Below are 57,671 nucleotides of genomic sequence, written 5' to 3'. Positions count from 1 at the left end.
GTGGGCAGGGGCGGGGTCGAACCGCCGACCTTCCGCTTTTCAGGAGTGGCATCAGCCCTGTTCGTGGCGCCCGGGCCGAGGTCAGACGGTGGTCGACGTGCGCCCATGTGAGCCGTTGGGAGGGGACGTTGTCGTCAGACCGCATGCGCGTTCGCCATAGACACGGCTCGTCACGTGACCCCGCGAGCCAACGTACGGACGCTTGGGCGTATGACGTTCCACACCTCGCGGCCGGGTACGTCGCCGGGTCTGCTGAAGCACGAGCGGTCACGTTCCCAACTGGCAGACCTGCTCGATGTCCAGTTCGAAGCCGCTTCGCGCCGTTGCTGGTGCGCTGGCTGTACATCGGCTCGCTCGCGTTGATCGCCGCAGTGACACTGTTCGGGCTTCTCAGGTCGTGGTGGCTCGCGAGCTGGGCCGGCTGGGCTTCTGGCTGGGCGTGCCGATCTCAATCGCCGACCGACTCGTGTACGCGCTGGGGGTGCGCCTGGTGTGTGAGCAGCTGATTCGTTGGACGGATCCAGGGCCAGGGAGTACACATCGCACAGCGCCTTCAGATGGGTCAGCCATGTAGCCCCGGTGCATTGCTGCACCGAAGCCTCAGAAGAGTGAATGCAACTCGTCGCTGCACGCGGCTCAAGCAAGCCGCGAGGGTGGTTGAGCTCGCTCCAAAGCCATCACGACGCCAGCTCAACCTGATTCGGTCTTCACGGCGATCGCATCGAGCGCGGCCCTCCAAGGGATCGGTGCCGTGTTGCTCCCTGTCGATGGATCGTGCACCGGGTATCCGCCCCTTTCCCAGATGACCGTCACGCCCCACGAACGAAGGCGTGCGATGTTCTCAACGAACACTGGGTGAGAGGTGTGTGCCCGGTTCGAGGAAGGGACCGCCACGATGGGCAGGCCGAGGCCGATGCCCTCTACGAGGATTCCGAGGGCGAGCGTGTCGCAGATCCCCGCGGCCCATTTGTTGATGGTGTTCACCGTCGCGGGGGCGATGATCACTGCCTCGGCAGGCGGCAAGACGTCCGGCTCGTCTGGATGCTTGTACTCGCTGCGTACAGGGTGACCCGTCAACGCGACGAGCTCCTCGACGTCAACGAACCGACGGGCCAAAGGTGTGGTGAGCACACACGTGTCCCAGCCACGCTCCTTGGCGAGCCCGACCAGTTCTCCGACATCGCGAGCGGGAGGACACGCACACACGATCACGTAAAGCACGGGAGCGGTCATACCCTCAGCATCGCGCACAGATAAGCCGGCGGACTACCAAGGGTCGGCGATTTCGACCCCGTTTCCCGATGACCTGCGCTCGTGTTGTGTCGTCCGTGGTCCTGCGCTAAGTCCTTCCCGCGCATAACCCGTGCCCCGCATAGTGGGCTCGTAAAGTCATAGTTAGACGGGTTCCCACCGCCACCCGTTGTTGTCCTCACAACGAATCTTCTCGCCGTTGCCTGCGACACCCCTGGCACCACGATCAGACTTGCGGCAGAACTCCCTCAGCTTATAACACGCCCCAGAATTGGTCAGGGGATAGCAGGTTCGCCGCCGTGCGGGCGCAGTCCTCGGCGGCGGTGCGTGGCGGCGAGCGTGCGCGGGGGAATGAGTCGCAGCAGTGCGGCGGCGGCGAGCGTGCGTGGGAGAAGGCGTCGCAGCAGCGCCGAACCAAGGAGAGGACACTGCCGAGGTGGTGGATGGTGACGCTGATTGGCTCGTCGATGTACCCGACGAGGAGCAGGCGTCGCCTATAGCGCCGATGATGATCAGCACGATAATGGCTAGACAGCCGCACCCGGCCACCGGCTGTTTCTTCTGTGACACTGGACTCCCCCGCTTCTATCCACGCTCCCATACGACGCGCATCCGTCCATAACGGATGACCACATCCAGATGACTGTTGGCGTGAGACACAGGAAGAGACGGTCACCTGGTGCCCTATCGGCTACGTTTGCCCTGTTGACGACCCTGCGGGGGTCAGGCCCGCTGCTGTGGCGGTTGCTACGCAATGTGGGCGGCCGCTGGTGAAGTCCTGCCTACTACTCCACGATCCGGGAGCCCGGCAGCGTAGCCCACGCAACCCGCAAGACCGGCTGCCTTTCGCGCTTCCCAGCGTGTGCAGAGATCTACGGCGCCAACACCTACCAGTTCGTTCGTGCCGGTCTCATCAGCAAGGGAATTCCGGAACGATCAGGCTCGGCGCGCAGGAAACGACCAAAGACCTGTTCATTACGAGTGAGGCTAGCCATGTCCACTGGGTCCAGATCTGACCACTGACTGGCCTCTCACCTCCGAAGAGTCCGTGGGCGTCCGGTGTCGTCCAGAGCAGTTGTTAGCACCGCGTTAGCACACCCCCGTGCCAGCACGATCGCCTTAATTAGGGAGACACCATTTAGGAAACCGTTGCTCTATCCCCTGAGCTACGAGGGCTTGATGCCAGTCAGAGCCAAGTGGACACGCACAGCTCGCGATGGTCGGGCCGCCCAGGGAAGATCCGACGGTACGTACGGGCGTCCGGGTCCTCTTGTGGCTCGCTGAGCGCCATGGCGACTGCCATGCCGTCCGCGTAGCAGCGCGGGTCTGTGTCCAACGGGGACCAGGACGACGCCGAGCCGGGCCGCGTGCTGCCGCACAACATCGAGGCCGAACAGGTCGTGCTCGGTGCCGTGATGCTCGCCCCACCCGTACTCGCCGAAGTCCGGGAACTGCTCGACGGGAGCGAGTTCTACCGACCCGCACACACGCGGATCTGGGAGACCATTACCGGCCTCGCCGACCACGGCGACCCGTTCCACGCCATCCCGGTCGCCGCCGCCCTCGGCAAGAACCTGACGAAGGCCGGCGGTGCTCCGTACCTGCACACCCTCGTGAGCGTCGTCCCGACCGCCGCGAACGCCGGCTACTACGCCCAGCTCGTACGAGACCTAGCCTACGCCCGCCGCGTCATCGAGACCGGCACCCGCCTCACCCAACTCGGCTACGACGCACCCGCCCAAGGCAACACCACCGACCTTCGCGCCGCCGTCACCGCCGAACTCGCCACCGTCACCGCCACAGACACGCGCGGCTGGCCCGACCCGACACCGCTCACCTCGACCGCGACCGGTCTGCCGTCCTTCCCGCTGTGGACGTTGCCGGACTGGATCGGCGAGTACGCCGCGAGCCTGGCCGAGGTCACCCAGACCCCCGCCGATCTCGCCGGTTGCCTCGCCCTGGCCGTGCTCGCCGTCGCAGCCGGCGGCAAAGTCTGGGTCCAGGCCCCCGCCTGGCGGGAGCCGGCGAACCTGTTCACCGTCGTCGTGCTGCCGCCCGGCAACCGCAAGTCCGAGGTCTACCGGGCCATGTGCGCACCCATCAAAGCCGCCGAGAAGACGCTGATCACCGACGCCGAGCCGCTGATCGCCGAAGCGGTCATCCGACGCCGCATGGCCGAAGCCGAAGCCGACAAGACCGCCAAGGCCGCAGAGAACGCCCCTCAATCCGGCAGAGAAGGACGCCGCGCTCGCCGAAGCCGCCCGCGCCAAGCTCGACCTCGACGCCGCCCGTGTCCCTGCCACGCCGCGCCTGTTCTCCGACGACGCGACGGTCGAAGTCCTCACCTCGCTCCTGTACGAGCAGGGCGGACGCATGGCAGTGCTCTCTCCGGAGAAGGAAGTTTTCTCCATCGCGGCCGGCCGCTACTCCGGAGCCCCGAACTTCGCCGTCCTGAAGAAGGGCCACGCAGGCGAGGAGATCCGCGTCGATCGCATGGGGCGCGAGTCCGAACAGATCGACGCCGCCACCGTCACCCTTGGAATCTGCACCCAACCTGGCGTCCTGGCCGAACTCGGTGCCACACCGCAATTTCGCGATCAGGGGCTCTTGGGACGCCTGCTGTTCTCCGTTCCTGAGTCCCTGTTGGGCTACCGGAACAACCAGCCTTCGCCGATGCCGGAAGAGCAGGAAGCGACCTACCGGCTCAACGCGAAGACGCTGATTCTGTCGCTGGCGCGCCTGCCCGAGCCAGCGACGCTCACCTTCACACCCGAGGCGCAAGCGTCGATCGTTCAGCTCCTCGCCGACATCGAACCGCGCTTCCGCCCAGACGGCGACCTCGCGCACATGACCGACTGGGGCGGCAAGCTCACCGGCGCAACCGTACGCATCGCCGGCCTCCTCCACCTCGCCAAGCACTACCGCGACGAGTGGGACACCCCCATCACCGCCGACACGTTCGCCGACGCCCGCGACATCGCCGACTACTTCACCGAACACGCCAAAGCCGCCTACGACGCCATCGGCGCAGACCCCGCCACCACCGACGCCAAGGCCATCCTCGACTGGGCGCGCAACACCACCACGACCCGCTTCACCACACGCGACGTCCTCCCCGCCCTGCGCCGCTTCAAGAAGGTCACCGACCTCGACCCCGGCCTCCGCCTCCTCGAAAGCCACGGCTGGCTCCGCCGCCTGCCACCACCACCGCGCACCGGACGCGGACGCCCAGCGGCCCCCACCTACGAACTCCACCCGAGCGCCCTGGAAACCCCGCGGTGACCGTCCTCGCGCACGTCGCCGACCGTCACCAACGCAACCGGCCCGGAACACCCGAGCGCTCCGCAGCGCGTCAGCAGAAATCAGCAAAAGCCTTTCTGCTGAATTTCGCTGACATGCTGCACGCGCCTCGCGCCCCACCAGCCCTCCGAGCCGGACACGCACTGTCACCGACGACACGAGCCGACCGAACGCCTCCATCTGATCGAACCGGCACCACCCGGAGGGGCTTGCTGATGAAGACCGCCGAGCGCACTCGCGACAAACTCACCCTCGCCGAAGTCTGCGCCGAACTCGGCATCACCCGATCGACCTTCTACGACTGGCGAGCCAAGCGGAAAGCGCCCCGCTGCATCACCCTGCCCAACGGCAGCCTGCGCATCCGCCGCACCGAACTCGACCGCTGGCTGACCGCCCGAGAGGACGCCGCCTGATGCAGAACATCACCTACGACGTCCGCATCTACAAGACCGAGGTCTACAAGGGCAGCACGATCACGACCTACCGCACTCGCTGGAAGACCAGCGCCAAAGTGTGGAGGGAGATGTTCCGCAACAAGGCTCAAGCGGCGAGTTTCGAAGCCGAACTACGAAGCGCCGCCCGAAAAGGCGAGGCGTTCGACGTCACCACCGGACGCCCGGTCTCCTGGGGACGAGCCCGCACTGACATGACGTGGTACGACTTCTGCCTCGCCTACGTGGACATGAAATGGAAAGGCTCTTCAGGGAAGCACCGCGCCAACACGGCCTGGGCGCTCGTGACTGTCATGCCCGCGATGCTGGCTGGCGAGCGAGGCAAGCCCGAAGACAAGGCGATCCGCTCGGCCCTCCGACGATGGGCGTTCAACACCAAGAACCGCGAGCATTGCCCCGACAACGCCGCCCGGGTTCTCCAGTGGGTCGCGCGTAACACCAAGCCCGCCTCCGCGCTGGCCGACACCAAGACGGCCCGCGCCGTCCTCGACGCCGCTGCAACACTCCTCGACGGAACACCGGCAGCACCCTCAACAGTTCGACGAAACCGCGCGATCCTGCACAACGCATGTGAGTACGCGATCGAACTCGGCCTACTCACTGAGAACCCCGTCAAGGCCGTCAAGTGGAAAGCTCCCAAGACCTCATCCGAGATAGATCGGCGCTCCGTCGTCAACCACACCCAGGCACGACAACTCCTCGACGCTATTCGCGCCCAAGAGCCCAGCGGCCCGAGGCTGGTCGCGTTCTTCGCCATCCTCTACTACGCCGGCCTCCGCCCAGAGGAAGCCGTCAACCTCCGCCGCGAAAACGTCGCCCTGCCCGCACTGGCATGGGAAGGAGAAAGCGGTAAGTGGGAAGAACCCGCCGACAACTGGGGCGAACTCGCCTTCTGCACCGCTTCCCCCGAAGTCGGCGCCGAATGGACCGACGACGGCAGCCGCCGCGAACAACGCCAACTCAAAGCCCGCCCCGAGGGAGAGTGGCGCCACGTCCCCACAGCACCACCGCTCACCAAGCTCCTGCGCTGGCACCTGACCGCGTTCGCCCCCGGCCCGGAGGGACGCGTATTCGCCGGCATACGCGGCGGAGAGCTCTCGACGATCACCTACCGCCGAGCCTGGGACAACGCCCGCAGAATCGCACTCAGCCCCGCTGAGTACTCCTCACCCCTCGCCCGACGCGTCTACGACCTCCGCCACGCCTGCGTCTCCACGTGGCTAAACGGAGGCGTACCACCCGCTCAAGTTGCGGAGTGGGCCGGCCATAGCGTCTCCGTCTTGCTCAAGGTCTACGCCAAGTGCATCGAGGGCCAGGACGAGACCTCCAAGCGCCGCATCGAGGCAGCTCTGCGGGGATAGGACTTGGACACATAGTTTGGCATAGCCACCTCCCGCCAGCCATTGAGAGACACGACCGGAGGCCTAACGAACAGCGCCCGACCTATTCATTTAGGTGGGGCGCTATTCTTTGCTGCCCTGGAATGGCGGCTAGGGGCGGCCGAGCCACCGACCTCCACTTCCGGATCAACAATCGCCCTGTTACCCTCTTCGACCCAAACGACCGACGTCTCGGCGATGGGCATCACTACTGCCGGACCAATGGGGCCATCCCCGATGGCGAGCCTGGGTGAATATGCCAGCCATCCGGCCAACTGTGCCGATCACCGGGATGTCTAGCTAGGGCTCCCGTGAAATCGGGTCGCGTGCTGAATTCGACTCCGTCAAACCAGGCTAGTCCACCGCCGTCGAATTTGGCGCTGACGAACTTCACGTCCTTGCCAAACCGAGCTTTACCGAATCCCGCATGCTTACTGAAATTGGCTCCGCTGAAGATAGCGTCTCCATTGAACTGAGTGTCCACAAACGTCGCGTCTTCGTCAAACCGGGCTTCGATGAATATCGCGTCCCCATGGAACCTGACCCCATCAAATGTGACACACCTGTCGAACTGGGCTTCGGCGAACATCGCATACCGGCCGAACTGCGCTCCATCGAACATGACATCCCCATCGAACTGGGCTTCGGTAAATATCGCGCCACCACTGAACTGGGCGTAGCGAAAATCGGCATGACCAAGGCGACATTGAGCGAGATCGAATTCGACGAGGTGGGCACCGTTGAGATCGATACGCATTCCATCCCAGTAAATGCCTGAGATATTTGCATGCTGGTCGACAATGCTGCGGTCATCCGATAATGCGAGATGGCGGGCGAGCATTCGTTGTGCTGCCAGCCGAACTTGGAGTTCTTCCCGGACATCGCTACCGCCATGACGGGTCTCCGCTGAACTGCTGCCGACGTCTTTGTCGACTAGTGGTTTCTGACTCTCAGCAGGAACTGACAACGGTGGATTGAAGGGCATCCGAAGATAAGCGCAGACGACATCGACCACGGTCTGCCGGTGCTCGCTGTGGTCTTGAGCAAGACGTTCGAGAGAGTACAGGCCACCGAGACGAACCGGGGCGTTAGCGTGGCCAAGCTGCTCAACGGCCTTGCCATACAATTCAGTGACACGACGCTGAGTCGCATCATAAGCGTTGTCCCGCGCGACTGCCTCTGCATGTGCGTGGGTGATCCGTGCGACGTCTTCAGCGTGTGCTTGGGTACGTTCGCTCAGCCATTGACGCCTCACCGCCAGCAGCAACGCGACGGCCCCACCGGTCCCTGCCCCGACGCTGAGACCGATCTTGATCGCCTCAATCCGCAGCGACGCATCATGCCCGGCAATCGACAACAGCCAAAGCGTCGTGGCAGTTGCGGATACGGCAACGGCTGCTGCGCCGATGACCGCCACCCACCAAGGCATCGTCTGCAAAGGAGCCCGCTCGTCCCGATCGACCTGACCGCTCACAAATGCGTTCCTTTCGCCACCAGTGACCGTCACCGTAACCGGCCCGGCCTCTGCGGTGGCCAAGATCCGCTGAGATTGCGGAGGACGCGCACGATCAAACCCGCCAGCCCATCCCGTCTGGTTCGGCCCACCCTCTGGGGAAGAGTCTGGCCTGTTCGGGTGATGTCGATCCTGGCGCCCTGATCCCGGCAGGGCCGGCAACGTTGTCGCAAGTCGTCCAGCTGCCGACCGATCGCGGGCCCTGCACCCACCAGACCGAGAGATGACGGCCTCACCAAGAATCGCACGAACATGCTCAATTCATGCTCAACTAATGAGCGATCACCCTAACCGCGAGCAGACAGGAACTACCAACAGCGATCGGTAACGGCCTAGGCCGTCTGATCCGTAGCAAGATCAAGTAAGTTCAAGACCGTCAACAAACGTCCGCTGGCCGTCGAGTGCCCGCATCTCCTCGTAGTGGACTACCGGCGCTCCGCTCCGCGAACGCTGCGCTGTGGATGTAGTGGTGTGTGTGGTCGCGCTGTACTTCGATGCTGTGGCAGACGTCCTCACTGCGGCACGGTTACCGCCAGTAGTTTGCCGTCCCCGAGGTGAAGCCATCCTCGGCCAGGCGTGACAGCGCTGCCGATAATGGATTTTCCGGTGCTGATGCCGATCAGATTTCCGGCGTCCCACTTTTGGGGGGACAGCAGGAGGCCGCGGTGGGCTTTCTTCGCGCTATCCAGCCAGTGGAAGCTTCGCCAGAGCTTGTCTTCATCGCCGCCTAGGATCAGCGCCGCACCTTCGTCAAATCCATGCTGCAGCAGGCTCTTTAGGAGACGCGAGGCATCGCACTCGGCCAAAACCTCCGCGTCGTCCATCACGATAACGACCGGGTTTTCAGTGGAAGCCTTCGACAAAGTCTCTTCAAGTTCATCGTGCTTGATGTCGTCTTGCACGAAGCAGGCCATCACACCATCCAGATCAGCTAATTCCCGCAGAGGAGATGGCCTGGGAGCGGCCAGCACGAGCCGGGTGCCAGTTGCGAGCAGAGAACGCACGGTGTTAACCAGTGCCGTGGAGCGGCCCGATCCGGCGGGCCCGGCTATCACGAACGCCGGAGCCGTACCGGAGCCCAGATCAGGGCCGTACGCGGTCAGGCCGTCGCCCCCGACACCCGCGAGCGCCCACAACCTCGGTGTCGCCGGGTCACGCATCATCCACGCCTCATCGAAGCTGATAGGGGACGGCAACGCGGCAGCGCGTTCCTGGGCCTCCAACGCGTCACGGGCAGCGTCCCACAGGCCCAGCAATAGGACGTGGTCCTCTAGCATCAGCCTCGCCACGTGAGAGAACGCGACGACAGCCTCTCGCTCCGGCAGTTCATCACGGGTGTACCAGCGGATCCACGAATCCGACGAGATGCCCGTCTGATTCTCCATATCGGTGAAGGACCACTTTTTCTTTAGCCTGTGTTGGTTAAGGAAGCGATGCAGTGTGACCAGTTCGTGTCGCGCCGGGGAGTAGGCCATCTCAAACTCTTTGCTCTTCACGCCGTAGTAAGTTGCGTTCGCTGGCCGCACCTCCATCGTCTCTAGCGCATCGGCCAATTTGACGAACTGTTCACTACGGCGCACCACGCCAAGGAACACCCTCAACGCGTCCTTGTCGTCCCACAACTCCTGTGCCGCGTTCATGATCAGCGACTTCAACGACTCCCCTGCGTAGTTGAACTGCGCAGCGGCTTGATCGTCGTCGGCGGGTGGCTCGGTGCCAGCGGGTGGCTCTGCTGTCGCCCGCTCGTTTGTGTTCGGGGTGTCCTGCTTACGCTGCTCCTCGAAAGGGGCGGCCGCGGCATTCGCCTCATCATCTCCAGCAGACGCCGTGGCATCTGCTGGAGATACTGCTGCTTGCCTAACTGTTTCTCTGAACGCTTGCTTCCACAAATCTTTGAAGCGGTCGACTTCGCGACTTACATCGTTGCGTCGAGCACCTTCGGCCAACACGCTGACGACGAGTTCGAGGCGGCCCCACTGAGGGAGATCCGGTTTCTGAAAGATGTCCAGCACGGCCTGGTGATTCACGATCCAGTACTCCTGCGCATCCGTCCCGATGCGGTCGCGAATTATTCGCGCCGACGGGAGCCCTGCGTCCAGTCTCAGATCGTGGAGCTCATCGTTCAGCTTCTTCAGATCCGGCTGGTCAGCCAGCTCGGGCCTCCTCCAAGGCTGGGCAACCGCCATCTCTCCCCCTCTAGCCGATTTCCGTGTCAGATCCTGTAAACCAGACGCACCGACGCTTGTACAGACGGTCGGCGAAACACGTCAGGAACTGTCAGACGGCATCTGTTCTTGGTCGATGCCGTCAGTGATCGACTTGAGGTCGTCAGCACCGTCGGTTGTGCACCCATGCTGGCCTCGTAACCCAGTCGGCGCTACATGGAAAGCAGATCCGTATGGAACAGATCAGCGTACGTCTCGTAGTCCTCCTGCTGGTCGGCGTTCTCGTCGTCGCCCTGACCCTGCATGCACCCAAGATCGGAGCCGCCGTAGTGGGAGCCACCACGATGGTGGCCCTACTCGCCCAGCTCATTGCCCGTGACTGACTCAGCACGGGCCGGGCGCTAGGGAGCAACTCGGCCGCGCGGTCGACTGGCCTCGGGCTGGGGCGGCCCGAAGAGCCCGCACGCCCTGCCCGAGGGCCGGTCGGCCGGCGTAGCAGGGCCCCTTGAGAGCCGCGTGTAGAAAGCTCTCATCCGGCGACATCGTCGCTCGTCCAACCACAGAGACAAGACGAAACCCCAAGCGCCGCATCGAGGCAGCTCTCCAAGCCTGAGACGTTGGCACGTATTTGGCACAGCCACCCGCAGCCAGCCGGTGACGACCGAACACAACCGGACACAACGCGAACAGCGCCCGAACCTGTCTACGCAGGTCGGGCGCTGTTTTCGCTAGTCTCAGGGAGTGGGCAGGGGCGGGGTCGAACCGCCGACCTTCCGCTTTTCAGGCGGACGCTCGTACCGACTGAGCTACCTGCCCGCATGGCACCGGGTGGTGCCTCAGCGGTCCTGACGGGATTTGAACCCGCGGCCTCCACCTTGACAGGGTGGCGAGCACTCCTAACTGCTCCACAGGACCTTGCCTTGCTACCCCGAAGGGTATCGTGCCCCCAACGGGATTCGAACCCGCGCTGCCGCCTTGAAAGGGCGGAGTCCTAGGCCGCTAGACGATGGGGACTCGACGGCGTGGCCGCCGTGTTGCCCTTGGCGCCTGCCGTCGGGGACACCGAAAGCATAGGGGACAACAGCCCCAACCACCAAAGTGATTCCCCTACCTCGGCCGTCCCGCCGCGCTGGAGCTCGCTGACCTGGGCGAACCCGACGGCGAGCCCACAGGCGAACCGACAGGCGAACCCGCAGGCGAACCCGACGGTGAGGCGGGTGTGGCGAACGGCGTTCGGGCGGACGGTGGTGGGCCGATCGGGCGGTCCGGCTTGGGTTCGAGGGTGCGTTCGATCTGGGCCGAGGTCAGGCCCAGGCCGCCGAGGCGGATGTCGTCCCAGCCCTGGAGGCGGTGGCTGGTCCGGTTGAAGTACAGCACCGACATCTCGATCGGGGTCGGCTGTTCGTGTTCCAGGCCCCGCATGCCGGCGCCTCCCGTGGAGCCCTGGATGAACAGGCGGGTGCCCGAGGGCAGCAGGCGGGTCGAGCGCTGGTGCAGGTGGCCGCTCAGCACCAGGGGCGCCGTGCCGTCGAACGCCTGGCCCTCGGCTGGATCATGGACCAGCACCACGTCCGGGGCCTCGTGGGCGGCCGTCAGCTGGGCCGCGGCGCCCTGGCCGATGGCGAGCATCTCGCGGGCGTCGACGTCGTCTCCGCGGGTCGTCTTGTCGGGGGTGAAGCGCGGGTCGCCGATGCCGAAGATCCGCAGGCCTCCGACGTCCTTGACCTGGTTGTCGAGTACGACGCCGTTCTTCTGGCGGCGTACGGACCGTTCGGTGTCGGCCGAGTCGTGGTTCCCCTTGATGAACACGTACGGGACCTTGATCTTGGAGATGTCGTTCGCGAACTTCTCCTCCGCCGAGGAGCCGTGGTCGGTCAGGTCGCCCGTGTCGATGACGAGTTGGACGTTGAACTGCTTGGTCACCTGGCGGATCACGCTCCACGCCACCGGATTGAGGTGGATGTCGGAGACGTGCAGGACGCGGATGGTGGTCGGGTCGGGCTCGTACGTCGGCAGCGTCGAGGTCACGTCGTACAGGCGCGAGACGTTTCCTAGGAGTTGGGCGAGCTGGGCCCGGTACGCCCCGAAACGGGACACGATGGACTTGGCGTCGCCGACGACCTGGGGGGCGCCGGCGAGGATTCCGGTGAAGCGCGGCTCCGCGACCGACTGCGGGTCGAACGTGACCGCGCCGAGGATGCCGACGAGCAGCAGGCCGTTGAAGGCCGCGAGGGTCGACCACAGCATGCGCTTCCACGTGCGGAACACGACGAAGCCGGCCAGGGCGGCGCACGCCAGCGCCGCCAGCGTGGCCTTGGTGATCATGACGATGAAGCCGTGGCGGATGTCGCCGCCGATCGTGGAGGTGAGGTGGTCGACGGCGGCCGGGTCTTCGATGAGCTTCTGGGCGGATTCGGGGCGGATCTGGGTGATCTGGGCATCGACCCTTACCGGGCCGGAATGGCTGTCCAGGCGGAGCGTGCCCAGCGGCGGGATGTCGATCACGGTGCCGCCGGAGAGGGACGGCCGGAGGGAGAAGGTGACGTCGGCGGGGCCGATGTCGGTGCTGGCGTGGCCGCCGTACAGCATGCCGAGCCAGCCCGCCAGCAGTCCCACCGCGATCACCGCCGTGATACGCGCGGGGAGCCGGACACGCCGCATCGCCACGATACGGCGGGCTTCTGTCATCACTCGGGTCAACACGTTGGTACCTATGCTCGCTTCCACCACTCTCCACGCACAATGTCAATGTGATCGACGTCAGTCGCGAGGAGTTCGAAGAACTGGTCGGTGAGGCGCTGGACACCGTCCCGCCCGGACTCACCCAGCTCATGAAGAACGTTGTGATCATGGTCGAGGACGACCCTCCGCCGCAGGTCGGCACGCTACTCGGCCTGTACGAGGGCGTGCCGCTGACCGAGCGCGGAGGCACGTACGCCGGCTTCCTGCCCGACCGGATAACGATCTTCCGGCGTCCACTGCTGGCCGTCTGTGAGACCCGCGCTGACCTGGTACGGGAGGTGCGGGTGACCGTCGTGCATGAGATCGCTCACCATTTCGGCATCGACGACGAACGGCTCCACGAACTCGGCTGGTGATCTTTCCCATACCCACGTTCGCACACAATGGGTCACACCTCAGCGACGCAGCGTGAGATAATCCCCGGGACCGCCCGGTCACGGATTGCGATGACAGGGGAGCGCGCGTGGGTGGACGACATCGACGGCCGTTGGATCGGCAGGCCACCTATGGCGACGTGTTCGGTGTCGGTGAGTTCCGCTCCCTCTGGCTGTCCCAGGCGCTCTCGTACATCGGCGACCAGTTCGCCCAGGTCGCTCTCGCCGTCCTCGTCTACAACAACACCCACTCGCCGCTGAAGACGGCCGTCGCGTACGCCCTGACCTACCTGCCGCCGATCCTGGGCGGGCCCGTCCTGTCGGTCCTGGCCGACCTGCTCCCCCGGCGCCGGGTCATGATCTTCTGTGACCTCGTACGGGCCGGCGTCCTCGCGTTGATGGCCCTCCAGCCGCTGCCGTTCGCGGCGCTTTGCACGCTGGTCTTCTGCAGCGTGCTGCTGGGCACGCCGTTCACGGCGGCGCGGGCCGCGCTGCTGTCGGAGGTGCTGCCCGGCGACATGTACGTCGTGGGCTCGGCGATCAACAACATCACCCATCAGCTGACCCAGATGCTGGGCTTCCTCGCGGGCAGCGCGGTGATCTTCGCGGTCGGCACCCGTCAGGCGCTGGCGGTCGACGCGGTGACGTTCGTGCTGTCCGCGGTCATCGTCGTGGCCGGCGTACGACGTCGGCCGGCGCCGTCACGCGACACCAAGGCCCGCGAGTCACTGTGGCAGATCTCACGCCGCGGCGGCCGCCTGGTGCTCGGCGACCGTACGCTCCGGCCGCTCGTGTGCTTCGCGTGGCTCTGCGGCTTCTACGTCCTGCCGGAGGGGCTGGCCGCGCCGTACGCCAAGACGTTCGGCGACAGCCCGTTCATCGTGGGGCTGCTCATGTCGGCGACGCCGACGGGCATGGTGGTCGGAGCGTTCGCCTACAGCCGGTTCGTCCGCCCGGACAACCGGCTGCGAATGATGGGCTGGATGGCGATGCTCGCCTGCGCGCCGCTGGTGGGGTCGGGGCTGCGTCCGCCGCTGTGGGCGGTCGTCGCGCTGTGGGCGCTGTCGGGCGTGGGCTGCGCCTACCAGGTGGCGGCCAACGCCGCCTTCGTGGCTGCCGTGCCCCCGTCCGGACGGGGGCAGGCGTTCGGCTTGGCCCAGTCGGGCATCCTGGCCAGCCAGGGCATCGGCATCCTGTCGGGCGGCGCGCTGGCCCAGGTGCTCGGGCCGGAGCCGGTCGTCGCCCTCGCCGGCGTGGCGGGCCTGACGGTGGCGACGATGCTGGCCATGTCGTGGACACAGGTGCGTACCGAGGTGATCGCCTCGACCCATGACCGCGCCATCAGCGCCGCCGCCTAGTCGCGGTTGGTCTGCTTGTTGATGAGCTCCTGGGCGATGGAGACGTCCTTGCCCTCCTCGGGGATGAGCAGCACCGCGGCGGCGTACAGCAGGATGCCCGCGCCGCTGGTGAGGATGGTCACCACCGCCGCGCCGATCCGTACGAGGGTGGGGTCGACGTTGAAGTAGGCCGCGACGCCGGAGCAGACGCCGGTGATCATGCGTCCGTCGCGAGTGCGGGTGAGGCGCCGGGGGCCGGTCGTGTCGGTGGGTTCGTGCGTCATGTCGTCGTTCATGCCTCGATCGTGCCCGGCCCGTACGGCGTCCGCCATGGGGGCTTGCCCTGATCCGTCCCTGAGAGAGCCCCTATGGCCCCTCGGTCACATCGATGACGCATGACCTCCGGACGAACCGCCAACCCTGAGACGGGGCCGGAGAGTCCCCGAACGCGGCCGTCACCCGCAGCCGCGTACGGTCCAGCGGGCGTGCCGCGCCCAGCCGGTAGATCAGGCGGTCACGCGCGGACGGCGAGCCGTACGTCAGCATGCGCTCGCCGTCGATCACCACGATGCTCCCCGCGTCGTACAGGCCGGGCCGCAGTCCGCCGGAGAGGTCCGAGAGCGCGAGCGTGCGCGGCTCGGTGAGCGCGATCCGGGCGAGCACCTCCGGGTCGATCACCGGCGCGCGCTCCTCCCGCGGCGCCTGGCTCAAAAGCCCGCACAGCGGCGCGGCGCGCGCGGCGTCGTCGAGGATCACGAACTCTCCCCCGCCGACCGCCACGAACCCCTCAGGGCCGCTGTGCGGCCCGCGCAGCCGCTGGAACCCGCAGTCGTGCACACTCTCGCTGCGCAGCACATCGCCGTCGCGACGGAACGCCACCGACAGCTGCACGCCGACGCGCAGCCACAGCGGGAGCACGAGCAGGCCGCCGTCGGCGAGTTGGTCACGCCAGGCCCGGGAGATGTCCGAGGTGCCGATGGTGAGCTCGATCCGGTCGTACGGCGCGCGGTCCGGCGCGCCCGCCCACCCGTCGCCGGTGCGGACCTCGACGTTCGCCGCGCCGGCCAGGCGTTCGCGCGCCGCCGCCGCGATGTCGCCGTCGATGTCAACGGTGATCACCCGGGCGGCGAGCCGGCCCAGCAGCGCCGCGTTGTAGCCGGTGCCGGCGCCGATCTCGAGCACCGAGTGCCCGGGTTCGACCCGCAGCTGCTCCAGCATGACCGCGACCATGGCCGGCTGGCTGGCCGAGCTGATCGCCACACCGGCGCCGTCCCGCTTGGTGATCAGGACCTTGTCGTCGTACGCCTCGGTGCGCAGGTCCTCGGGCACGAAGAGCTCGCGAGGCACGGCCGCCATCGCCTCGGCCACCCGCCCGTCTCCGAGTACGCCCTTGTCGGTCAGGAGGCGTACCAGGTCTCGGGGGGCCATGGATCCCAACGTACGCTGAGGGTTGAACCCCCTGGGAGGTCTTGATGGATCTGCTGCGCGTCGACGACCGGCTGACCGACGAGGAGCGACTGGTCCGCGACACGGCCCGCCGGTTCACCGCCGAACGCATCGCGCCGCACGTGGCGGACTGGTTCGAGGCGGGCACCTTCCCCGCGCGTGAGCTCGCGCCCGAGCTGGGGTCCCTCGGTCTTCTCGGCATGCACCTGTCCGGGTACGGCTGCCCGGGCGCCGGCGCGGTCGCGTACGGCGTCGCCTGCCGTGAGCTGGAGGCGGCCGACTCCGGGCTGCGCAGCTTCGTGTCGGTGCAGGGTTCGCTGGCGATGTCGGCGATCCACAAGTTCGGCTCGGAGGAGCAGAAGCGGGAGTGGCTGCCGCGGATGGCCGCCGGCGAGGCGATCGGCTGCTTCGGCCTGACCGAGCCCGACCACGGCTCGGACCCGGCGAACATGCGCACGCGCGCCAAGCGCGAGGGCTCGGACTGGGTGCTGAACGGCTCCAAGATGTGGATCACCAACGGCTCGGTGGCCGACGTCGCCGTCGTCTGGGCGCGTACCGACGACGGCGTCCGCGGGTTCCTCGTGCCGCGGGGCGCACGGGGGTTCTCGGCGCGCGACATCCACAAGAAGCTGTCGCTGCGCGCGTCGGTGACCTCGGAGCTGTCGCTCTCGGACGTACGGGTGCCGTCCTCGGCGATGCTGCCGGAGGCGCGCGGGCTGCGGGGGCCGCTGAGCTGTCTCTCGGAGGCCCGGTACGGAATCGTCTGGGGCGCGATCGGCGCGGGACGCGCGTGCTACGAGGCGGCGGTGGAGTACGCGGGCAGCCGCGAGCAGTTCGGCAAGCCGATCGCGGCGTTCCAGCTCACGCAGCAGAAGCTGGCCGCGATGGAGATCGCGCTGGGCCAGGCGGGCCTGGTCGCACTGCACGTCGGGCGGCTGAAGGAGGTGGGTGAGGTCACGCCGCAGCAGGTGTCGTTCGGCAAGCTGGCGAACGTACGGGCGGCGCTGGACGTCGCACGCTCGGCCCGTACGGTGCTGGGCGCGAACGGCGTCACGCTGGAGTACCCGGTGATCCGGCACATGACGAACCTCGAGTCGGTGCTCACGTACGAGGGGACGGAAGAGATCCACACGTTGGTGCTGGGCGAGGCCATCACCGGCATTTCCGCATACCGCTGACAAACCGCGCCCCATTTTCCGGTCATAGGGAGTTGTTTCGGGTGGTCCGGCGGGGACATCCCGGATTGCTGGGGTTCCTGAGGCCGGAGGGAGTCGAAGTATGACCGCATCGCGCATCCCGAACACCACCGGATGGCTGTCCTTCGCCGGCATCGTGGCAATCGTGGTCGGCGTCTTCAATGTGATCGACGGCCTGGTCGCGCTGTTCCGGACCGACTACTACCTGGTGACCGCGCAGGACATCCTGGTCTTCGACTTCACCGCGTGGGGCTGGATCTGGCTGCTCCTCGGCCTGACCCAGATCGCCATCGGCGCGGGCATCTTCGCCGGCCGGACGTGGGCCCGCGCGGCGGGCCTGGCCATGGCCGTGGTGGTGGCAATCGGACAACTCGCCTTCCTGCGCGCGTTCCCCGTGTGGTCGGTGATCGTCATCGCCCTGTGCGTACTGGTCGTCTACGCCCTGACGGCACACCCCCACGCCGAGCCCTGACGGAAGCCACCACCCCACGGGCGGATCACGCGAGGCCGTCCCCTCCGGTACGCTCGTTGCCAGCGGGGCGTTAGCTCAATTGGCAGAGCTGTGGACTTTTAATCCATAGGTTCCGGGTTCGAGCCCCGGGCGCCCTACCACTCCCCTAGGCGCTGACCTGCGGTTTCGCTCCTTATCACGAACATCTAAGTGTCGTTAGGGATCTTTGGTTGCTCGTTGGTTGCTCGTGGGGCGGATCTGGGGCTTGACGGACACAGGTGGCGTCGTTGCGGGCGGGTGGAAACCGCCCCAGATCCCACGCGCGCTATCGAGGCAGCCCGTTGTCATCGCAATCGCCGCCGCCGAGGCATGCGTCGTCGGCGGGGAACCCTGGACCCCCGTACTGGCCGATGCCGCTACCGCCTGGCTGGACGCCGGCATCCCTGCCGGTACCGACGCCTGGGAGACCCTGGACTACGACGGTGGCATAAACAACGATGAGACCCGTGTGATCCTCCGCTTGGCCGGACGCGACGACCTCGACCACTACCTCCAACCGGAGTACATGGGCGATGATCCCGACTTCGTGGAGGATGAGGAGTTCCTGGCCATCGAGGACATGTGGCGAGGCGGCCCGCCGTTCCTGCGGCTGATGCGGGGCCTCGCCGCTCGCCCGGAAACGAAAGCGGTGACAGCCCTGGTGGAGCGCGCCCTGGCCGCGCCCGCCGGCACACCGGCCCTCGGCGACGCCACCCGCTGCGTCACGACACTGCTGCGCGACAACCAGATACCGCTGGACCAGCCTGACGGCTAAGGTCCCGACGCGACAGCCTCGACCACAAGGCCGGTCACCTCGATATCGGACGGCAGCCCGCGCACTGGCCTGATCATCCCGTCTGCCGTCGGTCTAAGGAATCACCGCAGAGGCGGCCTCCAGCAGCGCGTGATCAGCCCTCCGCCAGCGCCTCAACACAGGTCAGACATAGGTTCGTCGGATTCTCCGCGATTGCTACCGGGACCCCGAGGACGACGACGATCTGTTGTAGACGGCCTTGAACTGTCATTCCCAGGAAGGAGGATGGGGGTTTACACAGACCGTGAGACGAGGGGCCGGATGGACCAGATTCGGAAGGCGTGGAGGCGTATTGAGCGCTGGGTGGACTCCGAGCCGGAGCTGCCACCGGTTCAGGAGATGTTCAACCCGCCCGCCGATCCGGCCGAGATCGACGCGGTCGAACGCGCTCTCGGCCATTCGTTCCCGGCGTCGTATCGGGCGTCGCTGCTCGTGCACGATGGTCAGGTCGAGACCGGCTCCGTGCCGCCGGAGTGGCTGCCGTACGGAATGTACCTGCTTACGCTGCGGGAGACCGTGGCACTGTGGCGCGAAGAGCGGGCCTTTGAAAACGAAAGGTTCTTCGACGAGATGCCGGAGGAGGACACCGGCGAGTCCGACCGCATCCGCGACTTCCCGACCGTGACCGCCGCTGGGCGCCTGCCGATCGCCCAAAACGAAGGTATCTCCTACATGTACCTCGATCTGGTTCCTGGCCCGGCCGGCGACTCGGGTCAGGTGATCTACACCCAGAACGAGTGCTCGTTTTCAGTGGCAGGTACGGGCTTCGCCGGCTTTCTGAGTCGATACGCCGACCTCTTCGAACGGGGCGTGCTGCGCTATGACGCCGAGACCTATGCCTGCGTGGTGCCAGCAGATGAGCAGGACTCATGGGAAGAACTGCTGCTCCAACCCTCAACCGAACGCGGGGCATGAGAACCGCGCGCCGACAGAGCGTGGCGAGCTGCCGGAAGGACGATGCTCCTTCAATTAACGATCGTTTGTTGAAGATCACCGAGAAGACGCGAACACGCCTCTGAAACGCTTCAACAACCCCTTCAACAACCTCGGTCGTTCAACAACCGTCCGGAACCGTTTGTTGAGAGAATCGCGGGTGTGACGAGCCCCCTGGAGCTTCCCGCTGATCCGTTCGCCGTCTTCCCGACTCGGCCCACCGAGATCCGCATCGGATATGCGCGGGTGTCCACCGGCGGGCAGAAAAGCTCGAACGGCAGATCGACGCGTTGACCGCTGCCGGGTGCCGGCGGATCTTCGCCGACAAGAAGTCAGGCAAGAACGCCCACCGGCCCGAGCTGAAGGCATGCCACGCCTTCCTCACCGCGGGCGACACGCTGGTGGTGCCCTCACTGGACCGCTACGGCCGGTCGCTACACGACCTGATCACCATGGTCGCCGATCTACGGCAGCGCGAGATCGGATTCACCAGCCTGCATGAGAACCTCGACACCACCACCCCCGGCGGACGCTTGGTCTTCCACGCCTTCGCCGCACTGGCCGAATTCATCCGCGAGTTGATCGTCGCCGGCACCCGCGAAGGCCTGGCCGCCGCCCGCGCCCGCAGCCGTGTCGGCGGGCGTCCCACCGTGGTGAACGAGGACCTGCTGAACGCCGCCCGCGACATGCTGCCCAACCCCAAGCACTCGATCACCTCGATCGCCATGTTGCTTGGCGTGTCCCCGGGCACGCTCTACAACCACATCCCCGACCTGCGCGAGCTACGCGCCAGCGGACAGAGCTAACAGCTCGCGGGTAACTGACCTGCGCAGACAATGCGCCGAGACGCATTCGAACGAAAAGTCACGCCAAGCACCGCCCGAGGGGTTGCTTAGCGCGACTTTTCGTTCCGATGCTCGTCAACCCCAGAGAAATCCCAGAGTTCGTGCGAACTGAAGGTTCCTCAGGATGAACCAAAGGCCCTTCAGGCTCTATGGGGGTTGTGGACCCTTGGGTTCGTCTCGACTGGCGGGGTCCTGGTCCTCAATCGAGGTGGCGAGGAGGACGCGGGCGTTCTCGGCGTAGCGGATCGCGGTCTTGGGGTCGAGGCCGAAGACCGAAGCGAGGTGGAGCGGGTCGGGCCCGTGAGCGAGGGCCTCTTCGAGCTGCCGGTCCACTCGGAGGCGTTCCAAAGTCGCGGCGCGGCCACAGAGCTTCTTGGCAAAGTAGATAGTGCTGACCGGGCCTGTGCCGTGGGCGCTCATCTGGTTGACGAGCAGGTGGGGGTTGGCGGTGTTGGGCCAGCGGGTGCGGCGGTGGTCGAGCCATTCGAGCAGGATCTGGTGGCTGAACTCGTCAATAGGGCGGGTGCGGCCGGCGATGGTGAGCCTCCGGTTGCTGAGGTCGACGTCGTCGAGGAGCAGGGTGCGGATGGCGCCGGTGCGGGCTGCGTGGACCGCGGCGAGCATGAGGACCAGCCGAGCGGCTGGGGTGGTGGCGGCTTCGGCTGCCCGGTCGACGTCGTCCTGGTTGAGCCGCTGGGCGAGTCCGTAGGGATGTTGGCCGACGCGGATGCCGCTGGTGGGGTTGCGGAAGATCTTTCCGGTCTTCCTGGCGAAGGTGAACAGGGAACGCAAGGAGACCAGCAGGTTGGATCGGCGCGAACCGGTGAGTTCGTCCAGGGCGGCCAGGACGTCGTCGCGGGTAACCTCGCGCAGGTGGTCGTAGCGCTGTGACCAGGCCAGGAGCGTCGGCCGGACGTAGCCCATGTGAGTCCAGACCGTCGCGGGGTCCCGCGGTTTGGTGCGTGGCCCGCCATCGCGCATGGTGCGCAGCCAGGACTCGGTTGGCTGGCGGATCCCGTCGGCGAGGCCGTCGAGTTTGCGTTCCAGCCAGTTCTCGAACGAGGAGGATCGATCGTCGAGGAAGACGCTCATGGCGGCCAGGACCTCAGCGGCACGCTCGACGCTGATGTCCAGGGCCCGCATCGCGGGGAACAGTTCGGAGTACCGGACGAGGTCGCCGGCGGCGTGGGAGGACAGCACGATGATCAGGCCGCGGTGGACGCCGTAGCGGGTGCCCCGCCGCCAGCCGTGGGCCTCACCGATCTGGTGGGCCAGGTGGATGCCCCAGGCCAGCCAGGGGGTGTCGTACTCGACCTTCGCCGCCTCATCGAAGCGGGTGAAGTCGCGGGGAACGTCGAAGGCCCAGGTCCTGGAGCTGCAACGGCCGGACAGGGCTCAGGGAACTCTGGGGTTATTTCTTTCACGCACATGGCCGGAATCGCTCCAGGGGTGACGCCGACCCGGCGTCACCCCTGGAACTCGCGGCCTGGCGTCAGCCGCCGTACGCGGTGTTCGTCCAGCCCATCGTCACGTAGATCTCGCTGTGGGCGATCGCGCCCGGCTTCATGCCCTTCGTCTCCAGGCCACCGCTCTGGGCGGGCGGCATCCCCGGCGACGGCGCGACCCGCCTGCCGCCGTTGCCCTGGACGAGGACTAGCTGCGTGCCGAGCGGCACGTACGTCGCCGGGTCGAGGAGCAGTTCGCTGTCGTAGACGTTCCCGTTCTGCGTCGTACGGTCGGCCAGGACGATCGCGGGACGCCCCAGTGAGTCCCGCGACGTTCCCAGGTTGCGTACGCCCGGCTCGCCCGCGAGCACGCGGAAGACGGCCGACCGCAGCTGCGGCGAGGACGGGTCGAGCAGGAACTGCCCGGCGGCGCCGAGCAGGGCGCCCGAGCCGCCGGCGCTCCGGAGCAGGTACTTCTCAAGAGCCTGCGGGTCGCCGGCCATGGCCTCTCGCTGCTTGTCCGTCGGCGGCGGCGGGGGGGGCTGGCAGTGCTTGCCGCATCGCTTCTCGAAGGCCGCTTCCAACCGCCTCTGCGCCCGCTCCTCGGCCTTCTGCGCCCGCTTCTGGGCCGGGGGCGTCCGGACCAGGTCCCAGGGTTCGGACTTGGCCGACTGCGTGAGCGGCTGGCCGTTGGACCGGACCCGCCAGGTCGACGGTGACCCTGCCTTCTTCCAGGCCGCGCGGTCGGCGGCCGTCTGCGGGACCGCGGCGGCGAACCGGCTGCGGAAGACGTCAGGGTCCTTCATGCTCCGGGCGATCCACTGGTCGACCTCGTGCCGCGCCCCGAAGATCATGTAGTCGCCGCGGCCGACGTGGTAGCCCTCGCTCGAGATCACGTGAGTGTGCCAGTACCGCCCGACCGGCCGGGCCTCGGCCTTGTCGGCGGCGGTGAGGAGCACCTGCCGCGCGGTCAGCGGCCGTACCGGCTCGTCGTGCTTCGGGCTCGCCGGACCGCCGGTCAGGCCGACGGCGAGGGCGATGGCGGCCGCGGCCGCGCCGAGCTCGGTGAGCCCTCCCCACAGGCGGCGGCGCGTACGGACCCGGTGCCGCGGCGGTTCCTCGGCTAGGCGACGCCGGCCCTCGGCGACGACCTCGGCGGAGGGCTGCGGCTCCTCCAGAAAGCCGCGGATCATGCGCATCTCATCCATCGACGTCCTCCCCGAGCGTCGTACGGACCTTCTTGCGGGCACGGCTCAGGCGCGAGCCGACCGTGCCGTACGGGATGCCGAGCGCCTGCGCGATCTCCTTGTGGGATAGGTCCGCGAGCGCGTTGAGCAGCAGGACGTCGCGGTCGCCCGACGAGAGCGCGCCGATGGCCTTGGCCAGGCGCGGCCCGAATCCCTCGGCGGTGACCCAGCTGACGACGCGGGTCTCATGGCTCTCGGCGAACTCGTCGACGCCGGCCCGGCCCAGTGCGCGGTACCGGCGCGTCTCCTGACGGCGATGCTGGGCGACGAGTTTGGTGGCGATTCCGAACAGCCACGGCCGGATGCCGCCGCGCGTCGCGTCGAAGCTGTCCCGACGGCGCAGGGCGATGACGAAGGTGTCGGCGGCCATGTCGTCCGCCACGTCTCGGCCCAGCCTTCCCGCGATATAGCGATAGATGTCATGAAAGTGAGAGTCGTAGACGGCGCCGAAGTCCTCCAGTGACGAGGGCGCTCCGGCCCCTGCGGCGGTCGTCTCGGATCGGGCCCTCACGCCGGGGGCTCCGTCATTGGGTCACCTTCCGGTGGTCGGTGATGCGGTCACCGGTACTCCGCCGAAGCACTCGATCACTTTCATATGAGTAACGACCTCATGCGCTATTGAGGCTGGGGCGTGCTGTCTGGGGTGATGTTCATAGGCCTACCGCCTGGTGTCGCGGTCGGACACCAGGCCGGCGACGGCATGGTAGGTCTCGGGCAGGTGTTCGCGGCGGTGTGTCCAGCGGCGCAGTCCGCGCCGGTGCTTGTGGGCAGCGATGGCGTGCTCGACCGGGATCCGCCTGGAGGAGTCCTGGTAGCAATCGCGGAAAATCCAACGAACCTACGTCTGAGCTGCGGCTATTCGGGTTCTCGGGACAGACTGGCCGATCTTCACAGTGCATCTCATGGAGGAGTGCGTGGGGCTCGTCGTTTCATAGGCGAGGACCTATGAAACACGCCGCCCAGCCATGGGCGCCTTCGCCGAGTTCGAGCGGGCGCTCATCCGCGAGCGGCGGGCCGAGGGTATCGCAGCGGCCAAGGCACGCGGCGTCTACAAGGGCCGGCGCAGGTCCCTGGCCCCTGGCCAGGCCCGCGACTTGATCGACCGTGCCGCCGCCGGCGAGGCGAAGACGGCGCTGGCCAAGGACTTCGGCATCAGCCGCGAGACCGTGTACCAGTACCTGCGCGCCGGCGTGCAGAGCCCCCAGGACCCCAGATGATCTTCGCCTCGTCTCAGTCCATGTCCGGGTGATGGGGCTCGGGACGGAAGTCACCCAGGGGCCGCAGCCCCTTGCTCGGGGCCGAGGACGCGATGACGTAGCGGCCCATGTCCGACGCGTCCCGCTGGCGGCCGTTTCTCGGGGGTCGATCGTGGTAATGGCGGGACCGTGCCAGAGTCCGAGCCGGCCTCGGCGGTCGTCTCGTCATCTTGCCAGGCAGCGATGGGTCGTCAAGAGGGCCGTGGCCATCCCCGGGGATCCCGTGCCGAGGGAGATGGCGAAGGCGACGGGCACCGCGCCCGGGACGCCGGTCCCCTCCGACCATTTTCTGGTCATGGGCGACAATTCATCGATGAGTAATGATTCTCGGATGTACGGTTTCGTGCCGGCCGATCGACTCCTCGGGGTCGTCGTTCGCCGGATGACACGGTGACCTTTTTCATCCGCGCGCGGGAGCTTGCACCTGCCGAAACTCCATCCATGCACGTCAAGCGAGGTCCCTGCGAGCATGCGGGATCCAATGAGGCCGACGGCCGTCATCGTCGGCCACGCCGTACTGATCCGGTTACACGCTCACCTCTGTGAGAGGCTCGGATCAAGACCGGCGGACGAACGAGGCTTGGTTGCTCGGTGTTTGCTCGTACGCCCGGCCTTCAAGATGCGCGCCTGCGTCCGCCCTCACGTTCTCGTGCTGGACGAGGTCGGCTACCAGCCGCCGGCCCGCGACGAAGCGAACCTGGTCTTCCAGATGATCTGGAAAAGGTATGAGAAAGGCTCAATTCCACCGACCAGTAATAAAGCGTTTTCTGAATGGGTCAGGTGTTCGGAGACGAGGTCCTGGCCACCGCCGTCCTCGACCGGCTCCTGAACCATTTGCCGTCGAGGACTCCGCCCTCGACGGTGACGTCACGGCCGCCGGATGACAAGCTCCGGCCCGCCGACGATTCCGCCAGTCACCTCGCGGATCAACTCGACCTGCTCACCACGATCGAGGAGTTCCTCCGCGGCGGCGACGAGGTCCGCCAACTCCTCGCCGCGTTCTGCTCCACCGGCCCCGCCGACAACGACCGGCTCACCGCCCGCACCATCATCAGCCAGTTCAGCTGCGCCGTCGCCGGCCTACGCCTCCAGTGAGTTGGCGGATGACTCCATGAGACCTTCTGCTACTTGGCCGCAGGGAGCGGTCTCCAAAACGCATCCTCCATGGCCGAGGCACCGGTCACTGACGCAGGATAGGGATCAAGATCCGGGACGCGCACGCTGACGAAGTCGGCATGCTCAGCGAACTGGCGCTGCGTTCCAAGGCGTGCTGGGGATGCGACAAGGACTTCCTCGAATCCGTACGTACGGAGCTGACCTTCCAAGCCGACGATGTCCGCACCCGCCGCCTGATCGTGGCCGAGCTTGCCGACCGGGTGGTCGGCTTCGCCGGCCTCGACGCCGAGCCGCCCGAGGGGGAACTCGGCAATCTGTGGGTCGAGCCAGAATCGATCGGGACAGGGGTCGGCCGTCGCCTATGGGAGCACGTCGTCGAGCAAGCACGCACCGCCGGCTTCCAGACCCTACTCATCGAGGCCGATCCACACGCCGAAGGCTTCTACCTGGCCATGGGCGCACAACGCATCGGCACGACACCATCCGGCTCCATCCCCGGCCGGCAACTACCACTGCTGCGATTCCACACCGGCCCAGTCATCCGCGCCTGACGAGCACATCACCTCGGCACTCGAAGGAGTACGCCGACACCACGCTTGCCGCACTCCTTCTCGCTGAACAGCCCTGGGTCGTATCCGTGCGCGCCCAAGGCGTCGAGCTGCACTGCGGATTCTGATTCCGCGTCGACACGCGGGCGTAGGCGATGATGCGTCCCACCGCGCGGTGAGGACCTGCTGCAGGTCAGGGGCGCGGGTGGCGAGGACGTCGATCCCTTCGTGCAGGCACCGGTAGACGGTGGGCGCGCTGATGGCGTGGTCGGTGGCGAGCCGGGTGATGCGGGTGCCGTCGATGAACCGCCGCAGGATCAGCACCGCCTGGGTGAAGCAGCCCAGCGCGACCGGTGCCCCTTGCGAGTGCCGCGCCGCCGATGCTCGGCGTGCAGCAGACTCGACAAGAACAGCACCGTCTCCCGCCGCATGTTCAGCGTGGCGGAGTATGTGACACGTGAGGACACGCGAGGCCTCTGCTAGAAGTGATCTCTAAGTCAAGATCACTTCTAGCAGAGGCTTTGCGGCTTTCCGGGCGTTGGGCCACCGGGCAGGCCGTCCTGGCGATCACACACCGTCGCCAACCGTTACGGAGAGGCTCAGCGTGCCGCGTCCAGTTTGGCGCGCTGCTCCCCGGTCAGCTCCAGGTCCACGGCCGCCAGACTCTCCTCCAGTTGCGCCACCGAGGACGCGCCGACCAGGGGGATGACCGGTATCTCGCCGCCGATGAGCCAGGACAGCACCACCTGGTTGGGGGTCGCCCCCGTCTCGTCGGCCACCTGGTGCAGCGCCGCGAGGCGGGCGGGCGTGCCCGCGTGGTCGAAGCCGGCGTCCAGGGGCTTGTCCTGGCGTACGTAGGCGCCGCTTAGCAGCGGGGAGTAGGCGACCAGCGCGAGGTCGGGCTCGGCCCGCACATAGCTGAGCAGGTCACCAGAGACTGTGCCGATCTCCCCGTCCGGGGAGCGCCTGCTGGGCAGGTCGCCCCGCCGCCGCAGGTAGCTGTGGTGGTACTGGAGTACCTCGTAGCCGGGCAGACCGGCGGCGGCGGCCAGGTTCCTGGCCCGCTCCAGGCTCCACGCCCAGTGGTTGCTGGCGCCCAGCAGGCCGACCGTGCCGTCTGCGACCAGTGCGCCGAACGCCTCAACGATCTCCTGCCACGGCGCGTCCGGGAACCCGATGTGCGCATACAACAGATCCAGCCTCTCCACGCCGAGGCGCTCGCGGCTGGCGGCCGAGGCCTCCCGGATCACCTTGGCGTTCACCCCCTCAACGCCGTCTGAGGGGACCAGCCTGCTGGTGGAGTCGGTCGGCTTGGTGGTGGCGGTCGGCCGGCCGCCGAGCTTGGTGGCGATGGTGATCTCCTCGCCGACGCCGCGGCTGCGCCGCCAGCGGCCGAGCAGCGCCTCGCTTTCCCCGCCCTGGCTGCCGGTGTTCCAGTACGCGTAGTTGTTCGCGGTGTCGATGAACGTGCCGCCCGCCTCGACATATCGATCGAGAATCGCGAACGACGTTTCCTCGTCGATGGTCGTGCCGAGCAACATCGCGCCGAGACTGAGCACGCTCACCTCACGCCGCGTCGCCGGGTCAGCGCCGATAGTGCGGTATTTCACCCAGTTCCCTCTCATTTAGCCTGGCCAGTGGCAGCGTAAACAGCACTTCCGCAACGCGCTCTGTGCGCTAACAAATCGCTCCGGCGCCAATCTCCGGAGAGGTCAACCGCACCCCAGGCCGCCCAGACCGGATTCCTGAGCAGCGTTAACAATCCAGTTCCGAGGTTGAGCAGCCCGGGGATATCTCACTGGTTGCCCGCAATAATTGTTCGTATATCCGTGGATGTCTGCGTCGTCTAGATAGCCGGCAGCATTGTCTAGGTATTTATCGATGATCAGGTCCCACTTGAGGTCGACGTGGCCTTGGCTCGCGACGAAAACATAGGCGGGATCTATGTGTATGCGCGGTGTGGCATGAATCCAGATCGGGAGGATGGCGCCGCTTTTGGTAGTGAAGAGATCATCACACCTGCCGGGGGGCGGCCCACCAACGACATCCGCCTGGCTGATATAACCTGCGCCGCTGCTCTGGCCCCTGTCAATAACAAGGTCCCATATAACGTCGGTTCTGCCGCTATAGTGGCGCCGTATACGGCACCCTGAATCCCGATACCCATTGGCTTGACGACTTCGCCGTCGCGCCAGCATCAACGGGCGGTTTCGTTGGGCCAATGCCAGCTACGGCGGCAGGAGAACTGACCCCGATCCTATGGTGACCAGTAGCGCCACGACGGTCGCCACCCATGCAAAGCTCTTCGTCGCCAAGCGGCGCGGCCCCGAGATCCTCACCACGCGACAGCGCATGGATCTGGCTCGAAGGCCAGAGAATGTAACGGTCTTCATGTTGATGATCATCACGTAGGCGTACCGCGGTGGCGTAGAAGATTCTTGTTCATATCCACTCACCCTGGCTGGCCGGTCTCAGCATCGCCCGGACCGCGCTGGGTACATGTCCTGTGTGCTGTCGGAACACGCGGGTCAGGTGGGCCTGGTCGGCGAAGCCGTAGGTGGTGGCCAGCGTCCGCAGTGAGGAGTGTCCGTCGGCCAGGTCCTCGGCCACGGCGCGGACCCGTAGCTGGTTGCGGTAGTGGTTGAGGGTCTGCCCGGTGACCTGGTGGAACACCCTGCTGAGGTGGAAGGGGGAGCAGCCCGCCTGGCGGCCGAGTTCCTCCAGGCTCACCGTCGGCGGCCCGTCGATCAGCACCGCCCGCGTGTGGTCGACCAACCTGCGGTGCGCCTGGACAGTGGCGGCGCGCCGCCCGGTCCGTGCCAGAGTGTGCGGGGTGGGGACTGTGGTGAGCAGGTGATGCACCCGCTCGGCGACCTCGAAGCGGTCAATCCCCGCCCGGCAGGCGGAGACCAGCCGCCGGTGGGCCAGGTCGAGCGCGGCGGTAACCGGTACGACAGGATTCTGGGCCGGTGGCAGGAGGTCACCGTAGACGTCCTGGCCGAGATCGAGCCTCGTGCTGATGTCACGGGTGTCGGCCGGGTGGGCGAAGGCCACCTCATCGCCCTGGCGGAGCACAAATCCCGTGACCGGGTCGCTGAACTCCTCACGGCCGTTGACCCGCGCCAAGAACCCGCCGGAGCGGACCAACAGCATCCGCGTGACCCCGGCCTCGGGCCCGGAGACCAAGACCGGCGGACGAAACGACCGCCGATCGTCACAACAGGTGATCTCGACAATGTCGAGGGACGAATCCTCCGCCAGAGGACGTCTGATTCCCGGCCCGTCACCCAGCGTCTCCCGACACATCGCGGCCACCCGCCCCAGGCCCTCGATCACCTCAGCGCCACCCACAGATCCACACAGCAAGGGCCCACTCAGCCGTATTCCCCCGCAGTACCGCTCGCCCGTCGACCTGCGATTTTAGGATGGACGGGGTCCTCATCGGCACCGATCGGGTGGCCGTGCCCGGCCCGAACGGCGCTGATCTGTGGTGGTCGGGCAAGCACAAGCACCACGGCGGCAACGTCCAGGTCATCTCCACCCCCGACGGGTGGCCGCTGTGGGTCTCTGATGTGCGGCCAGGCCGCGAGCACGACATGACCTGCGCCCGCGCCCACGGCGTCACCGACGCACTCGCCGAAATCCGCGACGCGCTCATCGGCCTGGCCGACCTGGGCTATGAGGGCGCCACCGACGTTCTGCGCGTGCCGGTCAAGCAGACCAAGGGCACGAGACTGACCGCAAGAGGCCGGCACGAACCCGGAAGCCGACCGGCCATTAGACGCCGCACCCGTACCACGGCGCAGGCGCGCAGCGGTGGCGATCGGCACTGTCGTCGTCGTGGTCGCTGCGGCGACCGTTATCGGGGTTCGCCTCTTCCACCACGGCGTGCCGACCGAACAGCCGACCGCCGTCCTCAGCGGACACACCGGCCAGGTGGGAGGCCCTGGCGTTCAGCCCCGGCGGACGAGTCCTCGCTGGCACCAGCGAACGCTCCCGGATCGCCTGCCTGGGGGACATGGCCACCGGGAAGCAGATCTCCGTCATTCCGGCGGACAGGCCCGGTACCGGCCGGCCGTCCACTCGGACAGTGCCGGGTCGTGGCTCGCTGACTTCGGCCCCGCGGTCCTGATTTCCTCGTCGCGTTGGTGATGAAGTCGGCCAGCGCATCACGCAGGAGCAGGACACGGTCCTGGTGGGCCGTGCGAACGGCGAGCGCGCGCACCGCGGATTCACCGGGACCAGCGGCGCCGGTCGGCCAGGCGTCAGCACCCGCCAGCGTGATCCGATCCGGTGGCGATGGCCACCGATGAGACCGGCCACGAGATCCCGGGTCGACGACGATGGATCCGACGCAGCTGGAGAGGGCAACGCCGGAAGCTCCTGGCAGGGCGGTCGTTGTGGTCGGCTCCGCATCGATCAGGAGCTTCGCCGCTTCGTGATCGGTTCCCGCGCCCCGCGACCACCCTGTGACCAGCAGGATCAGGATGGAATGGGCTCATTGTTCGTGGATGCGGTACACCGGGTGCTCCTCGGAGATGCGTGCGAACTCGGCGAGCGGGGCCGCCGGGCCGAGCCGGAGATGGGGGCGCGCCCCTGGGGCGATGGCGCTGTAGCGGCGCAGGATCGGCGCCCGGTCTTCGGGCGGGACGATCTCAAGCCGTACCGGGACGTCGCGACCGCGCCGGCTCAGCACGGCGGTGCCGCCCGCCGCCTCGACATTGTGCACCCAGTTCGCGTCCCGTCCGAGCATCGAGACCAGGAAGTCCGCGTCGCCGACGTCGGCGACGGCGACGGGGACGGCGGTGTCCCGCCCGGAGCGCCGCCCGCGTACCCGCAGCACGGCGGTGTGGGCGGGGCGCACCCAGCCGGTGGAGTACACCAGCGCGTCGAGACGGTTCCACAGCCGCATCGGGCCGGACGGGCGCCCTCCGCAGTACATGGCGCGCTTCGCAGCGCCGAGGCGCCGCAGGACACCGGCGGCCCAGGGAGCGGTCATCGGCGCGTCCTCCACAGCAGCGCGAGGGCCACCAGTCCCAGTACGCAGGGGGGCACCTGCAGCCACGCCAGCGGTGGCGCGAGGCCGACATCGCCCGAGGTGTCCTTCACGGTCAGCCCGCCGAGCGCGAGGCAGGCGGCGGCCAGCCAGAGGCCGGACGCCGCCCAGGGCGCCCAGCCTCTGCGGCCACGGACCGCCCACATCGCGCCGAGCCAGCCGAGGACTCCCAGCCCACCCACCACGGACAAGATCGCCAGGTAGGCCGTGACGGCCGCGTCGACCTCCCCTGCGTCGTAGGCAGGGTAGGTCGCCCGGATGTGGTCGGCCAAGACGTGCGTCGTGGCGCGGTCGACCAGTGGATACACCGTCGCGACGATCGTCAGGGCGAGCCCGCCCCCCATCGCCGCGAGCACCGCCCGGTGTCGCGGCGTCTTGAGCACTCCGGTCGCTTGCGCTGCCATCCCAGATCTCCTCGTCCTGCCAGGTCTGCCCGTGCCCGGACCGATGCAGCCGGCAGGGCCACGTTCAGACAGTGACTGCCAGTTCGAAAGTCACTCTAGATCTATCCATCTGATAGTCAAGTTCATTCAGACAGTCACTTGCTACACTCGCGCCATGGGAGGGCTTCGCGAACAGTGGCGGCGCAACGCCATGCACACCATCCAGGAACGGGCTCTCGACCTCTTCGACGAGCGCGGATTCGACGCCGTCACCATCGAGGAGATCGCCGCCGCGGCCGAGGTCTCACCGTCGTCGGTGTACCGCTATTTCGGTACCAAGGAGGGCCTGGTCGTCGCCGACGAGTTCGACATCATGAGCGCGGACGAGATCGCCGGCATCCTGGACCCCACCGACCCCGTCGACAGCCTCCTCCAGGCGATTCGCCGCTACGAGACACTCCCGTACGACCCGGCCGGATCCGGCGGGTCCCACGGCCGAGGCCCGTGGCGCAGGGTGCGCTACTTCTTCACCGAACCGTCCGTCCGCATGGCCGCCTGTGCGGCAGTCGACCGCGCCGCCCAGCGGGTCACGCCCCTGCTGGCCACCGAGAGCGGCCTGACTCCGTCCCAGGCCCGCGTAGCGGCCAACGCACTGGCGTTCGGCTACTTCGCCGCACTCGAATCGTGGTTCGAGGACGGCGGCATCCGCCCGATCGCCGAATACGCAGAAGAGGGCCTGCGCCCCCTACGCAGAATCTGGGCCCCCGCCCCCCGGCAAGCCCCGACAGACGCGCGGGCAGGGTAGCCGGACGGCGCGCTCGAGAGCATTGGGAGCCACCCCGCACGAACGCGAAGGCAGGCCGGCGACGAGAGCACGACGGCGCCGAGCCGGTCATGGCCGACCCGGCAGGAGGACTCCGCCGATCTCCGACCCTGGCCAGCGCCTCGTCCAGACCGGGGAGCGCGCGCCACATCGACTCCTCCCCTGCGAGTCCCGGGCCACGCGAGCGTGCCGGTGTGCGTCACCGGCCCCGGCTGGGCCGTGAGCGGGTGGGCCGTGACCCTCGATCGGCATTGGAAGCGGGCAGCGTTTCGACGAGCCCCACAGCCACCGCGCGGAGCAGGAGCCTGAGGCGTGGTTCGAAGTCGAGCGCGACGTGCCCCCAAGAGGGAACCTGCTCGTACAGTTTCGCGAGGGTCGGCGTGGGATGGGAGACCTGCCAGAATCCGCCGGCGAGCGGCAGCGTGGCTGCGATCATCGACTCCAGCTGGCTCGCCGACATCGTGCTCGCGCTCTCCAGCATGTCGATGATCTCGTCGTGCACCATGAAAGCGTTCGTCTTGTAGCGGCGGGCCCGCTCGATGTCGACGTCGCCCTCCAGGTCCATCGGGACGTGTGCGAGGAGATCGCAGAAGACCGGTAGCGACGCGATCGTCTCCGCGAGCACGTCAGCGACATCGGCGGGCCGTAGACGCGCCTGCCCGGCCAGTCGGGTTCCGATCGCATCGCGCCAGTGGCCCCAGCCGCGCTCGGCGAGTTCCAGCAAGAGCTCTTCCTTGCTCGCGTAGTACCGCCGTACGCCGGTGCGGTGGAGGCCGGCGCGCTCGGTCACCGCCGCGACGGTCACGAACCGAACGCCGCCGAGCTCGAGCGCGAGTGACTCCGCGGCACCGAGCAGGTCCTCCGAACGCTGCGCCTTGTCCGCCGCCGATCTCGCTCTCTCCCGCATCGCACAAAAATAACGCACGCAGCGATGCGCTACGCGTGTTAGCGTCCCCGTGTAACGCATCACAAGGTGCGCTAAACCGTACGAGGAGAAAGCCATGAAGGCCGTGCAGGCCACGCGCTTCGGAGACCCGACCGTTCTCGAGGTCGTCGAGCTGCCCGATCCCACGCCGGGGCCGGGCGAGATCGCCATCGATGTCACCCATGCCGCTGTCGGCCTCATCGACGTCTTCTTCCGCGACGGCCACTTCAAGGACCGGCCCGGGATGCCGCAACCGCCGTTCGTCCCGGGTCTCGAGGTCACGGGAACGGTGCGGGCGCTCGGCGACGGAGTGACCGGGTTCGCGATCGGCGAGAAGGTCGTCTCGATGTCCAACGGCGGCATCGGCGGTTACGCGTCGGTCTTCATCGCGCAGGCACCTCTCGTGGTGTCTCTCGAGGGTCATGACATCGACCCCGCTCTCGCGGTCTCGGTTGTGCCGAACGCCGCGATGGCGCACGTCGCTCTGACGCGCGTCGCCCATCTGGTCGAGGGCGAGAGCGTGCTGATCCACGGCGCGCTCGGGGGATTCTCCGCGGCGTTCCCCGGGATGGCGAAGCAGCTCGGCGCCGGCCGGGTCGTCGGCACGGTTCGCACGAGCAAGCTCCAGGCCGCCTCCACCACGAAGCTTCCGTACGACAAGATCGTCGACTCTGCCGAGCTTCCGGCCGCGCTGGGCGAGGAACGCTTCGACGTCGTCATCGACCCTGTCGGCGGACGGCTGCGCGGCCGGAGTCTCGACCTGATGCGCCCCGGCGGTCGGCTCGTCGCCTCCGGCAATGCCAGCGGGGACTGGGATGACTCGGTCGAGACCAACCGGCTCTGGTTCGGAAGCGTCGCGGTCATCGGCTTCAACGCCGGCGCCTACCTGCCCACGCACCCGGACACCGTGAGGCCCGCACTCGAAGCAGCCGTCCAGGTCGTCGCCGCCGGACTCGGCCAGACCGAGGTCGATGTGCTCCCCTTCAGCGAGGCCGTGACCGCTCACCAGCGGATGGCGAGCCGCTCGCTCAACGGGCGCCTCGTCCTGACGCCGGGCGACCCGGCCCGGCCGTGACATCCCTGCGCGACCCGACGGTAGGACACGGCCGCGGTGTCCTACCGTCGGAGGCGGTCGGCGGTGTCCTACCGTCGGATGCGGCGGTCAACCCCTTGCGAGGAGTTCGCGAACAGCGGGTGCGACCTCGGCGGCGAAGCGGCGGAGGAAGTCGGGGGAGTCGGCCCGGTACAGGAAGAACGTGTCGATCTGCCCGGCCAGCACCAGCTCGGACAGTTGCTGGACCCAGGCCGCGGGCGGTCCCTGGAGGAAGCCGGAGCCGGCATCGAACGCCCCCTCGATGTTGTAGCCGCGGCGGATGCTTCGCGGCGACCGGCCGGTGGTCCGCGCGGCCTCATCGATGATTCGGTCGGCGTTGGGCAGCGCCTCGGGCGGGAAGAAGGGGGAGCTGGAGATCCAGCCGTCGCCGACGGCGGGACCGCCCTCCGCGAGGATGGACTCCCACAGCTGCTGCGTTCCGGCGCCGAGCCCGAGCTCGAACCGGCCGTCACTGAGGACGTCCAGGCCAGCGGCGGTCCTGGCGGGCGGCCGAAGCGGCAGGTTGAGCAGGCTGGGCATTACCGTGATCCGCCGGGTCCCGGCCACGATGGCGGACAGCAGCGCGATGGTGTCCAGGCGCTCGGGTCAGTACGGGTGGTCGGACAACGTGACGACGTCATGGCCGAGCCGCGGGTCGGACCATCGGTTACACGCCGCGGAAGACAAACACGGCCGGTTGGTTCGAGGATGATCCGGTGTACTGGCACGAGTCGGCGCGGCCCTGACGGAAGGGGGCGACGCCTCCCGGTGAGGACCACACGGAAGATCCCGGACAATGAAATGTAAATGGTTACGCGGATCAATCTCCCCATAAAGGCGTCTGGTATAGGAGGATGATTTGATGCGGAATAAATTAGCATCGGCGTTAAGTGTCGCGCTGGTGGCCATCTCATGCCCGGTCAGCTTCGCGCCTCTAGCGGGAGCCACTCCCGTCAGCGCGCAGGCAAACGCGACACAGTACTGCATGCATACCGACGACAAGGACCCCGGGGGCAGGGTCACAATAAAGGCGCCTCAGATGGCAGCGTCTACAATCTGGGCGAACGCCACGACATAAAATTCCTCATTTGCCGGTACAGCGGCGTGGGTTGTTCAGCAGGTTGGCCTAGGAGTGAGACTTCGTTTCATTTGGGTCGGTGGGGTTCTGTCGTGTCGATGGTGGAACGCCTGGTCCCGGATGAGTTGTGGGAGTTGTTCCAGCGGGTGGCGCCGCCCAAGCCGACCCGGCCGCAGGACGGCCGGCCCGGCCCCCGACCACCACCGTGTCCACATCGGCCATGGTCCGGGTCCTGCCCCGGCGGTCCGGGATTGCGCCCTCGAAGCGACGGCCGGTCAGTCGTGAAGCGATTCCTCGGTGACCAGGGGCCGGCGCGCCGCGCCGCCGAGCATTCCTGCCGCGGCCAGTACCGCGGCGACGAGCGCGGAGATCCCGCAAACGACGTAGCCGATCGCGTACGCGTGGTCGAGGGCGTGGAAGGCGACGTTCTGGATCGGGTTGCCCGCGACTGCGTTGGCGCCGAGCGGTCCGGAGTTCACGGCGCCGACGGCCTCGGGCGGTGCGCTCGCGGTGAACTTCTCCATCGCCGCCTGCAGCGCGGAACTGGTGTGCAGTTTGTGCTGTATCTCGGAGGCGGCCGTGCTCAGCGCGATCGCGGCGATGACCGCCGGGCCGAGCGTGAAGCCGAAGTCGCGCAGCTGGCTGGTCGTGCCCGAGGCCATGCCGGCGAGGTGGTTGGGCACGGTGTTGACCGCGACGGCGGTCACGCCGGAGAGCGCGAACGCGAATCCGACGCCGACCACGACCAGCGGCGCGACGATCGGCCACAGGGACCGGTCGACCGCCGACTCGGCGGCGATCCAGAAGTCCCCGGCCGCGATCAGCAGGAAACCGGCGCCCAGCGCCCAACGCGGGTTGTACGAGTGAATCGCCTTCGCGGTGACCGGCATGAGCACCAGCGCGAAGCCTTGCAACAAGACGAACGCGACGGCCGTCTCCAGGGGTGAGAACTCCTGGATCGCGGCCAGCCGGATGCTGGTGGAGTAGGCGGTGCCCAGGAAGGCGAACATGCCAAGCACCGTCACGAGGGAGCTCACCGCGAAGGCCCGGTTGCCGAACAGGCTCAACCTCAGCAACGGAGCCGGCGACCGCCGCTCGGCGGCGATGAACGCGGCGAAGAAGACGACGGCGACGACGAAACCGCCGATCACCAGCGGACTCGACCAACCACTCGTGGCGCCCTGGATGACGGCGAACAGGAGGGCGAACAACGAGACGGCGACGGTGACCTGGCCCGGCCAGTCCAGCGACCGGCCCTCGGGTGCGGAGGAATTCCGGGCGGTCACGGCGACGGCGGCGCTTACCAGGGCGAGGACGAAGACCGCGACGAAGGCCCAGCGCCAGGACGCCGTCGGGTCCTCGCCCCAGGACATCTTGGTGACCAGCCCGCCCAGGAGCGGAGACACGAACCCACCGGACGACAGCGCGGCGGACCAGATCGCGATGCCTCGCGCCCGGTCCCGCGCCGTGTGGGTTCCCGCGGCCACCATCGCCAGCGAGGTGGGGAAGAGGACCGCCGCGCCGATTCCGGTCAGCGCCTGCCCCGTCCACAGCGTGGCGATGGCCGCGGTGTTCGAGGTGCCGGCCGACGGCGTGAGCACGCTGATCAACTCGCCGGCGGCCATGAGCAGGCTGCCGCCGATCAGCAGGCGCTTGCGGCCGAAGAGATCGCCGAGGGCACCGAAACTCAGCTCGAGCAAGGTCACCGGCACGAGGAAGGCGTCGGAGATCCAGGTGAGCTGCGCAGAGGTGGTGTGCAGGTCCTGCTGGAACAGACCATTGAGGACGGCCGGGATGGCGAGCCCGACCTGCGCCACCAGCACCGCGAGGGCGGTGGCGACGCGGGTGCCGGGGGCGAGGAAGGGGGTGGTGATCGCATGCCGGCTGGCCGGTGCGGCGGTGAGATCGCTCATTGCGTCTCCAGGAACGGAGGAGCCCGGATGCTGCCAACGTGAACTGTGTCACGCACCACTATTTATGTACAGGTTTCCTGGTTTTTCTCCATAGCGCCGCGATCGGGGAAGATGAACGGGTGACCGACCCCGCCACCTCCGGCGACGACCGCGCCACGACGCGGCCGTCCCTGCTCTATCTGGTCAAACAGCTGGAGCTGGCCGTACGCTCCCGGCTGGACGAGGTGCTGCGTCCGGCGTCCATCACGCCGTTGCAGTACACGGCGTTGACGGTTCTGGAACGCCGGTCGGACCTCAGCACGGCCGAGCTCGCCCGCAACGCGTTCGTGACCGACCAGAGCGCCGCCGACATGGTCGGCGCCCTCGAGGGCCGCGGCCTCGTCCTGCGGCACCCCGATCCGCGTGACCGGCGGCGGCGGGTGCTGCGGCTCACCGGCGAGGGCCGGGAACTGCTCGATCACGTACGCGCGGACGTGGACGCCGTGGAGAAGCGGATGCTGGCGCCGCTCGCCGCCGACGAGGTCGACGACCTGCGCCGCTACATAGCCGCCTGCCGCAGCGCCCTGGCGAGCTCACCTCCGCACTGAGACGGACACCGGCCCACGCCAGGAGAATCCGTCCACCGCAGTCGAACGAGTGGTACCTCAAGGAGGCGAGGCCGCACCGACCGGTGCGCCTACGGGCTCCAGCTCCCGCCGGCCCCACCGCCGCTACGAGCGACTCTCCGACCACTTCCTCCTTGAAGTCGATGCGGCAGCGCACGGCCTCGGCGGCATCGCGGTCGGACAGTCCGAACAGGAACTGCAGCACGCTCACCGTGGCCAGCTGGGCGGGCGAAAGCCCGGGACGCCCGTCGCGCGGGTACCCGTCAGCGAAGTCCTCGTCTCTCCACAGGCCCTCAAGGCGGTCGCGCACCCACATCGCCGTCGTGCCACGTGGATTGCTGGCACGAGCCATCCACACGGTGAGTTCGGGAACTTCCACTGCGATCCGGAGACGAACCGACACCCGACCACCCCGGGGGAATGACCGACCTCTCCAACCCTCGGTAGCTTGCCGGTTACCTACCGGTCACTCTTCCCAGCGCACCAAAGATCCCCAAGATTCCCGACAGAGCCAAGCTGAGATCCACGCGACCAAGCGGGGCGGTCCCGGCGGAGATCAATGTTGTGGAGGTCTCCCGGTAGTTCCGGCGACCGGTTGCCCGTCGCTGATGTGAGAAGTGTGTCGCTGAGGTATGGGTCACGCGCCGCTGTCGCTGAGCATCCAGACTCGTCGGAGTGGGAGCACGGTGCGGATCTCTTCGGGAAGGCGATCATAGGTGCGCAGTACCGCGTCGACGACGTCGGCTGCTTCCCAGACCCGGACACGCAGCTGGTGGTTCTTCAGTGCGTCGCGGGCTGGCTTGGACAGGCCGCCCCAGGCGACCAGAAGGCCTTGTTCCGCGCCGTGGGTCGTCATGACGCCCTGCAACTGGGTGACGACGGGTGCTCCGATCTGGCCGCCGGATTTAACCTGGACTAGCAGGCGTGGGCTGTCGAGGCCGAGAGGGCCGCGGCCGGCGGTTATGTCGATGCCGCCGTCAGGGCCAGGAGGAGCTTGGTCGCAGTAGAAGCCTTCGGCGGTGAGGATCGCGGTGATCAACGTTGCCAGTGCATGCCCGGTGAACTCCTCGGCAATCCGTGCACTGATCTGGTCACGGGCGGCTTCTTCGATATCGGCGGCGAGTTCGGGCACGTCAAGCGAGGTCCCTGCGAGCATACGGGATCCAATGAGGCCGACGGCCGTCATCGTCGGCCACGCCGTACTGATCCAGTTGCACCCTCACCTCTGCGAGAGGCTCGGATCAAGACCGGCGGACGAACGAGGCTTGGTTGCTCGGTGTTTGCTCGTACGCCGCGGTACAAGCCGGCAGGACCCGACACCGGAGTGGAGTGGTTGAGGGAAGACGGAGCAATGGGCGCGAATAAAATGGCACGCAGCGACATCAAGCGTCATTATTCGGTACGCCCATCCCTAGACTGAACCAGGCGATTCCTCCGCTGCTGTGGACTTTTAATCCATAGGTTCCGGGTTCGAGCCTCGGGCGCCCTACCACTCCTCCGGCCGCTGACCTGCGGTTGCGCGCCTTATAATGATCATCTCAACGTCGTTGTAGATCTCTGGCTGCTCGTTGGTCGCTCGCGAGGCGGATCTGGGGCCTGATGAGCATTGGTGTCGTCGTGGCGGGCAGGCACCGCTCGGGCCGCCCGCCAGATCGAGATGCCTGCCAAGACCACCCCTGACGACCATCTCAAGTGGGCACGGCAAGGCGCACGGGGCGCGTTGACCTGCTCTTCCAGGTGTTGACCGAACGTGAGGAGAAGGCCGGCGTCGCCTCCAACGAGAGCTTCGGCGGCTGGACCAAGACCTTCACCGAACCCCGACTCTGCGCCACCACCATCGAGACCGGCACCGACTCCTACCGTCTGGCCCAGACTCGTGCCCGCCAAGCCGCCGAACACGCCTAACCACGATCAGCCGACCCGCCGAGCACGAACATGAGGTGCTCGTGTTCGCCATGCCACAGCGTCTCAGCGCGCTGGAAGCCCAGCTTCTCCAACAACCGTACCGACCCGGTGTTGCCTACGAAGGGATCGGCATAGAGCGGGCGGGCCTTCTCCCGCTGCAGAAAGAGCGTCAGTGCCTTGGTGCCGACGCCTCGTCCCCAGTGCTGCCGGGCAAGCCAGTATCCGAGGAAGCGCCGATCCCGTTCCGACCAGGCCACAATATGGCCGGCGACGTCGCCATCCACGGTGACCGTCTGCACGAAGACAGTGGCATCTCCCAAGATCGTGGCCCAGTGGGTCATGAATCTCTCCCGGTCCCGCCGGGGGGTGAACATCGATCGCCGAACCGCCTCCGCATCGTTCTCCTGCTCGAAGAACCGCTCCAGGTCCTCTTCCTTGACATCCCTCAGCCGCACATCGTCGCTCATGCTCGGGAAGTCTGGCACCAAGCACCGACAACCCAGGCGCCGACCAGACGGCCTCACCTCGCCAGGTGGGGCCAATTCTCGTTCGTCGAACGCCCTTCCAAGATCGCTAAGTGGAGCCAACCCAAGCTCGTATCCGGAGCCAGGTGTCGTTCGTCGAGTCAGGGCTGCTGCACGGTTCTCACAAGCCGATGAGGGCGGCGGTGTCTTCGGGAGAGTTCGGGGTAGGCGCTGGTGACGTGTCCGAGGGTTTCTTGGACGATTTTGATGTCGATGCCGGCGGCGAGCGCACGGACGGTGCGAACCCCTGTGGGGCTTGTGGTGGTTCGGGTTCGTACGACGGAGCGGCGCGACAGGCCGGGCAGGCGTCTGGTTTTCAGGTGGTTGCGGATGGTCATGGCTGCTGTTTGGCTTCCGGCCGTGACCAAAGACAGCGGCGGCGCGTCTGCCGCCTCCCGGATCTGGGATCGGCTACGCCTTCGTCACCCGTGGCTGGACCACGCGTTCCGGGCCGCCGAGTCGTACGGCGCGCATTATGGCGACTATTACGCGGCCGCCATCACCTACTTCAGTGTCCTGTCCCTGGTACCGACACTGATGGTGGCGTTCGCCGTCGCCGCGATCGTGCTTGCCGGAGATCACGCGTTGTTGGGCCGGCTGCAGGCCGAGATCGGCACTCAGGTACCCGGTGCACTCGGCGATCACCTCAACCTGCTGGTACGGAACGCGGTCGACGCCCGTGGAACGGTCGGCGTCATCGGGCTCGTCATCGCCCTGTATTCGGGGATCGCCTGGATGACTCATCTGCGCGACGCGCTGACCGAGCAGTGGGGTCTGGAGCGGCCGAGGCTGCCGCGGGTGTCCACCGCACTGAAGGATCTGCTCGCCCTGATCGGTCTCGGTGTGGCCCTGACGGTTTCATTCACGATCACCGCGGCCGGCGGCGCCGCGGGTGCCCTGCTGCTGCGGCTGGCCGGGCTGGCCTCGGACGGCTGGGCCCGGCCGCTGCTCACCCTCGTGACCGTGCCACTCGCGCTCATGGTGAACTGGCTGATGTTCTCGTGGGTGATCGCTCGGCTGCCCCGCCATCGGGTGGGCTTGCGAATGGCGGCGCGCGGCGCATTGCTCGCGGCGGTCGGTTTCGAGGTGCTCAAGCAGGCTGCCGGCGTCTTGTTGGCCAGGATCGCCCACTCGCCGACCGGTGCGGTGCTCGGCCCGGCGATCGGCCTGCTGGTGTTCGCCAACCTGGTAGCCCGGTTCCTGCTGTTCGCCACCGCGTGGACGGCCACCTCTCATCCGCGAACGCCCGCGAACGCGGACGCGGACGCGGACGCGGACCCGGACGCGGACCCGGACGCGGACCCGGACGCACCAGGAGCGGTGTCTCCGGAGTACGAAGCGGGGTCACGGTAGGCGTGTTCGGCCTTACCGCTTTCTTTCCTTTCCTCCTTTGAAGAGGTCGCGCCAGTCATCTTCGGACACGTCTATGTCGTACTTTTTGGCTGCCGCCTTGATTCGCCGCCAGGCGTCGTCGCGCTCCTCGTCGGTAACGCCTTCCACCTGGTCAAATCGCGCTATCGCGTTCCGGACGTGATCCGCGTCACCGATAGGCTCTTTGCGTTCCTTGGGGAAGGCGAACTCGGAGTCGGAGAGCCTGTCTCTCTCGGCGGTGCTCATGCCTTCCGAGCTCCGCGGAATGTGCTCTCCGTGGGCGCGCTCGCTTTGGACCTCGCGAGCCCTTTCAATATTGTGCCGTGCGGCCTCTTTCTGCTTCTTCGTTGACATGAGATTCTCCAGACTGCCATCCCGGCCGACAGGGCGGCCGGCGCCGGGAAACATCTTCCTTCGCTCACCTCTTGGTGGCCTTACCCGTGAGAGGAAGGTCAGGCCACGCGCGCCCGCCAGATTTCTGTCTGAATACTGCATCAGTTGCCACATCCGGCACTCCAGCGCTCCCGGCTCTCACCGGCCTCGCGGTGCGACTATCCGTGGCAGATGAGCGCGTTCGTGTGTCGACAGTGTGATACTCAGCCGGATGGCGTAGCGGTGGAGGCATCGTGCGAGTGGTACTTCGAATCGTCGTGGTGATCGTCCTCTGCCCCGCAGCCGCGTGCACGGGGAAAGTGGCGCCCGTGGCATCGCCCAGCGCGCGTGCGCCGGTCGCGTCGGGTAGCGGTGCCGCGTCACCCGGGCAGGTCGATCTCGACTGCTCTCCGATCGACACGGTGTCGTCGCCGGCCGGACCGCAGCGCGGCATTCTCGACGTCGTGGGGCTGGATACCACGTCTAGGCTGCAGGCCGGCAGGGCAGGTGGAGGCGACCCGCACCGTCTCTTCGCCAAGACCGGACTTCTCATCCATGCGGGGCGTGAGGCGACCCTGACCGTGCCGGAGAACTGGGCCGCCCGCGTCTCCATCGCCTGGGGCAACCACGCTCCCGAGTGGACCACTGGCTTGCACATCCCAGCCTGCCCGGTGCCACCTGGGGCCTCCGGCCGATGGCTGGTCTTTCCCGGCGGATTCTCCCTCGACAAGGCCGCCTGCGTACCCTTGCGGGTTCGCGCAGGCAAGGAGATGGCCACCGTCCACGTATCGGCGGGCGCTCGCTGCCGAGGCTGACCCCCACTCGGCCGGTTCGAGCGTCCGCTGCTCGGTCAGGTCGCCGAGCCGTGGACGAGGCCGAGAACCGTGGTCCACACACGACCGGGCGCGGAGCCGACGGGTTGCTCCATGCAGGGATGCGTGACCCTGCGGATTCCAGGGAAATGCCGCAGGCTTCTGGGCACTTGAGCGTTGAATGGAGCCTTGACCCTCGCATCCGCGCCTTAGGAGTCGTCATGAGGAAGCTGTCTCCTCGTCGTGTCGTCGCGGCTTTCGTCGCGATCTTCGCCGTGGCGTTTCTGTCGTCGTCGGCGGTCGCGGCCCCGGTACGGTCCGGCCATTCCCGGCCCGCTCAGGTCGTGGTGACCGGTCAGGTGCAGCACCGGCGCGCGTACACCGTCGCCGATCTTCGGCGGTTCCCCCAGCACACGGTCACCGTGCAGTTCGGCTCGTCCACCGGCACCGAGCAGCACACCTTCACCGGGCCGCTGCTCACCGACGTCGCGGCGGCCGTCGGTCCCCGGTTCGACGCGAACGTCAAGAATGACCAGTTGCGGTTCTTCGTCGCGGCGACCGGCGCCGACGGCTATCGGGCGATCGTGTCCTGGGGAGAGATCGATCCGGCCTTCGGCGCACGTCAGGTGCTGGTCGCCACTGCCCAGGACGGTGCCCCGCTGGACTCCGACGGCCCTCGCCTGGTCGTCCCGGGTGACGCCAAGGGCGGTCGTTATGTCAGCACGGTCGTGCAGCTCTACATCGGTGACGCCGATCACCTCATCCGCCGACGCTGAGGGCGTACGGGTACCCACCGTCAGGCCGTGCTCGAAGCCTGCGCCACCACGGGTCCGGGCGAGTGGTCACCGTCCGCCGGAGTTGGAACCGCTCGCCGCGATGCCGGCGGACAGCCATCGCATCGCCTGCCCGAACAGCTTCTCCGGTACGCCGGCGGGATCGAGCCGCCGCTGCCGGAGCAGACCCTGGAACAGCGCGAGCGCGATCGTGGTGACGTCCTCGGCGGAGACGTTGTCGCGTTCTCCGATGCGCTCCAGCGCGTCCCCCATCAGCCGCTCCATCCCGGCGCGCGGCTTTCGCAACTGGCCCAGAAGCGCGTCCGTCCTCTCCGGGTTGCGCACCGCGTACAGCCAGAACTCCGCGCGATTCGTTGAGCGTCGGGAGCTCGACCGGCCGGTCGTCAAGTCGGTCACATCGGGCGGAGCCGGTGGCCGGGTCCAGCACGATCCGCCCGGCGGCATCCTCGTACGCGTTGCCGACGTGGAACACATGACACGGGTCGATGGCGAACCACTGCACTCCGCCGCGGTCGTCCCGGCGCATGATCCCGAGCCGGGCCCCATGGTCGTCGTCCCACTCGAAGCCGACGAGTGAGCCGTTGAACGTCACCGGCAGGTCGAGCAACGGCGGAGGTTCGCCGTCGGGCTACCGGCACGCGTCCTCGGCCGGTGTGGAGTGTCACGGGTACGGGGTGGTCAGAGCGATGTGTGCCGGTAGACGACAGCGACCGAGACGCAGGCGAGTACGCCGTTGACCGGGGCGCAGAAAGTGGAGTTCCGCCAGGGTGCCTCGGCCGGCCGGGCCCCCGGGCCGACGAGCCGGTAGGCGGTCGCGCTCCACGGGTTCTTGAGAGGCGGCCGGTCGAGGCGTCCGTCGAGACCGGAGGAGGACGGGTCCCGGGGGGCCGGGTTCGGCCGCGGGACGAGCGCGGCCCAGTGGGTGCCGTTCCGGCCCTCGGTGGGAGCGACGGTGAGCGGCCGGCCACGTCCCCGTACACGGACCTCGCCGTCGGGTTCGGCGACCCGCAGTTGGACACCGAGGTACGGGCCGAGCAGGAGCCGGGCGAGACCGCCGACGTCGTGGGCGGCGGGGTCGGTCAGGCGGCTGACGATCTCTTCGGCGTCCCGCTCCCCCTCGCCGGACCGTGGCCACGCGACCGAGTCCAGGACGTCCGGGCGCTCCCGCACCAGCCTGGCCAGCCCCCGGCGCAGTCCGGCGGCGGTGTCGGCGTACGTGGCGCGGTCGATCATGATGCCGCCGCCCGCCGCGGCCAGCACCGCGCTGAAGATGGAGTCGGCGCCGTGCGCCGTAGGAACGACGCTCAGCTTTTCGGTGTCGGCGACCTGCTTCTGCTCGTCATCGAGCACGGCCGGCTCGCCCGCCGGCACCGTGGCGCCGAGGTGGACCGTCTCGTCGGCGCGGACGTCGGCCGGCGACCCACCGGACTCCGGCAGCACCGCGGCCCAGGCGGACGATCCGGCGCCGAGGGAACCGGCACGGGCCAAGACGACGTCGCGGGCACCGGCATCGGCCTGGTACGCGTGGACACGCCCGTCGGGCTCGACGACCTTGAGGGCGACATCGGCGCTCGCGGCCAGCAGCGCCGGTGCGAGCAGCCGGGTCATCTCCGCCCAGTGGCCGGGCTCCTCGACGGCGTCCGCGATGTACGTCGCCGCCGCGCCGGTCTCGAGATGCCAGGCGATCTGGTCGTACACCGCCTTCGGGTCCAGCTTCGACAGGTCGTGGCCCAGGAACTCCTCGATGATGCGTTCCTCGGCCGCGACCTGGAAGGCCGCGCGGGCGAAGGTCCCCAGGCCATCCGGCCCGGCGGCCCTCTCACGTGCCGACGCGGCCAGGGCCTGACGCAGGCGCGTGGCGTCGGTGATCTCCGCACCGTTGACCGTGAGCCGCCCGCCGGCCGCGGTGATCGCCGACTCGAAGAAGGATCCGTCTCCCGGCCGGAACGGGGCGAAGTGCCGCCCGTTCTCGCGCGCCCACTCGTTCTGGGCCTCGCTCGCCTCCGGCGCCCCGTCCGTGGCCGAGGCATGCGGGGCGGCGGCGATCGTGGTCCCGGACAGGTCGTCGCCGTCCCAGCCGACGGCCGAGCCGAACGACTCGGGCAGCACGACCTGCCCGTCCTGGCCGATGAACAGTGCCAGCCCCGGTGCGTTCGCCGACGCGGCCATCTCCGGTGAATAGACGCCCACCCGGCCCGCTGGGGACTCCGGGCCGAACTCCGCCAGCCCGAGCCCGCCGGTGGTGGCCGCCGCGACCCAGGTGCGCCCGCCGCTGACGAACATCGCCGCGCCGTTCGACGGGACCTCCCGGACCAGCTCACGAAGCGACGGAGCCACCACCCACTGGTCGGCCCGCATGCCGGCCCGCCCCGTCCCCGCGGATACGGAGGCCGGACGGATCCCGCCCCGCCGCTCGAACAGCGACAAGGTCAGCTCGACCGCGGAGGCGAGCCCGAGCCCCGCTCCGACCGTACGCACATCGCGCGGGGACGCTCCGGCGGGAGACGGCGAGCCGGCCGTCGTCGTGAGGTCGTCGAAGCTCCACCGGCCGTCCGTCTCGGTCGCCCTGCCGGTGCCGGTCTTCAGCCAGCCCGCGCGGATCGCGGCCAGCCGATCGAGAACGGGGTCGTTCGCGGCGGGCGTCGCGGTGAGAGCGGCTCTGTGGGCGTCCGCCGCCCGGCCGAGACGGACCAGCACCGGATCGGACATGTTGGGAGCGCCGAGGGGCGAGCCCGCGGCGAACCGGGGCGTCGCCTGCGGCAGCGCCGCCCACCCCCGTGCCCCCTGCCCCGCATCGGGCAGGGGTGTGACGTACACCGGCCGGCCGTCCCCGTACCGGCCGATCGCGCCGGTGCCGTAGACCGTCCGCACCGACAGGCCGAGCCGGTTCAGGAAGTACGGCGCAACCGCTTCGGCGAGCTCCGGCCAGCTGTCCGGGTCGACGATGGCGGTCCGGATGTCGTTCAGGGCCTCGCCGCCCTCGATCCGCGCGGCGGTGTCGTCCGCGCCGAGCGGCCCCGGCCCCTGCCGGCGTTGCCGGTACAGCGCCTCGTAGGTCGTGTACACGACCAGCCAGAGATCGGTGACGTCCCCGGAGACCGGGTCCTCGCCCGCGGCCTGCTCGATCTCGCGCACCAGCAGTTCACGCAGTCGCGTCACATCGCCGACGAACCCCTGGCTCGTGTTGAACCCACCGTCCGCGGCCCGCAGCACGGCCCGGAAGAAGGCGTCGGGGCCGCCGGCGACCTCGACGAACCGCAGGCGCCTGAGCCGCAACGTCTCCCGGTACGCCTCGCCGACGTCTCCCGGCACCAGTGCGCTCATGGCGGACGCGTCGTCGGCGGCGGGAGTGCTCCAGCCGCCGGCGACATCGGCCGGGCGGGTCCCGGCACCCAGGAAGCGCGGCGCTCCGGTCGGCGCGAGGCCCGCCCAGGCGCGGCCCTGGCCTCCGGTGACCCTCGCGATGGTGATGCCGGGCCCGGCACCGTACGAACGCGCCCGGCCGTCCGCGTCCACGACCCGCAGTGGCACCGACAGCGCATGGTGCGCGAGGGCGGGCAACAGCTCATCGATCAGGTCATCGCGGCCGCCGGTGTCGATCCGGGTGAAGATCTTCTGCCAGTTGTCGAGCAGATCCTGGTACGCCTCCGCGACCGCGGCATCATCGACCTGCCCGTCGGCTCCCGCCTTCGCCCGGGCGTACTCTGCGACGATCGCGTCGTCCGGGTCGTCGGCCCGGCCGCCCACCACCTTCTGCCGCAGCGCCCCGGGCTCGTCGAGGCGTTCGCCGAACTCCGTGCCGTGCCCGGCCGCCACCAACGCGTCGAAGAAGTCACCGCCGCCCCGCTGCCCGACGAATGTCATCCCGTTGCCCGCGGCCCAGCCGACCTGCGCGTCGGAGGCCGCCGGGACGTCCGACGTGCCGGGCTGCGGCTTCCAGGACCACGCCCTCAGCGCGCCCTCCCAGCCTCCGTGCGCCGGGACGGACTCCGGGCGTCCGTCCCCTGCATCGGCGGGAACACCCGTCTCCGGGGCGGTCGCCGCCACACTCGGCCGGACGGATGCCGCGGCGACGTCCTGAGGGTCGTCGAGAAAGGCCTTCACGGGGCGCCTGGGCCGAATGCGCGGGGGCGCCACACCACCGTCCGTCGCCGATGTGGCGGTCCCCCGGGTGGAGTGGGACCCGAGCGCGGTCGCCAGCACCTTCGAGATCGGGGCGTCGGGGTCGTCCAGCTCGGTGAGCACCGCCCGCAACCCGGTGGCCATCGCGCCGGAGGTGTCGGCCATGAAGACCTGAACGTCGCCTCCGACCTCGCGCGGGCCGGTCGTGTCGCCGGAGGCCGGTACCGCCGAGGTGGCGGCCGGAGTCTCGGCCGGAGGGGCCAGCGCGACGACCTGATCGCCCTTCACCGTGGCGTCGGCCGCGGCCGCCTGCAGGCATGCCGCAACGCTACGACTCGACTTACGCCACGCGATCGACATGCTGCCCCATTCCCGCGTCCACACCGACGGTACACATCAAAATGCGAGGCTAGCTAAATGCGCCAGGAAATGCGATCCAGACCACCGATACCGCCCTTTGGCACGGCAATTCTCAAAGCTGACGCCCAAGTTCTATCGCCCGGCACTTCGGCAGGCCAGTGTGGTCCGGCGAGGAGAAGGATGCGGCCGAATATTCTGGCACTCGGGTTCCTCGAGATGGCACTTGTGTTCTGTCATTTCAGACAGTGGGCCATGAGAAGATCTCCGACGGAGTCATGTGCGGATTCCGGCATTGGCGGAACTCATGACGCGGCGTCGCCGCTGCGCGCACCTGACCTGACGCCACCTGGCATCACATCCGCTTGACCGTCGCCGCGGGCGCGTACCCGATGCGCGCCCCGTACTCACCTTGAGGAAACTCCGCGTGTCCGAACCAACGCCCGAAGAGCCGGAGGAGCCGAAACGCCGCGACCTGACACGCGCCTTCAGTGCGGTCGTGCGGCCACCCGGTGAGAAGAAGAGCCTGTCCAGTTATCTCGTCACGATCGGCATGTCGGTCGTGCTGGCCGGCGCCGTGGCGCTGGCGGTGGGCGCCGTCGTGTTCCGCCCGCACGCCAAGGACAAGCCGGTGGCCGCAGCCGACAGGCAGCGGTCGAGATCGACGGATCCGTCCACCACGCCGCGCACCGTGAACCAGCAGCCTCCGGTCTCCGACGCCGATCCGCCGTCGGCCGGTGCACCCCCTGCGGCTCCCCCCGGGAAGCGCGCCAAGGGAGCCAAGGGCAACAAGAGCGACAGCGGAACCTCGGGCTCGGAGTCGAACGACAGGTCGGTGCACGGTCAGGCGAAGGTGATGGCCGCGGCCACCACCCATTTCGTCGTCGGCGACTCCTCGCACCGTTGTATCGATGTGGCCGGCGGCCGCGCCGTGAACGGCAACTACACCCAGATCTGGGACTGCCGTAGCGGCGCCCCGCAACAGCAGTGGTCGTTCGTGAACGGCACACTCCGATCGATGGGGATGTGCCTGACCGCGACCGGTGCCTCCGCCGGCGCCGCGCTGGTGATCGAGTCGTGCGACGGCGGCTCCTCGCAGTTGTTCAGGCTCACCAGCGCCTACGACATCGTGCACAGCGGCACCAACAAGTGCGTGGACGCCAAGGACAACAAGACGGCCGCCGGTACCCGGCTGCAGATCTGGACCTGCAACGGGCAGAACAACCAGAAGTGGCGGCTTTCCTGACGTCCCGAAAAATGGTCCCTTCCGCCACGAGGAAGGGACCATTTTCGCCTGGTGAAAGATCCTGCGCGATCAACCTGAACCGTTCATCGGCAATAAACCTCGAAGGACTGCTGTGTGGCGTAAATCGGGTCGAAGTCTCGGCGCTCAGGCGTGCCTGGAGGCCGTGAGCCTCGACGCCGAGATCGTCGACGGTGTCGTCGTCAGCGCGACCTTCAACTCCTCGCGATCGGCGCCCGTCGCGGTTCTCCCGGCTCCGGCACCCGACGCCGCGCCTGCCCGTACGACCTCGGCGAACGGTCCGGCTCGTCCCGAGGAGTGGCTGTCCGCGAATCGGCAGGTGCCGACGGCGGCCCTGGCGACAGAGCGGTTCGATCCGGCCCGCCGGCAGTCGGACCGGGAGGACGGGCTGCTCGCCGGCCGTGCGACCCTGATCCGCGCGAACGTACGGACGGTCCGGGCCACCGGCGGACAGTGGATCCGGGAGTTCACCCTGGCGCTCCCCGTCCTGCCCGCGGACCTGCCCGCCGCGGACGTCACCGCCTTTCAGGCCCGTCTCCAGGGCCTTCTCGATGAGCACGTCAACCGCGGATATCGCCTTCCTCGCTCAAGACAGCAACTGCACGTGTGGGTGACCCTGGTCCCGGTCGAGCACCATGGCGAGGGCATCGAACTCACCGCCTCCCGCACTCCGGCACGGGCCGATCAGCTCCACCTGGACCTGAACCACACCGACGGCGACCTGATCCACGAACTGCTGCACTACCTGGGCCTCCGCGACACCTCCCCAGATGCGAAGACGGTGTTCCGGCGGTCCCCGGGTGCGTCAGGCGTACGGACGACCGGCGTGATGGGCGTAACCGACACCGTCACGTCGGGCTCGGGCCTGCTCAGACGCGATCTCGCGGAGATCGAGGATGTCAGCGACGCCGGCCCCGTCATCCCCGAACGCCCGCTGCGTATCACCGGCGCAAACGATCGACGAACACCCTCGACGCCCGGCGGTGAGGTCGATCACCACCTGGCGCTTCTCCCCCCGAGCGCCCTGCGGATCGTCACCGACCCCGGCTCCCGGCCCGTCCATCCGGCGTCCCAGGCGCCCGGCGAAGATGATCAGCTGGGGCATTACTACGCGCTCGCCCCATCACTCGCCAGACATCTTCATCGGCTTGCGCCGCCCGACGAGCCGACGCATCTCAGTCAGGCGTTCGAAGAACGCGATGCCGAGGCGATGGTCAGCGCCTGGAACGCAGGAATCCATGCGGGGCTGAGGGTGACACTTCAAAATGTTACCGGGCTCGGCCGAATAATCGTTCCCGACAACATTTCCCACGGGAATCTCCACGCCATGATGGATGATCATATGCGGCGCAGGTTTCCCGAGCTGGAGGTGTTTCTCAGCCGACACCCACAGGAGCGGGGCGGCGACCAGGGCGAGTCTCCGGCCACGTGGACGTCCAGAGCCGAAGCCGCCGGCGGAACGCAATTCACCGTCGCCTACGACAGGACGATGCCCGGGGCCACGAGAGAAATCCTGGTCAGCCGTCTGAAGCGCGCGGTCACCCTGGTGCAGGCGGCGGGCTTTACGGTTCCCCGCTTTACCGCCTACCTACCCAAATACACGAGGTCCCTGCAAGTCGGCGTCGTCCATGGCCGACTCCAGGTCGCCGAGGCCGCGATACCCGAGTTCGAGAATACTCTCGGCGAGTTCAAATCCCCGAACTCTTTCGTACTCAGCCCCCTACTCTCCGCCCCCACATATCATGATAGACAACTCGATCCCACCAGATCCCACCATCTGGACCAGACGTTCGAAGAAAACGCAGTGGCCACCATCGTCCACGAGATCGGCCATTTCCTGCACTATGTTCAATCTCAACAGCTCTTTGTGGACATGTGGAACACCGCAATCACCGATCAGAACACCCTCACCCTGATACGAAGTTACAGCTCCTACGCGGGGCAAGCATCGTCACCACCTGTGGAATTTGTTGCGGAATGGTTCGTAGGACGTGTTTTCGACGTCCGGTTCGCCAATGAACAAGGATTCCAATATCTACAACAGGTCTACAACGACATGGGCGGCCCGGCTCCGAGCTCCCCGAGAACCACTTTCCCGGATCTGCCGCTCGATGCCGGCAAACTGCACCTACTGACCGCGCAGGTGAACGGCATTTTCGCGAACCAGCGTCTCCCGGGGATAAACCAGCAGGCGGTCCATGCCATCCATGACCAGCTGGACTCGTACCAGCGCCGCCAGCTGTTGTCGCACCGGGCCGCTCTGATCGCACAGGCGTTCTTCCAGCAGGCCGCCGCCACCGGCGGTGGGGGCGGCCAGGCCCACCAGGGCGGATCGCGGGGCCGCGGACAACACCACGGCTCTGCCAGACGCCGTGCGGGTGGTGGAAGGCCGCGCGGGGGGCTGCGCGTCGACGACCCCCTGGCGATGAGATGGCCCGCCGGCCACGAGATCGCGCTGGACGTCACCGCACGGGGCACCCGAGAGGACCAGAGCCGGCGAGCCATCGAGGACCGTCGTCCCTCGCCCCGCCTCGACGAGGCCGCGGCGACCTTCGAGGAGCCCGGCGCGAACGGCCGAACGGCCGAGACGACCTTCACGTTCCGGCGTTCGTTCGCGGCCGAAGGGCCGGATGGCACGGCGAGCGGGTCCGCGCCCGGCTCCTTCTCGTACGCGGTCACCTCGCTGGGCCGCATCATCCTGCCCGACGACCTGGAGCTGTCCGCCGACGGGTGGGTTCGACATGGCCCTGACTTCCTGCACGTCGCCCGGGGCGCCGTGCTGTTCGGCGACAGCGGCTGGATCGGCCGGGTGCGGAACTGGGACTCCCTGTCCGCGGCGCTCGACGTGGAGACGCTGCCGCACTACCGGGTGCACGCCGACGCCACGGCCCTCTTCCTGACCCCCGTGGACGGCGACGGCATGGCGGTCCGCGTCGGACCGCTCTCTCAGGGCGGCCTCATCGTCGACGACGACGGTTACCAGTGGAAGTTCAGTTCCCGCAGCGACGGCCGATTCTGCGTGGAGGTGGCCGAACTCCGGCTCCGCCGGCACGTCTCCGTTCCGAGCCGGACGACCTCGACGCAGGCACTCCCGTCACTGCGGCTGCTCCCTCGCCAGTCGAGACCGGCGCCCTGGTGAGGCCGCCCGGCCGTCCAGGAGACGGGAGGGTCCGGGGTCATGGTTCCGGGTGGATCGTCGGCGCGTGCGCCCCGCAGTTCCGGGGCGACCTCCGCCGTCAGGACCTCGTCGAGGTCGGCACCGTGGACGGCCGGAGGGCCGCCGTCCGAGGCGAAATATCTCCACCGGCCCGGCCGCCCGTTCCGCTCCGCCCGTACGGTCGTGCCCTGTCGCACGGCGTCCGCGGTGGCGAGGAGGTCGTGCCCGCTCAGCCGGGCGACCTCGGCCGCGAACGCCTCGTCGACGCCTCCCATGACCAGCAGGACCGGGCGATCGCCGAGGTCGTCCAGGCCGCGCAGGAGGGCGGCGAACCCGCCCGCGCCCAGACGGTCGGCGACCGGCGTGGTCCGCCGGGTGGCGGAGTCGTACCGTACGGAGGTCAGGAGGACGTTCGCCGTCTCCGGGTCGTAGTGGCCCGCGAGCGGATACCAGTCTCCGTGGCGAGGCAGCGCGAAGGCCGCCCGCAACCGGCGCGGCTCCTCGGCGGCCTCCGGGCTCCCCGGCGCCGGGGCGACGGCCGGGACGTGCGGCAGGTATCGGCCGTGCGGGGTGGGGATGCCGGTGGCACCGTCCAGCATCCGCAGGGCCAGCGCGGTCTCGGGGTCCAGGAGGACCTCGAGGGAGTCGTCCATCGTGTACCACTGCCCGATCCGTGCGGCTCCGTACGAGAGGTCCCGCCGCTCGTTGGCCGCGCTGATCGCGAGGCCGGCCAGCACGCCGGTCCGTACGCGTAGGTAGTGCGCCCTGCGCCGGAACGCGATCGGCCGTACGAGCCGTTCGCCGGCGGTTCCCCCGTGGTCGTGGCCCTGCCCGAGATACACCGACGGCTCGACCGGTACGAGGGGGTTCCCGCTCCTGGGCGCGAGCTCCGGGCCGCCGTCCGCCGACAGGCCGAACGTGCTGCCCGCCGCGTCCAGGAGGTCGTTCTCGGCCATGTGCAGCGACTCGGAGGTGAGCCGGGCGTCGACCCAGCCGAGGGGCCGGGGGTCATAGAGCCTGACCTGGACGGACAGTTCGCCACGCGCGTCCGTGGCCGGGCCGTCCTCGCGGACGAAGGGCGGGAAGACCTGCCCGTCGCCGAGGGACAGGTGGAGGCCGGACAGGAACTGATGGCGGCCGAGCACGGCGGCGTAGGCCTCGAACGGGACGCCGGTGGCGCCCATCAGCCGCCGCACGGCCGAATCGGCGGCGTCGCGGAACACGGCGATCGACTGGTCGAACAGGGCGCGCAGAGCGAGCGGATCGATGCCGCTCGGCACGACGCCGCGCGACAGGATCAGGTCGCGGTCGACGGGGAAGGCCGTCCGTCCCGCGTTCGTCAGCACCCGTTCGGGCGTCGGCCTCGCGGCGACCCGCCGTACGCGACGGTCGGCCCGTCCCGGAGACGGGGCGCGCAGCATCGCGGCCGGGATCTGGACGCGCTCCACCACCTCGACGTGGTCGGCGACCGCCACCGGCACCGGCGTGTCCGGATCCGTCACCAGGGCGAACCCCGGGTTCGCCAGGCCCAGTGTGATCACCTGTAGCGCCTTGGACGGGTTGTACCCGCGATGGACCGTCGCGCTGACGCGCAGCCTGCCGACATAGGCGTGCGTGTCCCCGACGATGGTGAGCACGTCCCGGGTCCGGAAGATCTCGCCCTGGGCGTTCGCGGCCTGCGCGAAGAAGTCGCTCTCGGCGACGGCTTCGAGGTAACCGCCCCGCACCACGCCGGAGACCGGCGGAATCCTCGCGGTCCCGGTGTTGCCGCCCACCGTGCGCGCCGACGTCACGCCGCGCCGGGCGACCCGGCGCCGGGTGTTGAGCCGGTACAGGGCGAAGTCACGGGCGCGGGTGTCCTCGTAGACGTAGTCCCCGCTCGGATCGGCGCGCAGGACCAGGCTGATCTGCTCGCTCATTCCGGGAAGCGAACGGGCCAGGTGCAGGACCAGGCCGGGGCCGAGGAGCGTGTCGCGGTGACCGAGCAGGGCACTCCGCTCCAGAATCGTGTGCAGGCTGGTCGGCAGGCCCGTGTACGACGCCGTCGGCGCGCCGTTCGCGATCGTCCACTGCCGGTGCAACAGCCGTCGGTCGACGACACCGAGCACGCGGCGGACCATGTCGAGCACCGGGTTGAGCCCGTCGGGCGTGTGCTGGAGCCCGGGCCATCCGAAGCGGTCGGAGGTGGAGATCGGCGGGACGTGGTCCGGCCTGAGCGTCTCCGGTACGCCGATCGGGCGTTCGATCCGTTCGCGCGGCACCGGCCGCAGCACCGTGAGCCCGCCGACCACGAGCACCTGCGTGGTCTCCTGCCGGAGCGACCACTCCCCGGCCGCGTTCGCGCTCCAGCTCGTCACCGTGACGTCCCAGAGCATCGTCCCCCGGTACGGCCGGTAGCCACGGTCCTCCTGGGTGAGCCAGCGGCCGGACAGCACCTCGTTGGACTCGATGCGCGTCTCGGCGACGTTGCGGTAGGTCCAGCCCCCGAACGGGCCACCGTCCTCCCGAGTGCCGGCGAAGTCGGCGCCGCCGGACGCGGTGTGCGCGGTGGACCGCCGCCCGGTGAAGATCACGGCGGGCTCGGAGTCCATGATGTCGGTCTCCCGCATCCGCACCCCGCCCGCCTGGCGGCGGAGGTCGTACGGCCGCCCCTGGAGGGAGACGACCGCGTGCCGATCGCCGACCACGCCGCCGTGGACGACGCTGGACGCCTGGACCGCGGTGCCACCCCACATCATCCGGCCGATGAGCTGGTCCTCGTTGATCATCACGTCCAGCGTGTCGGTGCGGGTACGCGTGGGGACGCCGGCCTCCTCCAGCAGCTCCGCGGTGACTCTCCACAGGTCCGCGACGCCGAGGACCTCGAGAGGCTGGTCGTCGGGCCGCAACGTCTCGGGGGCGCCGAGGGCGGCGGCCCACCGCGCCGGCACCGCCGGACCGGTGACCGGCCGCCGATGGACGACCGCGCGGTCCGGCCCGCCCGCGCCCCGCAGCCGGCGCGGGACCGTCTCTCCACCGGCCAGCGGACTGAGCCCTTCGGCGACCGCGTAGCGCATCAGGCCCGGTATCACCTGGTCGCGGCGGATCGCCGGCGTGACGAGACTGGGCCGTCCGCCCAGCAGGCCGCGCAGAGTGCCGAGGACCGCACCGGTCACGGTTCCGCCTGAGGCGGCCTCCGGCTCGAAGGTCAACTCCACACCGACGTGGTAGCGGGTACCGAACGTGAACAGCCGGACCGGCCCCTCGTACACGAATCCCAGCGAGGACCACGCTCCGGCGCGTGCGGTCAGCGCGGCGGACCGCGACCTGCCGTAGGCGTACTGGACCGGGAGGTTCGCACTGTGCAGGCGGAGGTTCAGCGGGCCGATCCGGATGTGACCGCCGCCGCGATAGGTCGTCTGGGCGCCCACCTCCTCGGTCGCGCCCAGATCGCCGTAGGAGATCGGGTAGTGGTCGATCCGCGCCCACTCGAGCCGGCTGCCGGTCCACTCCCCGCCCTGCTCGGAACCGACCCGTACGGTCAGCCGCAGTCGCCCGCCGTTGCCCTGGTAGAGGCGGGTGTACGACATGCGGTGACTGATCAGCTGACTCGTGTACGGCAGCGCGGCGGCCAGGGAGAAACGCTGGGTCAGCGCCCGCTCCAGCCGGTGGCGCTGCCGTGCCGTCGGCCGTCCGGCCCACGTCGCCAGCCGCGGGTCGCCGAACGCATCGTCGATCAGGTGCATCGCGGCGGGAATCACGCGCTCGAAGCCGCCGAGCATGTCGACGACCGACGGGCCCCGGCTGGCGCCGGTGGCGATCCCCGGTGGCGGTGTCCGGTCGGTCAGGTGCGGCCCGTCCGCCGGAATCGGCAGGCGGGCCCCTGCCGCGTACGGACCGAACCCGTCGAGCACCGCGCGCAGCTCACGCTCGAACCGGTCGGCCTCCCGCTCCGGCACCTCCACGTATCCGGTCATCCCCAGGGGGACGGCACCGACGGCGGCGGACAGCGAGGACCGGACGTCGGCGGAAAGGTCGATCTCAAGCCGGTAGACGCGCCGCCGCGACGGGTATCCGAGGTACCGCCAGTCCCCCGCGCCCATCGACGCGGCCAGGCTCCGGTCGACCGAGCCGCTCGCGCCGAAGGAGAAGATGGGCCCGATCGTCAGCGGCGTCCCGCGCACGGTGAAGGCCGGGAGGTCCGGGCCGAGCTGAACTCCCGAGGACACTCCGCCGCTCATCCCGCTGGACTCACCGGACCAGAACAGGTGCCGGGCGTCCTGCTGGACGTAGCCGTCGGCGGTGTCGACGCGCCGGACCGACCTCACCCGGCCCCGCAGGCGCACGGCCGCCCAGTCCTCATCCGGCTCGTTCACCCGGAACTCGCCGGACAGGTATCCGTGGCCGAGGACGTGCTGGTGCACCGCGAACAGCACCGACTCGGCGAACAGGTCGCCCACCGAACCGGTGAAGGCGGCGCCGGCGTTGGGAAAACGGCGTGTGATCTCGGCGGCCGCCGCGCCGGGCCCGCCGTCCGGGACGAGCGACTCGACGATCGTCGTGACTCGCCGCAGGACGCCGTGGAACGCCTCCGCCGTCTCCGGCCGGGCGTCCCGCGGCAGCTCGGCGACCATGGGCGTCTCGGGCGGGGGCCCCAGGTCCTCGGGCGACTCGTCCTCGGCGAAGGCGAGGGTCACGTCGACGGGTGCCGACGCGAGCCGTTCCGTACCGTCTCCGCCGGTGTACGTGACGGCCCAGCGACTGCCCGCCGCCGGTTCGTCCCGGTTCGCGGGGACGTCGAAGTAGGCGTACCGGTCGTGCCAGATCTGCTGGACCGTCGCGGTGACGGCGCCCTCGTACGAGCCGAAGGTCCGCGATCCACGGCCGGTGAGGGTCGGCAGCACGCCGACGCTCGGCAGCCACTTCCAGCCGGTGACGGCGCTGATCATGCCGCCGCCGGCCGTCTCGGGCGCGATGGAACGGCTGTTGACGACGTCGGTGAAGGTCGACGGCGTCATGATCTGGGGAAGGTCCAGCGCCTGGGAGGGCCGGGCCCCGACCCGCACCGACTGCACCTCCTCCGGCCGGCGGTAGACGGCGCCGTGCTCGCCGGTCAGCGGGCCGAGCACCAGCCGCACCGTGACCTGCCCGACGCGCAGGCCCTGAGAAGAGGCGAGCCGCCGTCCCGTCTCGACGGCGCCCAGCCGTGCGAACTCCGCCGCGAGCGCGTCCGTCACCGCGCGTCTCCGGTCCGGCGGCACCAGCGCCGCCGCCTGGTCCGCCAGCGCC

44 protein-coding genes, 4 tRNA genes and 6 pseudogenes are annotated in these 57,671 nt (G+C 68.3%); 26 read left to right on the top strand and 28 right to left on the bottom strand.

What is annotated here, in order from left to right:
• Positions 1-690: 690 nt before the first annotated feature.
• Positions 691-1,233, bottom strand: a complete 543-nt coding sequence (locus tag ACFFNX_RS00860) for a flavoprotein (RefSeq protein WP_378193438.1) — start codon at positions 1,231-1,233, stop codon at positions 691-693.
• Positions 1,234-2,579: 1,346 nt separating this feature from the next.
• Here ACFFNX_RS00860 and ACFFNX_RS52480 point away from each other — a divergent pair.
• The 3 genes and pseudogenes from ACFFNX_RS52480 (at position 2,580) to ACFFNX_RS00840 (ending at position 6,364) form a co-directional block, all read left to right on the top strand.
• Positions 2,580-4,533, top strand: a pseudogene (locus tag ACFFNX_RS52480) (YfjI family protein).
• Positions 4,534-4,766: 233 nt separating this feature from the next.
• Positions 4,767-4,964: a helix-turn-helix transcriptional regulator gene (locus ACFFNX_RS00845; RefSeq protein ID WP_378193435.1), complete on the top strand. Its 198-nt coding sequence runs from the start codon at positions 4,767-4,769 to the stop codon at positions 4,962-4,964.
• Complete coding sequence (locus tag ACFFNX_RS00840) at positions 4,964-6,364, top strand: tyrosine-type recombinase/integrase (protein ID WP_378193432.1); 1,401 nt, start codon at positions 4,964-4,966, stop codon at positions 6,362-6,364. Before ACFFNX_RS00845 ends, ACFFNX_RS00840 begins: the two co-directional genes overlap by 1 nt.
• A gap of 226 nt (positions 6,365-6,590) precedes the next feature.
• Here ACFFNX_RS00840 and ACFFNX_RS00835 read toward each other — a convergent pair whose 3' ends face one another.
• From ACFFNX_RS00835 to ACFFNX_RS00810, 6 genes are all read right to left on the bottom strand, one after another.
• The gene (locus ACFFNX_RS00835) at positions 6,591-7,919 is read right to left on the bottom strand and encodes a pentapeptide repeat-containing protein (protein ID WP_378193429.1); all 1,329 of its coding nucleotides are present in this window, start codon (positions 7,917-7,919) and stop codon (positions 6,591-6,593) included.
• Positions 7,920-8,407: 488 nt separating this feature from the next.
• On the bottom strand, positions 8,408-10,081 hold the full coding sequence (locus ACFFNX_RS00830; RefSeq protein ID WP_378193426.1) for a DEAD/DEAH box helicase family protein: 1,674 nt from the start codon (positions 10,079-10,081) through the stop codon (positions 8,408-8,410).
• Between the two features lie 721 nt (positions 10,082-10,802).
• Positions 10,803-10,876 (bottom strand) — tRNA-Phe (locus ACFFNX_RS00825).
• Between the two features lie 24 nt (positions 10,877-10,900).
• Positions 10,901-10,975: transfer RNA gene (locus ACFFNX_RS00820), tRNA-Asp, on the bottom strand.
• 26 nt (positions 10,976-11,001) lie between these two features.
• Positions 11,002-11,074 (bottom strand) — tRNA-Glu (locus ACFFNX_RS00815).
• 93 nt (positions 11,075-11,167) lie between these two features.
• Complete coding sequence (locus ACFFNX_RS00810) at positions 11,168-12,721, bottom strand: metallophosphoesterase family protein (RefSeq protein ID WP_378193423.1); 1,554 nt, start codon at positions 12,719-12,721, stop codon at positions 11,168-11,170.
• 89 nt (positions 12,722-12,810) lie between these two features.
• On the opposite strand from ACFFNX_RS00810, the gene ACFFNX_RS00805 reads away from it, so the two are divergent.
• Entirely contained in the window at positions 12,811-13,158 is a 348-nt protein-coding gene (locus ACFFNX_RS00805; RefSeq protein WP_378193420.1) for a metallopeptidase family protein, read from the top strand.
• A gap of 107 nt (positions 13,159-13,265) precedes the next feature.
• Positions 13,266-14,534 (top strand): MFS transporter, encoded by a 1,269-nt coding sequence (locus ACFFNX_RS00800; protein ID WP_378193417.1) that lies wholly within the window; start codon positions 13,266-13,268, stop codon positions 14,532-14,534.
• Here the strand turns inward: ACFFNX_RS00800 and ACFFNX_RS00795 are convergent.
• A complete protein-coding gene (locus tag ACFFNX_RS00795) occupies positions 14,531-14,809 on the bottom strand; it encodes a PspC domain-containing protein (RefSeq protein WP_378193414.1) in 279 nt (92 codons plus the stop codon). The genes ACFFNX_RS00800 and ACFFNX_RS00795 overlap by 4 nt on opposite strands.
• A 70-nt stretch (positions 14,810-14,879) precedes the next feature.
• Positions 14,880-15,941 (bottom strand): protein-L-isoaspartate O-methyltransferase family protein, encoded by a 1,062-nt coding sequence (locus ACFFNX_RS00790; RefSeq protein ID WP_378193411.1) that lies wholly within the window; start codon positions 15,939-15,941, stop codon positions 14,880-14,882.
• A 44-nt stretch (positions 15,942-15,985) separates the two neighbouring features.
• On the opposite strand from ACFFNX_RS00790, the gene ACFFNX_RS00785 reads away from it, so the two are divergent.
• From ACFFNX_RS00785 to ACFFNX_RS00760, 6 genes are all read left to right on the top strand, one after another.
• Entirely contained in the window at positions 15,986-17,137 is a 1,152-nt protein-coding gene (locus ACFFNX_RS00785; protein WP_378193408.1) for an acyl-CoA dehydrogenase family protein, read from the top strand.
• A gap of 100 nt (positions 17,138-17,237) precedes the next feature.
• Entirely contained in the window at positions 17,238-17,627 is a 390-nt protein-coding gene (locus ACFFNX_RS00780; protein WP_378193406.1) for a DUF7144 family membrane protein, read from the top strand.
• Between the two features lie 64 nt (positions 17,628-17,691).
• Positions 17,692-17,767: transfer RNA gene (locus tag ACFFNX_RS00775), tRNA-Lys, on the top strand.
• A 347-nt stretch (positions 17,768-18,114) separates the two neighbouring features.
• Positions 18,115-18,420, top strand: a complete 306-nt coding sequence (locus ACFFNX_RS00770; RefSeq protein WP_378193403.1) for a hypothetical protein — start codon at positions 18,115-18,117, stop codon at positions 18,418-18,420.
• 300 nt (positions 18,421-18,720) lie between these two features.
• Positions 18,721-19,374 (top strand): SMI1/KNR4 family protein, encoded by a 654-nt coding sequence (locus ACFFNX_RS00765; RefSeq protein ID WP_378193400.1) that lies wholly within the window; start codon positions 18,721-18,723, stop codon positions 19,372-19,374.
• A 308-nt stretch (positions 19,375-19,682) separates the two neighbouring features.
• Positions 19,683-20,198 (top strand): recombinase family protein, encoded by a 516-nt coding sequence (locus tag ACFFNX_RS00760; RefSeq protein WP_378193397.1) that lies wholly within the window; start codon positions 19,683-19,685, stop codon positions 20,196-20,198.
• Between the two features lie 186 nt (positions 20,199-20,384).
• Here ACFFNX_RS00760 and ACFFNX_RS00755 read toward each other — a convergent pair whose 3' ends face one another.
• From ACFFNX_RS00755 to ACFFNX_RS00745, 3 genes are all read right to left on the bottom strand, one after another.
• A complete protein-coding gene (locus ACFFNX_RS00755) occupies positions 20,385-21,437 on the bottom strand; it encodes a site-specific integrase (RefSeq protein WP_378193394.1) in 1,053 nt (350 codons plus the stop codon).
• A 292-nt stretch (positions 21,438-21,729) separates the two neighbouring features.
• The gene (locus tag ACFFNX_RS00750; RefSeq protein WP_378193392.1) at positions 21,730-22,890 is read right to left on the bottom strand and encodes a hypothetical protein; all 1,161 of its coding nucleotides are present in this window, start codon (positions 22,888-22,890) and stop codon (positions 21,730-21,732) included.
• Positions 22,883-23,440 carry an RNA polymerase sigma factor gene (locus ACFFNX_RS00745; protein ID WP_378193389.1) on the bottom strand — a complete coding sequence of 186 codons (558 nt, stop codon included), beginning with the start codon at positions 23,438-23,440 and terminating at the stop codon, positions 22,883-22,885. Before ACFFNX_RS00745 ends, ACFFNX_RS00750 begins: the two co-directional genes overlap by 8 nt.
• 454 nt (positions 23,441-23,894) lie before the next feature.
• Between ACFFNX_RS00745 and ACFFNX_RS00740 the strand changes: the two genes are divergently transcribed.
• From ACFFNX_RS00740 to ACFFNX_RS00720, 5 genes are all read left to right on the top strand, one after another.
• Positions 23,895-24,146 carry a helix-turn-helix domain-containing protein gene (locus ACFFNX_RS00740; RefSeq protein ID WP_446678496.1) on the top strand — a complete coding sequence of 84 codons (252 nt, stop codon included), beginning with the start codon at positions 23,895-23,897 and terminating at the stop codon, positions 24,144-24,146.
• A gap of 31 nt (positions 24,147-24,177) precedes the next feature.
• Positions 24,178-24,579: a S26 family signal peptidase gene (locus ACFFNX_RS00735; protein ID WP_378193387.1), complete on the top strand. Its 402-nt coding sequence runs from the start codon at positions 24,178-24,180 to the stop codon at positions 24,577-24,579.
• A 75-nt stretch (positions 24,580-24,654) separates the two neighbouring features.
• Positions 24,655-25,014, top strand: a complete 360-nt coding sequence (locus tag ACFFNX_RS00730) for an ATP-binding protein (protein ID WP_378193384.1) — start codon at positions 24,655-24,657, stop codon at positions 25,012-25,014.
• On the top strand, positions 24,957-25,280 hold the full coding sequence (locus ACFFNX_RS00725) for a hypothetical protein (RefSeq protein WP_378193525.1): 324 nt from the start codon (positions 24,957-24,959) through the stop codon (positions 25,278-25,280). The genes ACFFNX_RS00730 and ACFFNX_RS00725 overlap by 58 nt, the downstream gene beginning before the upstream one ends.
• A 140-nt stretch (positions 25,281-25,420) precedes the next feature.
• The gene (locus ACFFNX_RS00720) at positions 25,421-25,852 is read left to right on the top strand and encodes a GNAT family N-acetyltransferase (RefSeq protein ID WP_378193381.1); all 432 of its coding nucleotides are present in this window, start codon (positions 25,421-25,423) and stop codon (positions 25,850-25,852) included.
• A 168-nt stretch (positions 25,853-26,020) separates the two neighbouring features.
• On the opposite strand, the pseudogene ACFFNX_RS00715 reads toward ACFFNX_RS00720, so the two are convergent.
• From ACFFNX_RS00715 to ACFFNX_RS00705, 3 genes and pseudogenes are all read right to left on the bottom strand, one after another.
• A pseudogene (locus ACFFNX_RS00715) lies at positions 26,021-26,316 on the bottom strand (IS5/IS1182 family transposase); the annotation flags it as partial.
• Between the two features lie 132 nt (positions 26,317-26,448).
• Positions 26,449-27,459: an aldo/keto reductase gene (locus ACFFNX_RS00710; protein WP_378193378.1), complete on the bottom strand. Its 1,011-nt coding sequence runs from the start codon at positions 27,457-27,459 to the stop codon at positions 26,449-26,451.
• Between the two features lie 832 nt (positions 27,460-28,291).
• Positions 28,292-29,002 (bottom strand): helix-turn-helix transcriptional regulator, encoded by a 711-nt coding sequence (locus ACFFNX_RS00705; RefSeq protein WP_378193375.1) that lies wholly within the window; start codon positions 29,000-29,002, stop codon positions 28,292-28,294.
• Between the two features lie 272 nt (positions 29,003-29,274).
• Here ACFFNX_RS00705 and ACFFNX_RS00700 point away from each other — a divergent pair.
• A pseudogene (locus tag ACFFNX_RS00700) lies at positions 29,275-29,592 on the top strand (transposase family protein); the annotation flags it as partial.
• Between the two features lie 755 nt (positions 29,593-30,347).
• On the opposite strand, the gene ACFFNX_RS00695 reads toward ACFFNX_RS00700, so the two are convergent.
• Positions 30,348-30,848: a nitroreductase/quinone reductase family protein gene (locus ACFFNX_RS00695; protein ID WP_378193371.1), complete on the bottom strand. Its 501-nt coding sequence runs from the start codon at positions 30,846-30,848 to the stop codon at positions 30,348-30,350.
• Positions 30,845-31,309, bottom strand: coding sequence for a hypothetical protein (locus ACFFNX_RS00690; RefSeq protein ID WP_378193368.1), 465 nt, complete (start codon positions 31,307-31,309; stop codon positions 30,845-30,847). The genes ACFFNX_RS00695 and ACFFNX_RS00690 overlap by 4 nt, the downstream gene beginning before the upstream one ends.
• A 154-nt stretch (positions 31,310-31,463) precedes the next feature.
• On the opposite strand from ACFFNX_RS00690, the gene ACFFNX_RS00685 reads away from it, so the two are divergent.
• Entirely contained in the window at positions 31,464-32,093 is a 630-nt protein-coding gene (locus ACFFNX_RS00685; RefSeq protein ID WP_378193365.1) for a TetR/AcrR family transcriptional regulator, read from the top strand.
• A gap of 217 nt (positions 32,094-32,310) precedes the next feature.
• Here ACFFNX_RS00685 and ACFFNX_RS00680 read toward each other — a convergent pair whose 3' ends face one another.
• The gene (locus tag ACFFNX_RS00680; protein ID WP_378193363.1) at positions 32,311-33,018 is read right to left on the bottom strand and encodes a hypothetical protein; all 708 of its coding nucleotides are present in this window, start codon (positions 33,016-33,018) and stop codon (positions 32,311-32,313) included.
• Positions 33,019-33,112: 94 nt separating this feature from the next.
• Here ACFFNX_RS00680 and ACFFNX_RS00675 point away from each other — a divergent pair, with 94 nt between their 5' ends.
• Positions 33,113-34,111, top strand: coding sequence for a quinone oxidoreductase family protein (locus ACFFNX_RS00675; protein ID WP_378193360.1), 999 nt, complete (start codon positions 33,113-33,115; stop codon positions 34,109-34,111).
• 87 nt (positions 34,112-34,198) lie between these two features.
• On the opposite strand, the gene ACFFNX_RS00670 is transcribed toward ACFFNX_RS00675, so the two are convergent.
• On the bottom strand, positions 34,199-34,717 hold the full coding sequence (locus ACFFNX_RS00670; protein WP_378193517.1) for an LLM class flavin-dependent oxidoreductase: 519 nt from the start codon (positions 34,715-34,717) through the stop codon (positions 34,199-34,201).
• A 582-nt stretch (positions 34,718-35,299) separates the two neighbouring features.
• On the opposite strand from ACFFNX_RS00670, the pseudogene ACFFNX_RS00665 reads away from it, so the two are divergent.
• Positions 35,300-35,389, top strand: a pseudogene (locus ACFFNX_RS00665) (IS5/IS1182 family transposase); the annotation flags it as partial.
• A gap of 93 nt (positions 35,390-35,482) precedes the next feature.
• Here ACFFNX_RS00665 and ACFFNX_RS00660 read toward each other — a convergent pair.
• Positions 35,483-37,120, bottom strand: a complete 1,638-nt coding sequence (locus tag ACFFNX_RS00660; RefSeq protein ID WP_378193358.1) for an MFS transporter — start codon at positions 37,118-37,120, stop codon at positions 35,483-35,485.
• A 119-nt stretch (positions 37,121-37,239) separates the two neighbouring features.
• On the opposite strand from ACFFNX_RS00660, the gene ACFFNX_RS00655 reads away from it, so the two are divergent.
• Positions 37,240-37,707, top strand: a complete 468-nt coding sequence (locus tag ACFFNX_RS00655; RefSeq protein WP_378193355.1) for a MarR family winged helix-turn-helix transcriptional regulator — start codon at positions 37,240-37,242, stop codon at positions 37,705-37,707.
• Between the two features lie 151 nt (positions 37,708-37,858).
• Here ACFFNX_RS00655 and ACFFNX_RS00650 read toward each other — a convergent pair.
• Both ACFFNX_RS00650 and ACFFNX_RS00645 read right to left on the bottom strand, forming a co-directional pair.
• Positions 37,859-38,077, bottom strand: a pseudogene (locus ACFFNX_RS00650) (transposase family protein); the annotation flags it as partial.
• A gap of 285 nt (positions 38,078-38,362) precedes the next feature.
• On the bottom strand, positions 38,363-38,857 hold the full coding sequence (locus tag ACFFNX_RS00645) for a restriction endonuclease (RefSeq protein WP_378193352.1): 495 nt from the start codon (positions 38,855-38,857) through the stop codon (positions 38,363-38,365).
• Positions 38,858-39,462: 605 nt separating this feature from the next.
• Between ACFFNX_RS00645 and ACFFNX_RS00640 the strand changes: the two genes are divergently transcribed.
• The gene (locus ACFFNX_RS00640; protein ID WP_378193350.1) at positions 39,463-39,630 is read left to right on the top strand and encodes a hypothetical protein; all 168 of its coding nucleotides are present in this window, start codon (positions 39,463-39,465) and stop codon (positions 39,628-39,630) included.
• Here ACFFNX_RS00640 and ACFFNX_RS00635 read toward each other — a convergent pair.
• Entirely contained in the window at positions 39,627-40,097 is a 471-nt protein-coding gene (locus ACFFNX_RS00635) for a GNAT family N-acetyltransferase (RefSeq protein ID WP_378193347.1), read from the bottom strand. The genes ACFFNX_RS00640 and ACFFNX_RS00635 overlap by 4 nt on opposite strands.
• Before the next feature lie 270 nt (positions 40,098-40,367).
• Between ACFFNX_RS00635 and yhjD the strand changes: the two genes are divergently transcribed.
• On the top strand, positions 40,368-41,507 hold the full coding sequence (yhjD, locus tag ACFFNX_RS00630; RefSeq protein ID WP_378193344.1) for an inner membrane protein YhjD: 1,140 nt from the start codon (positions 40,368-40,370) through the stop codon (positions 41,505-41,507).
• A gap of 12 nt (positions 41,508-41,519) precedes the next feature.
• Here the strand turns inward: yhjD and ACFFNX_RS00625 are convergent, their stop codons facing one another.
• On the bottom strand, positions 41,520-42,032 hold the full coding sequence (locus ACFFNX_RS00625; protein WP_378193341.1) for a DUF6582 domain-containing protein: 513 nt from the start codon (positions 42,030-42,032) through the stop codon (positions 41,520-41,522).
• Between the two features lie 194 nt (positions 42,033-42,226).
• Between ACFFNX_RS00625 and ACFFNX_RS00620 the strand changes: the two genes are divergently transcribed.
• A complete protein-coding gene (locus ACFFNX_RS00620; RefSeq protein WP_378193338.1) occupies positions 42,227-42,712 on the top strand; it encodes a hypothetical protein in 486 nt (161 codons plus the stop codon).
• Between the two features lie 218 nt (positions 42,713-42,930).
• Complete coding sequence (locus ACFFNX_RS00615; RefSeq protein WP_378193336.1) at positions 42,931-43,485, top strand: molybdopterin-dependent oxidoreductase; 555 nt, start codon at positions 42,931-42,933, stop codon at positions 43,483-43,485.
• A 66-nt stretch (positions 43,486-43,551) separates the two neighbouring features.
• Here ACFFNX_RS00615 and ACFFNX_RS00610 read toward each other — a convergent pair whose 3' ends face one another.
• From ACFFNX_RS00610 to ACFFNX_RS00600, 3 genes and pseudogenes are all read right to left on the bottom strand, one after another.
• Positions 43,552-43,899: a hypothetical protein gene (locus ACFFNX_RS00610; protein ID WP_378193522.1), complete on the bottom strand. Its 348-nt coding sequence runs from the start codon at positions 43,897-43,899 to the stop codon at positions 43,552-43,554.
• 82 nt (positions 43,900-43,981) lie between these two features.
• Positions 43,982-44,029, bottom strand: a pseudogene (locus ACFFNX_RS00605) (hypothetical protein); the annotation flags it as partial.
• Positions 44,030-44,181: 152 nt separating this feature from the next.
• Positions 44,182-47,985: a hypothetical protein gene (locus tag ACFFNX_RS00600; protein WP_378193333.1), complete on the bottom strand. Its 3,804-nt coding sequence runs from the start codon at positions 47,983-47,985 to the stop codon at positions 44,182-44,184.
• Between the two features lie 424 nt (positions 47,986-48,409).
• Here ACFFNX_RS00600 and ACFFNX_RS00595 point away from each other — a divergent pair, with 424 nt between their 5' ends.
• The gene (locus ACFFNX_RS00595) at positions 48,410-49,228 is read left to right on the top strand and encodes a ricin-type beta-trefoil lectin domain protein (protein ID WP_378193330.1); all 819 of its coding nucleotides are present in this window, start codon (positions 48,410-48,412) and stop codon (positions 49,226-49,228) included.
• Between the two features lie 2,994 nt (positions 49,229-52,222).
• On the opposite strand, the gene ACFFNX_RS00590 is transcribed toward ACFFNX_RS00595, so the two are convergent.
• Positions 52,223-57,619 (bottom strand): hypothetical protein, encoded by a 5,397-nt coding sequence (locus ACFFNX_RS00590; RefSeq protein ID WP_378193327.1) that lies wholly within the window; start codon positions 57,617-57,619, stop codon positions 52,223-52,225.
• Positions 57,620-57,671: the final 52 nt, after the last annotated feature.

The organism is Actinoallomurus acaciae (assembly GCF_042429965.1).
Lineage (GTDB): Bacteria > Actinomycetota > Actinomycetes > Streptosporangiales > Streptosporangiaceae > Actinoallomurus > Actinoallomurus acaciae.
Note: the sequence above shows the minus strand (reverse complement) of the source record. Positions and strands in the feature narration are given on the sequence as shown.

What these genes read in the sequence shown, in the direction of transcription:
- ACFFNX_RS00685 (WP_378193365.1), top strand. Translation starts at nt 31,464, where the DNA reads ATGGGAGGGCTTCGCGAACAGTGGCGGCGCAACGCCATGCACACCATC.
- ACFFNX_RS00830 (WP_378193426.1), bottom strand. Translation starts at nt 10,081, where the DNA reads ATGGCGGTTGCCCAGCCTTGGAGGAGGCCCGAGCTGGCTGACCAGCCG.
- ACFFNX_RS00705 (WP_378193375.1), bottom strand. Translation starts at nt 29,002, where the DNA reads ATGCTGTTGGTCCGCTCCGGCGGGTTCTTGGCGCGGGTCAACGGCCGT.
- ACFFNX_RS00720 (WP_378193381.1), top strand. Translation starts at nt 25,421, where the DNA reads ATGCTCAGCGAACTGGCGCTGCGTTCCAAGGCGTGCTGGGGATGCGAC.
- ACFFNX_RS00750 (WP_378193392.1), bottom strand. Translation starts at nt 22,890, where the DNA reads ATGGATGAGATGCGCATGATCCGCGGCTTTCTGGAGGAGCCGCAGCCC.
- ACFFNX_RS00675 (WP_378193360.1), top strand. Translation starts at nt 33,113, where the DNA reads ATGAAGGCCGTGCAGGCCACGCGCTTCGGAGACCCGACCGTTCTCGAG.
- ACFFNX_RS00740 (WP_446678496.1), top strand. Translation starts at nt 23,895, where the DNA reads ATGGGCGCCTTCGCCGAGTTCGAGCGGGCGCTCATCCGCGAGCGGCGG.
- ACFFNX_RS00625 (WP_378193341.1), bottom strand. Translation starts at nt 42,032, where the DNA reads ATGTGGCAACTGATGCAGTATTCAGACAGAAATCTGGCGGGCGCGCGT.
- ACFFNX_RS00840 (WP_378193432.1), top strand. Translation starts at nt 4,964, where the DNA reads ATGCAGAACATCACCTACGACGTCCGCATCTACAAGACCGAGGTCTAC.
- ACFFNX_RS00765 (WP_378193400.1), top strand. Translation starts at nt 18,721, where the DNA reads ATGGACCAGATTCGGAAGGCGTGGAGGCGTATTGAGCGCTGGGTGGAC.
- ACFFNX_RS00635 (WP_378193347.1), bottom strand. Translation starts at nt 40,097, where the DNA reads ATGAGCGACGATGTGCGGCTGAGGGATGTCAAGGAAGAGGACCTGGAG.
- yhjD (WP_378193344.1), top strand. Translation starts at nt 40,368, where the DNA reads ATGCCGGCGGCGAGCGCACGGACGGTGCGAACCCCTGTGGGGCTTGTG.
- ACFFNX_RS00615 (WP_378193336.1), top strand. Translation starts at nt 42,931, where the DNA reads ATGAGGAAGCTGTCTCCTCGTCGTGTCGTCGCGGCTTTCGTCGCGATC.
- ACFFNX_RS00860 (WP_378193438.1), bottom strand. Translation starts at nt 1,233, where the DNA reads ATGACCGCTCCCGTGCTTTACGTGATCGTGTGTGCGTGTCCTCCCGCT.
- ACFFNX_RS00795 (WP_378193414.1), bottom strand. Translation starts at nt 14,809, where the DNA reads ATGAACGACGACATGACGCACGAACCCACCGACACGACCGGCCCCCGG.
- ACFFNX_RS00735 (WP_378193387.1), top strand. Translation starts at nt 24,178, where the DNA reads ATGGGGCTCGGGACGGAAGTCACCCAGGGGCCGCAGCCCCTTGCTCGG.
- ACFFNX_RS00790 (WP_378193411.1), bottom strand. Translation starts at nt 15,941, where the DNA reads ATGGCCCCCCGAGACCTGGTACGCCTCCTGACCGACAAGGGCGTACTC.
- ACFFNX_RS00660 (WP_378193358.1), bottom strand. Translation starts at nt 37,120, where the DNA reads ATGAGCGATCTCACCGCCGCACCGGCCAGCCGGCATGCGATCACCACC.
- ACFFNX_RS00725 (WP_378193525.1), top strand. Translation starts at nt 24,957, where the DNA reads ATGGGTCAGGTGTTCGGAGACGAGGTCCTGGCCACCGCCGTCCTCGAC.
- ACFFNX_RS00690 (WP_378193368.1), bottom strand. Translation starts at nt 31,309, where the DNA reads ATGGCAGCGCAAGCGACCGGAGTGCTCAAGACGCCGCGACACCGGGCG.
- ACFFNX_RS00730 (WP_378193384.1), top strand. Translation starts at nt 24,655, where the DNA reads ATGCGGGATCCAATGAGGCCGACGGCCGTCATCGTCGGCCACGCCGTA.
- ACFFNX_RS00810 (WP_378193423.1), bottom strand. Translation starts at nt 12,721, where the DNA reads ATGCGGCGTGTCCGGCTCCCCGCGCGTATCACGGCGGTGATCGCGGTG.
- ACFFNX_RS00780 (WP_378193406.1), top strand. Translation starts at nt 17,238, where the DNA reads ATGACCGCATCGCGCATCCCGAACACCACCGGATGGCTGTCCTTCGCC.
- ACFFNX_RS00785 (WP_378193408.1), top strand. Translation starts at nt 15,986, where the DNA reads ATGGATCTGCTGCGCGTCGACGACCGGCTGACCGACGAGGAGCGACTG.
- ACFFNX_RS00845 (WP_378193435.1), top strand. Translation starts at nt 4,767, where the DNA reads ATGAAGACCGCCGAGCGCACTCGCGACAAACTCACCCTCGCCGAAGTC.
- ACFFNX_RS00600 (WP_378193333.1), bottom strand. Translation starts at nt 47,985, where the DNA reads ATGTCGATCGCGTGGCGTAAGTCGAGTCGTAGCGTTGCGGCATGCCTG.
- ACFFNX_RS00680 (WP_378193363.1), bottom strand. Translation starts at nt 33,018, where the DNA reads ATGCGGGAGAGAGCGAGATCGGCGGCGGACAAGGCGCAGCGTTCGGAG.
- ACFFNX_RS00695 (WP_378193371.1), bottom strand. Translation starts at nt 30,848, where the DNA reads ATGACCGCTCCCTGGGCCGCCGGTGTCCTGCGGCGCCTCGGCGCTGCG.